The organism is Pseudomonas sp. TH31 (assembly GCF_016650815.1).
Taxonomy (GTDB): domain Bacteria; phylum Pseudomonadota; class Gammaproteobacteria; order Pseudomonadales; family Pseudomonadaceae; genus Aquipseudomonas.
Window position 1 is genome coordinate 1 of record NZ_JAEKEZ010000016.1, and the last position, 57,671, is coordinate 57,671.

Here is a 57,671-nt window from a genome sequence, read left to right on the forward strand (position 1 = left end):
TTTTATGAGAACTTCATTGACGTGATGGTGACTATCAACGTTGGCGATGGCTGCGCAAAGCGCACCAACCGCCTAAGCTTGCTCAACTTGCCAGCCAAAGGATATGCAATGCTTATTGTCTTCAGTGGCCTTCCGGGTACCGGAAAGACGACGATTGCGAGAGATCTTGTGACCAGGGTCGGCGCCCTGTATCTGCGGATCGATACGATTGAACAGGCGATCCGAGAGGCCGGAGTTCTGGCAGGAGACGTGGGGCGCAGCGGTTACAGGGTCGCTAACGAGCTTGCGCTGAGCAATCTTCGCTTGGGTAACGCGGTCGTTGTTGACGGTGTCAACCCGGTAGACGAAAGCCGAAAGGCGTGGAGTGAAATAGCCACGCGTGCGGGTGTTCCATTGGTGAATATCCAAGTGGTTTGCTCTGATCAGCATGAACATCGACGACGGGTAGAGACCAGAAAGATCGATATTGCAGGGCTGACTCCGCCCACTTGGCAGTCGGTATTGGATCATGATTATGAAGCGTGGGATGAGCCTCCGTTTGAGATAGACACCGCCGTTACATCGCCAGCGGAGGCCGTGGCAACGATCACCCGGCAATTTTTATCCAAGGTGTAGCGTCGGCCAAAGGCAAACAAAGCAAGGTGTAATCGGCAGCGCCTGAACGCGAAGTCACTTGCAGGAGTTGTTCCTCCCAGGAGGTCACTACCTGTGATACCGCTCGGCTGTGCAGGCATTTCAAGCAGAGGACAGCATTGATGACGTTTTGCACCTTGATACTGGATGCGCCCGGCCCACCGTTACTCTTTGAGGAAATCGACCGATTCCTTGAGTACGACCTGGCAATTACCCTGAACCTTCACTACTTCGCCGACCCGGACAGCATCATTGGCCACTACGGTGATCGTCTGCGCTATGCCCACATCAACTGCCACGATAAACCGGCATTGATTGCCGCCATCCAGCAGAACGGCGGCTACAGCGTATTGAAGACCCGCTTGAACATTCCACTCGATGGCGAGCTGATACAGGCCGCCGCGTCCCTGGCCAATCCTTTACGCGCAATCGCGCAGGCGGGGGTAGGGGTCAACCACATAGATCTGCAAGCGGCCAGGCGATCGGGCGTCGCCGTGCTCAATACCCCCGGTTCCAACGCTGTGGCTGTCGCCGAATATGTCCTGGCCCAAACACTGTATTTGTCCCGAGACCTCAATCAATACAACACCGAAACCCACAAAGGCCATTGGTCAAAAGGCAGCCTGGCGCCCACTGCGCAAATCGCCGAGCTGACCCTGGGCTTGGTGGGCACCGGTTGTATTGCCCAAACCGTGGCGCGCAAGGCCCAGGCACTGGGCATGAACGTGATGGCCACCGGCTCCGAGCGTTTCACCGAGCAACGTGCTCGCGACCTTGGCCTGGAACGGCGGGCAACCCTGGAGCAACTATTGGACGAGGCTGACGTGGTGTCCATTCACACCCCGTTAACGCCACAGACCCAGGGCTTGTTCGGCAGCGCCGCTTTTGCGCGAATGCGGCCCGGCTCGATCCTGATCAACACCGCCCGCGGCGGCATCATCGACGAGGATCAACTGGCGAGTTTCATGACCCGGTTTCCGGGACACCTCAAAGCCGTTGCCATCGATACGTTCGCCCGGGAAAAAGATCAGTTCAACTCGCCCTTGGCGGGTATTGCCAACGCGATACTGACGCCGCATATCGCCGGCAACACCCGTGCGGCGATTAGTCAGGCATCAAGGCAAATCGTCGACAAGATCCAGGCCTTCAGCCGCGGCGATATCGTGCAGGACTCAACCCCCGATATTCAGGTGTAACTCACCACTTAACGGCGGCCGTTTTTTGTTCAAGTCGAACAACTAACCTCTGCCGTGCAGCCCTCAACCCTCTTGAGGCCATTGATCTTCTATTTCAAACCACGACGCTTTCGACGATACGCACGTATGCCGCTGCTTTACTGCGTGAAACGGGGTATCGAGCGTACCGATGGCGACCGAAATCCAATCCGCGAACGCGCCATTGGCGTCAGACCAGAACAGCGACGTGCCGCAATTCGAGCAGAACTGCCGGGTGACGCCGGCCGTCGATTGATAGCGCCTCAGCGCATCTACGCGGCTCGCGACGGAAACGGCTGAGCGGGGCGCGCTGGCATATGTCGCGAACGCCGCGCCATGGGCCTTTCGGCATTTGACGCAGTGGCAGTGCGACACGGCTTTCAGTTGCGCCGACACCTCATACGTTACGGCGCCGCAGAGGCAACTTCCTTGATGAAATTCATCCATGTTCATCGGTTACTCAAATAAAAAAGGGAAGGGCAGGTACAGCCCAGCGAGCGTTTCGACGGTGCCTTAATCCTGAGTACGCCTGATCGCATTGGCGAGCGTGGCGGCTTGGCCTCTTAGCAAATCGAATGCCTCATTCAACTCAACATACCCCGGCTTCCAGGCAAATACGCCATCGACCGACTCTTGGCCCAGAACGAGATCATTCAACGAACCCATTCCGCCATAAGCTGACAACAGGTACTCAATCCCACGGTAGTCAGCGTTCACCAGGAGCGTTCTGGCTTTACGCATCCCAGAAGAAAGAAAATCACGGTCGCATCACAGACGCGGTATCGACACCCAGACTCATTACCCCGTGTACTCATTTGGTGTTGTATGTTTTTAACATTTCTTCTGAGCCGTCCCAGTTTGGAGGTGTTTTCCAATCCCTGTTTTTCTTTTTTCCAATTATTACGCCAGTAAGTGTGTTTTTTTCGTCATAAAAAATACGACCGTCCCAGTTGGGGGCGTCAATGAAGCGCATAGATATGATTGCGTCAGGTGCCATGCATGAAAGTGCGCTTATCAGCTCTTCAAGTCCAGGCATTGCTGATGAAGTACTATTTGCAATTTTTTTTTGAATGGTGAGTTCTTCTTTGTACGCATTGCTAGATTTTTTTATAATGTAATCGTTTTTGTAAGTGAAATTTTCTTCAGCTAATTTTTCAATCAGTTGGGCAGATTTCATCCCGTTATCTGTGAGATGAAAATTCTGCTGTAAAAAATCTAATATATTCATGGTTTAAATACCTCGATATCTCCATTGCGAGGACCTTTCATGAGGACTTCTTGCTCTCCCCAACGGTCTTCGGAATACTGCCATGACCACTTATCCCCTTCCTTTGGGGCACCGATTTTGACTCTCAGAATAAGGCCGTCCTCTTTCGCAAACTGCCTAGCGATATCAGGTGATCTTGTCCATGAAGTATAGGGGCTGTCTCCTGAGTGTCCTCCATAATTGTGATCATCAGGGTTTACTACGCCATCAATCTTTCCGGGAGTTACTTTTCCGGAAAATGCGTCAGTTTCCGCAGGATGCCCCTTATGAACGCCGCGGTACAGATATCCTTCCTCTGGAGTGCTTGGGAGGCGAGGAAGATTCTCGTATGTTGTTTCCCGAGACTGGTTTGATTGTTTCTCGTCAGGACCGTCGCAAGGTTCGCAGCTCAGCCCCAACGGATCCACCCACCCCGTAGGGTTAGGCACGTACTGGTAGTTGTTCAACCCGCCTGCAAGCTTTATCGGATCTGGCGTCAGATACCGCCCAGTGCCCGGATTGTAGTAGCGATGCCGGTTGTAATGTAAGCCCGTCTCAGCATCGAAGTATTGACCCTGGAAACGCAACGGGTTGTCGATTTCAGCAACGTCGAGTGCGGCGAGGTTGCCGTAGGCGCGGTATTTCGCCGACCACATGATCTCGCCGCTGTAGTCGTTGAGTTCTTGTGGGGTGCCGAGGTGGTCGAGTTGGTAGTAGAACGGCTCGGCTTTGAGCGGGCCTTCGCCCTCGAGCATCGCCAAGGGCCGGAAGGAGCCCGGCTCGTAGATGTAGCTGCGATAGCGGTTATTGGCGCTTTCGGCGATAAGGCGTTCGCCTTGCCACAGGAACTCTGTGGTGTGGCCGTCGACGGTTTTGGCGATACGGCGGCCGAAGGCGTCGTACTTGTAGCTTGCAACACTGCCGCTGGGGAGGCTGACACCGATGAGGCGGTGTTGGCAGTCTGATTGAAAACTGACCCACCGGGGATCAGCTTTTGATCGGCATCAAAAGAATGAGTGATCTCAGCGTTTTGGATCGACTCGCCACTTTCAAAATCGGCAGTGGTCGAAGTCAGCCAGAACACATGACTACTTCAGACCATCCCTAAACGCCGCTCTCTAATCACTCCATGAACATACAAACTCATCAACGTTTGAGGCAACAAAGAAGGCTTCACCTGAACTCGGATCAAAAATCTCAACCGCAATGGAGGACGTTTTGAAATTCAGGCAAACCAAGTAGCCACCTGCCTCTCTTGCTACAGGGACCATTTCTTGAGGACGCCCAGGAGGTTTTCCTGCCCCTAAGTACCATGAGATGGTATACGGAGTCACATCAGGCGAGAACGAAAAGAATTCGCTTATACAAGTCCCTTTGTCGCCATATGAAAATGAAGATATTTCCGGTATGGCTTCATCAGAGTATTTGACTAGATCCAAAAATGAATTTGGGAAAGCTACTCCAAGTAGTTTTTGTACTTGGGAAATCGTATGGCAATCAACTGAGGATGCTGGATCAATCTCGAACGAATTTCAGTCGAATTTCATATACGGCTCCCGCTCAGTTAATAAATCTGCTCCCCATTTTCTTGGAGACGGTGGGAGCGTGCAAGTTTATGGGAGCCTATCGTTTCGGCGGGGCAATTTCCGAACCTTGTCTAGATGCATTCCCATTCAGCAAGCAAAAAGAGAACGGGGTTATTTTCGTGAGTGTATATAAAATACACCTGTCCTATTTTCTTTATTCTGCTGGCGAAAGGTACCACCTGATAAACTCAAAAAATCCACTCCATTTTGGAGGAATCAGGCCAGATACGAAGTCTTCTTGCTGAGCTAAGTCGAAGTCCCAAACGCCACCACTATTTTTGTCCAGCAAGTAACCTCCCTCACCTTGCAAGGATGTGAAGCCTATGTAATTTTCTGGTAGCTCCCACATGTCGTGAATGAACTCGGTACCCATCAAGATCTGCTCTGTAGGCTCGGATACGTCACAAATGTACTCATCAGATACAGAGCTATTAAAATTAGCAGGTAGGTAATTTATATAAATACTACCGAACTCGCTGTCTGGAGAGACTCCTAGTTTTTCAAGGGCGCTTATAGCCAAGTCCTTGTCGGTTCTATGTATGCTGTCTGGCTGCTTTTCTATCAGGCTAACTAAGTCTTGGGGTATCATTTTTTTACCTCGGTTGCACGATCCCTCCAATATTGAGGAACCTCTTTGTCAAATAGCTCTCTGTCTACAGGTGCGTCAGGGTTTTTATTTCTTCCATAAGGGTGAATTGCTTTGCCTCCCTTGTCTTTCTTCGTCTGAAGGTGAGTCTTTCGGCTCAGTTCGAAGAGGGGGCCTTTACCATTTTGTCTAGAGTGGTGAAGTTGCAATTGCTCCGGCACACCGTCTTTCATCACAAACGGAGACCCGCCTTCCTTAGCTCGTTGATAATTTGACTTTCCTCCTACTTCCATGTCCCAGTCAATGTCTTGCTGGAAGACCTTATATTCATTACCAGTTCCTTTGCCTCGGGCTTTCCATGTTGTCTCTTTTTTAAAGAACTTTGGATTCTTACCGCTTTCAGGCCCCGGGGCATCCGGTGCACCTTCATTAACCTTAGCGTCAGTTTCAGGAGACTCAAGTCTTGATGGAGGCTTACACCCATCCGCTCCCGGACAGTTATCCAACCCCAATGGATCCACCCACCCCGTAGGGTTAGGCACGTACTGGTAGTTGTTCAACCCGCCTGCAAGCTTGATCGGATCCGGCGTCAGATACCGTCCAGTGCCCGGATTGTAGTAGCGATGCCGGTTGTAATGTAAGCCCGTTTCCGCATCGAAGTACTGAGCCTGGAAGCGCAGCGGGTTGTCGATTTCGGCAACGTCCAGGACGGCGAGGTTGCCGTAGGCGCGATATTTCGCCGACCACATGATCTCGCCGCTGTAGTCAGTGAGCTCCTGCGGGGTGCCGAGGTGATCGAGTTGGTAGTAGAACGGCTCAGCTTTGAGTGGGCCTTCGCCGTCGAGCATCGCCAAGGGACGGAAGGAGCCCGGCTCGTAGATGTAGCTGCGATAACGGTTGTCGGCACTTTCGGCGATCAGGCGTTCGTCTTGCCAGAGGAATTCCGTGGTGTGGCCATCGACAGTTTTGGCGATACGGCGGCCGAAGGCGTCGTACTTGTAGCTTGCGATGCTGCCGCCGGGGAGGCTGACGCCGATGAGGCGGTGTTGGCAGTCGTAACGGTATTCGGTGACGAGCTTTTGCCCGGTGCCGCGACGTTCGCTCGCGAGGTTGCCGTAGGCATCGTAATCGTAGTGTCGATCGCCCTGCATCAGCAGGCGGTTGCCTTTGACGTTGGCCAGATTGGCGGTTGGTTGGTCGCCTTGGCCCAAGAGGTTGCCTGCCGGATCGTGGGCGAAGCTTTCCGGAGTGGCGCCTCGAACGTTGATCAAACGGTCGAGCGGGTCGTAGTGATAACTACGATTGCCTTTCCGGCTGTCATTGATGCCGGCGAGGTTGCCGTTTGCATCGTAAGCGTAGCGACGCTGGAACAGGTTGCGATCCTGCTGGCTAACACTGTGGGCTTGGAGGCGACCTTGTTCGTCGTATTGGTATTGGCTGAGCAACAGACCCTGTTGACGCTGCTGTTCGCGACCTGCGCTGAACTGGTGAGTGGTCAGGCGCGAACCGTTGAGGTCGATGCTGCTCAGTTGACCGCCTTGTTGGTGGCGATAATCAAGCTTGCTGCCGTCTGGGAGGCGGCAGTGTTTCAGTTGGCCTACGGTGTCGTACTCGTAACGCAGGGTTCCCCAACCTTGGTGCTCGGTGATCAGGCGGTCTTGCAGGTCGTATTCGTAAGCGAGTGGCCAGTGGCCGTCGTCGACGTTTACAAGGCGGCCAAGGGCGTCGTAGCTGTAGTGAATTTCCTCGCCATCAGCCAGGGTTTTCACCAGCAAGCGGCCAGCGGCATCGCGCTGGTATTCGGTAATCAGTTCGCTACCGTCGTCGCCGAACTCGGTTTTCTTCAACAACTGACCATTAAGGTCGTATTCATACGCGGTACGACGACCATCGAAGCCGGTTTCCTGCTGGATAAGGCCGTTCGGGTAGTAATCGAGGTGGTAGTGCTCGCCACGTTCGTTTTCGATCTCGCTGAGCAGCAGACGTGCGTTGTCGTAGCGATAGCGCAGTTGGCTGCCATCCGGGTTGATGCGGCGGCTGATCAGGTGCAGGTTATCGGCATATTCGTAGCGGGTGACTCGGCCCAGCTCATCGCGCTCGGCGGTGACGCGGCCGTATGGGTTGTAACTGAACGCGCGCGTAGCCCCACCGGGCAGGGTGATTTGCGCGAGCCGGTTAGCCGCATCCCATTGGTATTGGGTGATTGCGCCGCTTTCGTCCTGACGGGTGATCTGCCGACCCAACGCGTCGTAGCGGTACTTGCGCTGACCACCGTCCGGCAGTTGCTCTTCGAGCAGTTGCCCGAGATTGTTCCATCCCAGTTGATGACGGCTGCCATCCGGATGACGGATTTCTAGAAGACGGCCCTGGCGGTCATAGTTGTAGTGGGTCGAATTACCATCAGGGTCGATTTGTTCAGTGATATCGCCTTGGTCATTGCGCCAATATATCCACTTCGCCGGGCCACGATTCACTACACGGACGTAGCCGTGGTAATACTCGTAAGAGGTCGGGGTGTCTTCGGGTGGGATGACCGCGATCAGTCGGCCTGCTTCGTTGTATTGGTATTCGGTGACGGCGCCGAGTGGATCTTTCTCGGCGATCAGGCGGCCTTTGTCGTCGTAGGCCTTGAGGTGCTCCGCACCGTCCGGATCAACCTTGGCGACCAGTCGAGCCTTATCGTCGTGGGTGTAGACCTCTTCGCTGCCGTCAGCATTGGTAACCGTGACGCTGCCTTTGTCATCCCAGGCGTAATGCGCGTCCATCTGCGAGAAGCTAGCCCAGTGATGGATGCATCGCGCCGATTTACCTTCTTTTTCCCATTCCCAATAGAAACTGGCGCCGCCGGCGAGTTGCCGCTCAAGAATGACGTTCTGGTCGTTGTAGGCATAACGCTCGGTTTCGCCGGCGGCGTTTTTGGCTTCGATCAGGCGGTGCTGGGCGTCGTAACTGTAGGTGACCAGAGTCTGGATGGTGCTCCAGGCGTCTTCCAGATTGTCCGCGGGGATGAACTGCTGGTAGTCGATGGCGACGATGTGCTTGCGGTCGTAACGTACGAGGAGGGCCCGCCCGACACCGTTATCGACACGTTTGATTCGCCCGTGGATGTCACGGGTAATGTGCAGACGATTGCCGTAATCGTCACTGATGGCAATCAGCGTCGCGCCTTTGGTGTTGTAGCGGAAGTGGTTAATCTAACCAAAAGGGGATAGATTTATTTTCGTGATTGCGTGGAAAATAAATCTGTCCCCTTTGTTTCTTTCTGAAAGCAATTCTGCGTTCGGCTTTATAACTCCCTCCGCCAGCTCTGCGTTGAGCTTGTGGTGCTTCGTAATGGGGGTTCCTTTCTGCGTAGAGGGGCCAGGAAGGGGGCAGGTTATTTCAAGAGTGGATAAAGATAAACCTGCTTCAATGATTTGTTATTTTCATGCTCGAAATTTAATTATCGGTATATTAAGTTTGTTGAGCGATTGGATGAAGTCATTTAGTGTGGGGTTTTTTGACAGCTTTAGAAAGTCGAGTATCCAGAGTGCGTTTAGTTCGATAAATAAAGGTGTCCAGTCGGGGTCGGACGCTTCAGCCTCTGGTAACTCGAATCCCGATAGCCCATGGCCTTTCCCTGCTGAAAACAACAAGCATTTATGCTCGTAGGAGTACGCGATAAATTTCGGCCAGTCCGAATCGTGAGGGCTGTCTGACGGAATGTCTTTCTTTGCTAAAATAAAATAGTCTTTCATTACTTTTCCGGTAGGACCTCTACTTTGTCAAAGTGAATAACTCTGCTGTTTGTGTGAATCTGTTGTGCACCACCATCGCCATATTCTGGATATGCGTCAGCAAATGGTTCCAGCTTGGTTTTATCTTCGTCACCTTTCCAGAATGGCGTTCGAGCGTCAGGCTTCCCGTCGACGTAGAGTTGCAATGTGTCAAACTCTCCTCTTAGGCGTGCGTCGCTCCAGGAACCTTTACCGTTACTGTCAGGCCCTACCTCAGGCCCTTTAACCTGGAATGCTTTCCTCGCTTCCGAGCCAGTATCAAACTTCTCAAAGCCAGCGTAAGTCACTGGTGCAGATTTCGTTTTCAACGTACCGAGTGCTCTGGTATCGACAGTGCCGTCATCATGTTGATATCGCATGTATCTATACCCTGTAGACGGCATTGTCGAATCGGGGCCAGAAGGGCCGACATAAAAATCTGGCTTGGCTTGCGCAACCTCGGGAACCTTTTGACCTTCGTCCACACTGGCTTTGGCGGCCGGATCTTCCACCACATTCGATGGCGTGCAGTTAGGTCCTCCAGGGCAATTGTCCAACCCCAACGGATCCACCCACCCCGTAGGGTTAGGCACGTATTGATAGTTGTTCAACCCCCAGCCAGCTTGATCGGATCCGGTGTCAAAAACCGTCCAGTGCCCGGATTGTAGTAGCGATGCCGGTTGTAATGTAAGCCCGTTTCCGCATCGAAGTACTGGCCCTGGAAGCGCAGCGGGTTATCAATTTCCGCAACGTCCAGCGTGGCGAGGTTGCCATAGGCGCGGTATTTCGCCGACCACATGATCTCGCCGCTGTAGTCGGTGAGTTCCTGAGGGGTGCCAAGGTGGTCAAGTTGGTAGTAGAACGGCTCAGCTTTGAGCGGGCCTTCGCCATCGAGCATCGCCAAGGGCCGGAAGGAGCCCGGCTCGTAGATGTAGCTGCGATAGCGGTTGTTGGCGCTTTCGGCGATGAGGCGTTCGCCTTGCCACAGGAACTCTGTGGTTTGGCCGTCGACGGTTTTAGCGATACGGCGGCCGAAGGCGTCGTACTTGTAGTTTGCAACACTGCCGCTGGGGAGGCTGACACCGATGAGGCGGTGTTGGCAGTCGTAGCGGTATTCGGTGACGAGCTTTTGCCCGGTGCCGCGGCGCTCACGGCTCAAATTGCCATAGGCGTCGTAGTCGTAGTGGCGGTCACCCTGCATTAGCAGCCGGTTGCCTTTGACGTTGGCCAGGTTTGCACTTGGTTGATCGCCTTGGCCCAGTAAGTTGCCTGCGGGGTCGTGAGCGAAGCTTTCCGGGGTGCTGCCGCGGACGTTGATCAGTCGGTCGAGTGGGTCGTAGTGATAGCTACGATTGCCTTTGCGGCTGTCAGTGATGCCGGCGAGGTTACCGCTGGCATCTAAGCGTAGCGATGCTGGAAGAGGTTGCGATCCTGCTGGCTAACGCTGTGAGCTTGCAGGCGGCCTTGTTCGTCGTATTGGTATTGGCTGAGCAACAGACCTTGTTGGCGCGGCTGTTCGCGACCGGCGCTGTACTGGTGGGTGGCGTAGCCTGGAGACGATTGCGATAACCCTGATGGAAAACGTCTTTCAGGTTGGTGGTGCTGCTGGTCACCGACTCTTCCAGCACTTGCGGCTGTTTGCCTTCGTGGAGGATTTCGGTGAGCAGCCACAGGTCGTTCTACTTAGGCTTAGGGTGCTCGGTCGAAGCCAGGAAATGGCCGTTGACCAATATCGGCTGATCGCTTCTACCTTCAACGAGCTGGAAGTCGCTGCGATGACGTTCGAGGGCGCGTTTGGCCAAGTGTTTGCCGCGTTCGCGGTCGATGAAGCAACCGGGGTAGTCGTAGTCTTTTCCGAAGGCATAGTGTTGAGCTTTGTTGTGCATGCGTAGGGTGGTAATGTTCTGCCCTTGTCGCATTTTATAAGGATATTGCCAGTGCTACGTCAGCTCTTACTTGCCCTGCCAGCTATGATGTTTTTGGTCGGTTGCGAGGCGGAATCCGGTCCTTTGCCAAGCAGCAAGAGCCTTGCGCCAGAGAAAGTTGTCGCCATCGCAGCCACCATTGCGAAGAAATACCCTGATCTTTCCAGCGAACTGCGTGTCAAGGTGCTCAACACTGTTGTGCAGTCCATCGACAATATGGTGTTTGTCGAGGGTGGCCAGTTTGACATGGGCGACTTCGGCTGGATTTGCGAGTACGACGAAAAGGATGTGTGTACTTGGCCTTGTGGGCAAGATCCTGATCAACTGTGTAACATAAGTCCGGACGGTAATGATGATTTCGTACATCCGGTTAAATTGAGTAACTACTATCTATCTAAGTTTCAAACTAGGTTGGGTGACTTTGATTTGTTTTTCATCGCGCAGGACAAGCCGGTGTTTGATATTAAATTTCGAGATAGAAGTGATCTAAAAAGCATGTATGCTTCAAATTTACCCGCTCCCACAAAAAGCTGGCAGGAGGCCAAAGATTACTGCCAATGGGTGGGGCAGTTAAGTGGGCTTCCCGTTGATTTGCCCACTGAAGCTCAATGGGAGTATGCCGCCCGGAATCGAGGCGAGCATGTATTATTCCCTACCGATACCGGCAGTCTAAATTACGGAAAAAACTTTCCTGTAGAGGGAGAAGGGAAGACATTTGCAGTAGACCGTTTTACCCCTAACCCATTAGGTATTTACAACTTGTCAGGTAATGCTACCGACTGGGTTAATGATTGGTACGATAAAGATTATTATCGCAACTCTCCCATAGAGAATCCGCAAGGTCCGGCAACGGGGACAGAGAAAGTAAAGCGTGGCTCTAACTATCCCGAAGCTCCTTTATTTGCTGCTCCCATTGTACGGCGCTGGCCAGATAAACCTATCCAAAAAGCTTATTATCCAGGTACCGGTTTTCGTTGTGCTATTCAGTCAGATAAACCGCTGTAGTCTAAATTAGAAAATAAGGGCGCTGCTGGCGCCCTTATTTCCATTTTTAACTCAAGCCAGTCCGTCAAATAAATTGCTGCGTCGTGCAGCAACTAATACATCTTCTTTGCGCCATGATGGCCCAGGCGTCCATGCCAGCATGCCACTTGAACGTAACGAGGCACTGTTGTTGACGGCTAAGCTTTCGATAAACTTATTGAATTCTCGTTGTTCTTTCCCATCTAGTAAGGCATTGATGCGATTCAGGCTGTCCATTGCTAAAACTTTTTCGCCGCCCTTCGAGCAGTGTTCTAATACCTCGAAGAAGTGCCGCCAACTGTGTAAGTGAGAAAGCAATAGGACTACTGCTTTTTGCTGATCTTCAGCCCAGGTTTCAACAAAGCTCTCAGTGAGTAGGTATACCATCGGCCCAATGGTTTCTGGCGGCAGCATATTGAGTGGGATTTTTTTGTCATTGACATTAATAGCTTGGTTGCTCAGCAAATATTTCGCCAGATTTTGCGCCTCCTGTTTCGTAGCCTCACGTTGTTTCCACCAAAGTCCCATGCTACGAAATCCATCTTCAAATGCTTTGCCCGCCGCTTCTCCAGGATGAGTCGCAATTTTAAATAGACCTTGTGCCATATACTTAAAGGCATCCTGAGTCACTGCAAGCTGGTAGTGAAAATCTGCTTTCGACAACGCATTGCAAAACACATACGCCAGATCCCCAATCTTCTCCAAATCCACCGCCGTACCAAAACCGCCACCAGCGCCTGGACCAAATACCAAGCTGGCTTTGCAGTTAATTTCCAGGCGATCACTTCGAATAACAATACTGAAATCAAAACCTGCGCCAATGCCAAGCGCCACATTTCCTTCAGTCTTGATCTCAATCAAGCTCGCCCAGTCTGTACTGCCACTGTCATTTGCTTGACCCGCCACAATCTTGCCGACGCCTTGTTTCGTCGGATCAAGCCACTTGAGTGTCCCGGTCACAGTACCGCCACCTTGCACGCCGGCAAAAGCGTTGCCCTTCAAACCAACGCTTCCTCCACGTTTTTTGTCCACGGCCATACTTGGTGGGCTGAGCAGCGCCGTCGCGCCTGAGGCTTCCACTTCCTTGGGTTTGTATTGTGCTTTTACGCCTGCCTGGCCCTGTGCCGTCGCACCGACGAAACACGAGAGTTCCACCTTGCCGTCAAGACGGAAGATGCCGATGTCGCTTACCACTTCCTTGCCTTCGGCGTTGCGGTAGGGCATCCGAACTACATATCCACCCTGGTCCGGAAAGAAACTCTTGAGTGCGGCGGAGCCTTCTGCCAACGAAATCGCAGCGCTGCCCTTGACCCCCACCTCGATGTTGCCCTTGCCGGGCTCCCAGCTGTTGATGCCGGCGCTGGCGGTGGCGGCGAAACGGAAGGCGTGGGCTTCGGCGGAGACAGCGTATTTAGCGGAGTCTGCCTGGTTCGACGTCCAGGAACATTCTTTATGCAGCGCATTGAGCAGGTTGTCGTCCTTGCTCGTCCAGCTTGTGAATTTGGCTTCCAGAGCGCCCAGAGGGCTGGTTTTACGGCTTTCGTTGACGGCGGACTTAATGTCCTTGAACAGCTCTTTTGCCAGGTTTTTGTCGAGTGGTTTGCCTTGCATTACCTTCGTGCTGACTTTGACCTTCCAGTCGAGCTGTTCGCGGTAGGCCATTGGAATGTAGTGACGACGGCTTGGGTCACTGAACGAAATGACCTCGATCACGGTAATTCCCGTTTTTATTTGGCGACCTTTCTGGCTTTCGGTGGTTTTTCCTTTGCCATGCTTGATGTCTGGCGCAGCGCTATTCGCGCTGGTGGAACTGTCGCCGGCCTCGGCCTTTCCTTGCGCTGCGATCTTAGTCCGCAGTGATTCGATCTGGGCATTCAGTTCTATTAGCTTTTTGGTTTGCAGTTGCTTCCAGTTGCTCTCCAGATAGTTGCCCCCAAGAGAAAATGGCGGAGTATAGCGTTGGTACCAGTCACGAGCTTCTTGCACCGTTGCCAACTGTCCCTGGAAATCCTCTTTGCGAGTGAGCGTGGTAGCCGCTTTTTCCGGCGGTGGCTCTGATCGTTGCAACAGTCCTGCACCTTCGGCTTTGGCGTTCCAGGCGTCTTTGACACAACGCGAGCACAAGCAGTTGGCCTGAGGATTTGTCGCTTTGGTGCACTTGCTGGCTTCGGTGGCTTTGGCCAGGTTCTGGTGCAGTTCGTCCATGAGTTTCTTGACGAGGTCAGTCTGTGTTTTGAGTGCTTTGGACTCTTTTTCCGTGAGGACATAAAAGGTGTCTTCGCCGGTGATATGCACCACGTCCACCAATTCGTCCTTGCATTGGACTTCGCCTTTGACGCTAGTCGTGCTTTGGTTGTCCGCGTGCTTGGGCGGCGGCAACACTTTAGCGTCTGGCAACTGCAGCACCCAACCGGCTTTGATGTGGTTGGGGTCAGTGATACTAGGGTTAAGTGCGCGCAGATCCGCCACGGAGCATTTGTTGGCGCTGGCAATATTGCCGAGGGTGTCGCCGCTTTTGACGGTATAGGTATTGCTCATTGCTCATCGTCCTTGTGATTCAGAGGCTTTCCAGCTGAGTCAATTTTTCACCTTGGGCCACGTCGTTACGAGCCAGGAGTTCTGCATCCCGGGCGTTTGCCCAGAAGGAGTCCCCACGGCTTACGGCGAGGCGCAGCCAGCGCTCCTGATCTGCCATCTGTTGGTAACCCGCCTCTTGTCCAGCCAGTAACTGACGGTACACAAACTCAACGGTGTCCTCGGCAGGCAACACTTCGCGATAGTCCTCGGCAAAACGTGCTGCGATAACCTTCAATCGACCTTGCTCAATCAACGCTTGGCGCTCTGGGCTGAGGTACAACCAAGCAGGCGGTTGCAGTTCGGACGGGGCACTTTTGGGGGACTTGGCGTAATACCGCCAGCCCATTTCGTTACGCCAGGCCATGCCGGTGAATGGTCCGATAAACTGCCCACGTTCAGTCTCATTCAGGCTACGTAGCAGAGGCTCCAGCCAGCGCGGATCGAAAAACCGCATCATCTGTTGCGGCGCATCATCGGTGCGCACAGTTAGCAGACTACGCCAGTTATCAATGCCGATATCCAAGGCTTGCTCGTTGTTCAGCCAGGCCACACACCCAGCGTCGGACTGTTCAAGCAAGGTACTCGCGTATTCCGTCGAATCGCCTTTCTTAGGGACCACAACTACATAAGGTCCTGTAGGTTGGAGTTCTGCATACGGGGTACTGAGAAACAGTGGGATGCACTGAGGACGGGACAGTTCGTCACCTTGAAAAAGATGCGTCAGCAAGTCCGAATCAAAACTGCTATCCAGAATCAGACACATTGTGCCCGCTGCCGCAGGTTGCTCGAACGGCGAGAGAATGGAGTCGATCATGCTGTTTTACCCGGCTGGTGAATGGGGCAATGGCCGGAGGCGTCGAGGTGGCACGAAGGTGTTGGCAGTAACACCCCTGTTTTTGCTTGCGCTTTGTATGATGCGAGTGAAGGTGCAACGACCTGCCCAGCCTTGTCCGCATCCGCCTGTTTCAAAACCCCCGGCATCAACGGCGCAGCCTCCGTCCCATTCCCCGGGCTCCCTCCGGAGTTCATGTTGATCAGCGGCCCGCTCAAGGTCACACCGCCGCCGTCGATCTTGATAAAGCTACCGCCACCAATCAGGGTCAATTCACTGCCGGCTTCCAGCACCACTTTAAGGCCACTGCTCAGGTGAATTTCCTGGCCCGCTTCAATGAACTGCCCGGTACCCACCTTGATGTGCTGGTTCACACCGACGGTGAGGTGGTCGTTGGCGCGGGTTTCGACTTTGCGGTCGGCGTAGACGGTGTGGTGTTCTTCAGCCTTGAATTCGCTGTAGCTGTTTTGCTCGACGGTGTCGTGGCGCTCGTTGCCGACGCGGATTTTCTGGTCGTGCTCGACGTTCTCATCCCAGTCCCGCTGGGCATGCAGGAAGATCTGTTCCTGACCCTTTTTATCCTCGATGCGCAGTTCGTTGTAGCCGCCACCACCGGGGGAGCTCAGGGTCTTGAAGGTGCTGCGGGTTTTGTTCGCCGGCAGTTCGTACGGGACGGCGTTTTCCTTGTGGTACAGGCAGCCGCTGATCAGGGGTTGATCCGGGTCGCCTTCAAGGAAGGTCACCAGCACTTCCATGCCGATCCGCGGGATGGCGATGCCGCCGTAGTGGGCGCCGGCCCAGGCGGAGGAGACGCGTAGCCAGCAGCTGGTCTTGTCGTCGGCCTGGCCTTCGCGGTCCCAGTGGAACTGCACTTTGACGCGGCCGTATTGGTCGCAGTGGATCTCTTCGCCTTTGGGCCCGGTGACCACGGCGCTCTGGCTGCCGAGGATCCGTGGTTTCTTTTGCGTCAGCGCGGGGCGATTGGGCACGTCCCACGGGGTGGCCTGGAAACGGTTGCGATAGCCCTGATGGAAATCGTCTTTGAGGTTGGTGGTACTGCTGGTGACCGACTCTTCCAGCACTTGCGGCTGTTTGCCTTCATGGAGGATTTCGGTCAGCAGCCACAGGTCGTTCCATTTGGCTTTCGGGTGCTCGGTCAGGGCCAGGAAGTGGCCGCTGACGAGGATCGGCTGATCGCTTCGGCCTTCGGCGAGCTGGAAGTCGCTGCGGTGACGTTCGAGGGCGCGTTTGGTCAGGTGCTTGCCGCGCTCGCGGTCGATGAAGCGACCGGGGTAGTCGTAGTCTTCGAGGTCGGGCAGGGCGTCGCCACGGTTTTCCGCTTCGAGGGTCAGGCGCGGTTTTTCGAAGTCGTAGTCGCGGCGGGTGGTGCGGCTGGTGCGGGTTTCCAGGCGCAGGTCGAAGCGCTTGATCACCGGGTTGGTGGCGACCATGCCGGAGTCTTGCTGGTAGGCCACTGGCGCGAGTTTCGGGAACACCGTCTGGTCATCGCCGAACACCAGTTTGTGGGCCGTGGCGCTGTGCTGGAAGTGGTAGTGGATACCTTCTTCCTCGCACAGGCGCTGGATGAACTGCAGGTCCGATTCATCGTATTGAACGCAGTAGATGCGCTCGGGATAAATCGCCCCGACGTTGAATGCGTAGGCGTTGCTTTGGATGCCGTGCTCTTCGAGGACCATACCGACGATTTTCGGCACGCTGAGGTTCTGGAAGATGCGTTGGTTGATGCGGTGCGCCAGGTAGGACAGTTGCGGGCGCAGGGTCACCGCGTAGCGGGTCAGGCGTTTGCCGGAATCACCCTGGGCGGCGCGATAGATCTGTCCATGAATGCCGCTGCCGTCAGGCGAGAGCTGCAAGAAGGCCGGTTTGTGCAGCAGCGTTTCGAGGTCCAGGGACGGCTGCTCACTGACCAGCTCCACCTCAAACACAAAAGGCTGGCTGATGGCTTCCCGACCTTGCAGGGCAAGCACCTGGAAATCGTTATCCAGACCTTCGATAGTCAGGGCAAAGTGAGTCTGATTGGCCGGCGCGAACATCCCTTGTTCCTCGTGCAGTGCAGCGGCGTTCGCCAAGACCTGAATCAGGAATCAGCAGACGCAAAATTCTGAAAGGGCGTAAACAACATCGACCAGCAGAGCTGGCCGATGCGTGAAGCGGTCAGCCGCAATTAAGCGACTGGCTGACGCCAGTCATCGGAACCCGAAGTACCGGATACTTCGTGGGTCCAGGTGATTTTGCGGTAGGTGAACTGCACTTCTTCCAGGTGCGTGAAGTGCGAGTTCGACGGGTCCTGGCAGTTGTGCATTTTGTTGTTGATGGCGACGATGATCGCGTCTTCCAGTTTGGTGGTGTAGTAGTGCTCTTGGGTACCCTGAGCAGAAGTACGGAACCACTGGATAACGATTTCGCTCATGCGCTCGCCGGAAGTCAGGGCCGCTTGCAGCAATGGCGAAGACTTGTCGTAGACCTTGGTGATCACCACTGGTTTGTGTACGCGCTGACCGGTCGGTTGGCCGGACTGCGGGTCACGCGGGATGATGACGTCGTGGTTGAAAGCCTGAACCATGACCTGGTCTTCGTGACCTTCCTGGTAGGTGTTGCCAACCGAGTCGGCGGTGAAGGCGCCGGCAGTGATCAGACCTTGTTTTTCGCCAGTGACGGACATGTACGCTGGTGTAGCCATGAATGTGCTCCTTGCTAAAAGTTAGGGTGCCCGGAGGCGAAATCGCCCGGTGGGTGCCTAACACTTATCAAGGTCCGTGCCAGAAAAGTTGAGGGCCAGGTAAACCGGGGGGATGGCCGAGGTTTTTCAATCGCTTGGGTGAGTTTCAAGGGAAATCACCGCATAAAGTGCGCAAGAAGTTGCGCAGTACTGCGCAACTTCTTGCGCACTCGGCTACAGGCCACGGCGGGCTTGACGCTTAGCGATATTGGAGGGGTTTTGAAAAATAAGTGCGCAACTTCTTGCGCATCAAGGCCATGCGCCATCATTCAGAGGCTGGCGCCGAGCTGCTCGACGAATTGCGCGATGGTGGTTTGGTTGCGCCGGTAATAGGTCCACGGCCCGATCCGTTGCGAGGTCACCAGGTTGGCTCGTTGCAGCGCGGTGAGGTACAGCGACACCGTGGACTGCGACAGGCCGACCTTTTCCTGAATGATGCTGACACACACGCCGATCTCTTCCGGGTCGCGCTCCTGGGTCGGAAAGTGCACGCGCGGGTCCTTCAGCCACAGCATGATTTGCAGGCGTGTGGGGTTGGAAAGGGCTTTGATGATGTCGTTCAGATCAAGGGTCATGGTCGAGCCTGGGAGCCTGTTTACTGCGTCGAAATAAGCCGAAACCCTGAGGCCGGCAGATCGGCGCCTTGAGTCAAAGGCCCGATCTGCCGCGCAGTTTACAGGCTCGGCCGGTAGCGCGGGTAATCGCTGTAACCGGCGGCGGTTCCACCGTAGAGGCTGGAGGCATCCAGTTCATTGAGTGGCCATTGATTCAACAGGCGCGCCGGCAGGTCCGGGTTGGCGATAAACCAGCGACCGAAACCGATCAGGTCGCCCCAATTGGCGTTCAGCACCTTGTTTGCGCGCTCGCTCGAGTACTTGCCGGCATACATCAACAACCCGCTGAACGCTTCACGCACGGCTTGGCGAAAGGTGATTGGCAGTTCCGGAGCGTTGTCCCAGTCGGCTTCGGCCAGGGACACGTAGGCAATACCGATCTGTTCCATCAGTCTGACGGCTTCCAGGTAAGTTTCGTGCGGGTTCTCTTCTACCAGTCCGAGGTAGACCCGCGCTTCATCGGTGCTGGCAAACAGCGGCGCAAACCGTACGCCGACCCGATCCTTGCCAACCACCTCTGCCACGGCTTCGGTGATTTCCCGCAGAAAACGCAGGCGATTGCTCAGCGAGCCGCCGTATTCGTCGGTGCGCTGGTTGCTGTGGGCGGAGATGAACTGATTGACCAGATAACCATTGGCGCAGTGCAACTCGACGCCGTCGAAACCGGCTTCCACGGCATTGCGCGCCGCTTGGGCGTAAAGCTGAACGAGCTCTTTGACCTGTTCAGTGCTCAAGGCCTGCGGCATGGACGGTTCGGCCAGCGCGCCAGTGCCGGGCCGGTTTCGATAAACACGCTGACCGCCGTCGCCGGCAGGGCCGAGGGCGCGACCGGCGCCGCGCCACCTGGTTGCAGCGAGGTGTGAGAGACCCGCCCGACATGCCACAACTGGGCAAAAATCGGCTTATCTTCAAGGTGCACCGCGTCGGTCACCTGTTTCCAGCCGTCGATCTGTTCCTGGCTGTGAATGCCCGGCGTCCAGGCGTAACCCTGGCCGCGCGGTTCGATCTGAATGCCTTCGGTGATGAGCAAGCCGGCGCTGCTGCGCTGACGGTAGTACTCCGCCATCAGGGCGTTGGGAATGTTGCCGGGCTGAGTGCTGCGCGAGCGGGTCAGCGGCGGCAGTACCAGACGGTTTTGCAGGGTGAACGGGCCGAGGTGGATGGGCGTGAAGAGGGGGGAACCGGTCATCGGTAAGTCCTGTAAAGCGGAATGAGTGCGTTCGTGCGCCGTCAGCCGTGGCTGAGCAGGCTGCGCTGTGAACACCTATATATAAATATCACGATATTGCGATATATCAATATGCGAGTTCAAAACGGTCCCGTATGATCCGGTCACTCAGTGAAACGAACCACGCAACCGGGTGGTCAATGACTCAGTACCCACGCGCCGATGAGCGTCCGACTATTCCTGAAATCAAGTGAGAACGACATGAAAGTCCTGATGGTTCTAACGTCCCACGATCAATTGGGAGACACCGGTAAGAAAACCGGCTTCTGGCTGGAAGAATTCGCCGCGCCGTATTACACGTTCAAGGACGCCGGTGCCCAGTTGACCCTGGCCTCGCCCAAGGGTGGCCAGCCACCGCTGGACCCGAAAAGCGACGAGCCAGACGCGCAAACTGCTGCCACCGAACGCTTTCGCAAGGACTCGGCGGCGCAATCCGCACTGGCGTCTACCGTGCTGCTGAGCAGCGTCAAGGCTGAAGATTTCGATGCTGTGTTCTATCCGGGTGGCCATGGCCCGCTGTGGGATCTGGCGCAAGACAAACACTCTATCGCGCTGATCGAGGCGTTTTACCAGGCCGGCAAGCCGGTTGCTACGGTCTGCCACGCGCCGGGTGTGTTGCGTCAGGTCAAGGACGCGCAAGGTCAGCCGTTGGTCAAAGGCAAGCGTGTGACCGGGTTCAGCAACAGTGAAGAAGAAGCGGTGCAGTTGACCGATGTGGTGCCGTTTCTGGTCGAGGATATGTTGAAGGCCAACGGTGGGATTTATACCAAAGCCGAAGATTGGGCCAGCTATGTGACCACCGATGGGTTGTTGCTGAGCGGGCAGAATCCGGCGTCTTCCGAGGCGACGGCTAAGGCGCTGTTGGCGAAGTTGGCGTAAACACCAACCCCCGGCCCGAACACAACCCTTGTAGCAGCTGGCGCAGCCTGCGTTCGGCTGCGCAGCAGCCGTAAAACCAGCAAACGCGGTTAACCTGACAAACCGCACCGTCTGACTTTACGACTGCTGCGCAGCCGAACGCAGGCTGCGCCAGCTGCTACAAGTGACTTTCAGGCAGCAATACCCAGCGCGCAATAACACCCATCAATCGAGCGCTGCTGCGTCTCGGCATACAACCCCAACTCATCAATGGTCGAGCGCCCTAGCGCTTGCTCGAACGCCTGTTGATTCGAATGCACGCCATAGTGGGTTTGCGCCGCATCCCCCAGGTTCGACTGGAAAATCCCCGCCGCACTCACCGGCAAAAAGTCCTCGTACACCAGCGGCTCAACCCTTACATATCCGTCGCTGAGCAAGTCGTCCAGCGATCTCCCGCCAAGTCCATCTGCCGCCAGGCCTTTTTCCGTCACGAAGTAGCGAAAGTACGCCAGTTCCTGTTGGCGCATGCCTTCGATCGTGTCAGGGAATTCGCCAAAATGCTGCGCCATCAACGCGTTGTAGCGTGCGGCATTGGCCTCGTTCGGGAAGTCCTTCAATTCATCCCGGGCAGCGTTGAGCAAACGATCATAAAGCGCCCGACCTTTAGGTGTGAGCGCCGCGCCCCGTTGCTCGATTTCACCGAAGCGAGCGCTGTGGCTGCCGCGTGTCTCGTCTTGATCGGTAAAGGCAATCGGCTCATCCAGCGCCTTGAAACTGGTCTGGCGCAGCAGGATCGGGCACTGTCGGCGCGGTGGGCCTTCGATCACTGCTTTGGGGGTGATGCCATGGGCCGGCATTTGCGCCTGGACGATGTCGATGTCCAGGGTGCGCGGCGTCAGGTGATTGATGTGCGGGCCTTTGAACGCCACCACGTCCGCGATCAGTCGATGCTGGGCGCTGAGTTGCCGGTATTGCGCGGCGGTGACGGTGGCGCTGTGGTGCCAGCGGAAGGTTTCCAGCGCCTGTTCGACAAACTCCCAGGCTTGTTGTTCTTCAAGCCCGCCCTGGGCTTCGGCCTGTTCGATCAACGCCAGCGCGGCTGCAGTGAAGATCTTGCGTTTATCCAGCACCGACTGGGCGAAGGCGCGCAACTCCAGGTCTTCAATCAGCTCCAGGCGCAGCAGCGAGGTAAACACCCGAAACGGGCTGACCTGCAACGCCGCTTCATGCACCGCGCGAAACGCTGTGGAATGCACCGGCACACCTGCCGGGGTCAGGTCGTAGTAACCCACCGGTTGCATGCCCATCACCGCGAACAGTCGGGCGAGGGTCGCCAGTTCAGCGGCGCTGCCGACGCGAATCGCGCCGTGGCGTTCGAGGTCCAGACGCCGGATTTCACCGGTGCTTTCCAATTGCCGGGCGATCTGCGGGTCGCTGTCCAGCACGTGGCGGTTGGTCTGCTCCACCAGTTCCATCAGCGCCCCGTACAGCGGCACTTCTTCGCGGTACATGTCGGACATCGCTTTGGAGAAGCGTTGGCGGATCAGGTCGGGGCTGACGAAGCTCGGGTGGCTCATGAAAAAATTCCTGGCGCGGTGACAGAGAGGATGGGGGAAAAGATCGCAGCCTTCTGCGGCGCCGACAAACGAAGATTCCTACGGACTTCATTCTCCCAGCGACTGGTCCACCAGTTCGATCCAGTGCCTGACCGGTGTTCGCCCGGCGCTGGCGAGGTGGCTTTGGCAGCCGATGTTGGAAGTGACGATCAGGTCGGGGCGGCCGCTTTCCAGGGCGGTGAGCCTGTTATCGCGCAGTTGCCGGGCCAGTTCCGGCTGGGTCAGGGAATAGGTGCCGGCAGAACCACAACATAAATGACTGTCCGGCACGGCGGTGAGGTTGAAGCCCAGCCGGGACAGCACCGCTTCTACCGCGCCGCCGAGTTTCTGTGCGTGCTGCAAGGTGCACGGGCAATGAAAGGCTATGCGCCTATCCGTCGCGGCGCACACCCGTTCCAGTGGTTCATTGGCCAGCACTTGCACCAGATCCAGCGCCAGTTCACTGACCCGCAGGGCCTTGGCTGCGTAAACCGGATCGCCCTCCAGCAAATGCCCGTAGTCCTTGATGAACGCGCCGCAACCGCTGGCGGTTTGCACGATGGCTTCGGCGCCATTTTCCAGATGCGGCCACCACGCGTCGATGTTGTGCCGTGCGCGCTCCAGCCCTTTGGCTTGACCGCCGAGGTGATAATCCAGCGCACCGCAGCAGCCGGCCTCAGGCGCCGGAATGACGCTGATCCCAAGGCGATCCAGCACTCGCGCCGCCGCGGCATTGGTGTTGGGTGACAGGCCGGGTTGCACGCAGCCTTCGAGCATCAACACGCGCCGCGCATGCCGGGGGCAGGGCGCACGCCGGTGGCGGGCAGGTCGTGGGGCAGCTTCGCTTCAACATCCCGTGACAACACCGCTCGGAATGTCGCGCCGATCTGCAGCAACGATTTGAACAGGTTCGGGTTCGGCGCCAATGCCCGCAACCCCTCGCGCAACAACCGTTGACCGGTCGGACGCGGCACCGCCTGGTCGACCACGGCCCGACCGATGTCCAGCAGGTTGTGATAATCGACCCCGGACGGGCAGGTGGTTTCGCAGTTGCGGCATGACAGGCAACGGTCCAGGTGCAATTGGGTCCGGGCGGTGGCGGGGGCGCCTTCGAGCACTTGTTTGATCAGGTAAATCCGCCCGCGCGGGCCGTCGAGTTCATCGCCCAGCAGTTGATAGGTCGGGCAGGTGGCGTTGCAGAAGCCGCAATGTACGCAGGTGCGCAGGATCTTTTCTGCTTCGGCGGCTCGCGGTAATTTCCGGGACTGTTCGCTCAGGGTGGTTTGCATGCTAGAGCTCCGCGTACATCCGGCCCGGTTGAACAACCCTTGCGGGTCCAGTTGCGCCTTGAGTTGCCGGTGGTAGCGCAGCAGCGCCGGGGCCAGCGGCTGGAACGGCGTTTCACTGGCGCCGTGACTGAAACAGGTGGCATGGCCGCTCAGTTCCTGGGCCAGCGACTGGATGTCGCGGGCCTCGGATTTCAACCAGCGTTGTGCGCCGGCCCAGTCGATCAGTTGCTCGCCGGGCAGCGACAAAGGCCCAAGGTTGTTGGGCAGGGACAGTCGCCACAGCGGCAGGCCTTCATCAAAAAAGGCTAACCGTTGCTCGTTCAATTCAGCCCAATAACAAGCGTCCAGCGGCTCGCCGCCGAGTCGTTGATGGGCCGCCGTCACCGAACCTTCGCCCCCTCAAGCCGCAGATACAAACGCTGACCGTCGTGACTCGCGGCGCTGATCGGCAACGGTTGCTGGCCCCATTCGGCGAGTTTGACCAGGGCGCGGGCGCTGTCGATTTCCAGGCTGATGCTCAAGCATTGCCGGGGCTTTGGCAGCACTTTGAGCGAGATTTCCGTCAGCACGCCAAGGCAGCCGTAACTGCCCACCAGCAAGCGCGACACGTCATACCCGGCGACGTTTTTCATTACTTCACCGCCGAAGCGCAGGTGTTTACCGAGGCTGGTGATCACTCGCGTGCCGAGGACAAAATCGCGCACCGAACCCGACCACGGTCGCCGTGGCCCGGACAATCCCGCCGCGATCATCCCGCCAACCGTCGCGCCTTCGCCGAATGACGGCGGCTCGCAGGGCAACATTTGCCCGGCGGCGTCGAGCGCAGCCAACAGTTCACTCAGCGGCGTGCCGGCGCGAACACTGACCACCAGTTCCGTCGGGTCGTAGCTGACAATGCCGCGATGGGCGCGGGTGTCGAGCACTTCCCCGGCCACCTCGCGGCCGAGAAATGCCTTGCTGTTGCTGCCCTGGATCCGCAGCGGCGTGGCGTTCTCCGGGCCTGATTGACCTGCGCCAGCAACGCCTCGCTGGCATCGAATTCGAGCATCAAAAGCGCTCCAGTTCGGGGAACGGCAGTTGCCCGGCGTGAATGTGCATCGCGCCGAATTCGGCACAGCGGTGCAGGGTCGGGATGTTCTTGCCGGGGTTGAGCAGGCCTTGCGGGTCGAACGCGGCTTTCACCGCGTGAAACAGGGTCAGTTCGTCGCTGTTGAACTGCGCGCACATTTGATTGATTTTCTCCCGGCCGACGCCGTGTTCGCCGGTGATGCTGCCGCCGACCTTCACGCACAACTCGAGGATCTGCCCGCCCAATGCTTCAGCCCGGGCCAGTTCGCCGGGCTGGTTGGCGTCGAACAGGATCAGCGGATGCATGTTGCCGTCGCCGGCGTGGAATACGTTGGCGACCCGCAAGCCGTATTCGGCGGCGAGGCGCGCGATGCCTTCCAGTACGCCGGGCAGTTCGCGGCGGGGGATGGTGCCGTCCATGCAGTAGTAATCCGGCGACAGGCGACCGATGGCCGGGAAGGCATTTTTGCGTCCGGCCCAGAAGCGCACGCGTTCGGCTTCGTCCGGGCCTGGCGCACTTCGCTGGCGCCGGCCTGTTGCATGACGTCGCGCACCCGCCGGCAGTCGTCGTGGACGTCGGCTTCGACGCCGTCCAGTTCGCACAGCAAAATCGCCTCGGCGTCCACCGGGTAGCCGGCGTGGATGAAATCCTCGGCAGCGCGAATCGCCAGGTTGTCCATCATCTCCAGGCCTGCGGGGATGATCCCGGCGGCGATGATCTCGGCCACGGCGCGGCCGGCCTTTTCCACTGAATCGAAACTGGCCAGCAAAACCTTGGCGACCTGGGCTTTGGGCAGCAGTTTGACCGTGACTTCGGTGACAATCCCCAGTAAACCTTCAGAACCGGTGAACAGCGCCAGCAGGTCGAAACCCGGTGAATCGAGGGCTTCAGAGCCCAATGTCAGGCGTTCGCCTTCGACGGTGAGCACTTCCAGTTTCAGCAAGTTGTGCACGGTCAGGCCGTACTTGAGGCAATGCACGCCGCCAGCGTTTTCCGCGACGTTGCCACCGATGGAACAGGCGATTTGTGAGGACGGGTCGGGCGCGTAATACAAACCGAACGGCGCGGCAGCCTGGGAGATCGCGAGGTTCCGCACACCGGGCTGGACCCTTGCGGTGCGGGCGGCGGGGTCGATGTGCAGGATGTTGTTGAAGCGCGCCATCACCAGCAACACGCCTTTTTCCAGCGGCAAGGCACCGCCGGACAGCCCGGTGCCGGCGCCTCTGGCTACTACCGGCACTTGCTCGGCGTGACAGATTTCGAGCAGCTTTTGCACTTGTTCCAGGCGCCGGGGCAGGGCCACCAGCATTGGCATGGTGCGGTAGGCCGAGAGGCCGTCGCATTCGTAGGGCTTGAGTTCTTCTTCGCGCCAGAGCAGGTCGAGGTCGGGGACTTGCTGGTGCAGCCGGTTGAGCAGGGCGGCCTTGTCCACGTTTGGCAGAACGCCGTCGATGCGCTCGTCGTACAGGATGTTCACTGTCGCGGTCCCAGAAAATCCCGATACAACCGCGCTGCCCTGGTCGGTTGCTCGACCATCGGCATATGGCCAATCCCTTCCCAGATGTCCACCCGCAAATTGGCAATGCCCTTGCTCCACACCGCCACGCTGCTGACATCGATCAACCGATCCTTGCGCCCCCACAGCAGCAGTGCCGGGCATTTGATGTCGGCGAGTTTCGGCTCCATCGGCGGGCTGGCGCGAAAGTCCTGGAAGATTTCGGCCAACTCGTCGCGACGTTGTTCATAGCGCTGGGCGACGGCGTCCAGCACCACGCCGGGCACCCAGGGCGGGTTGGCCATGGTCATGGCGTAGAACTGCTGGAATTCTTCCTTGGTGTGAATCAGAAACGGGTTGTGGCCCTTGGACAGTTGACGCTCCAGGTCGCTGACTTCCGGGGCGCTGACGCCCGCGGGGTCGATCAGCGCCACCGAGATAATCCGTTCGGGGTAGGTGGCGGCCAGCCATGCCGCGATGTAGCCGCCCATCGAGTTGCCGATCACGTGCACCTTCTCGACGCCGCACACGTCCAGCAACTGGATCATCCGCTTGGCCTGCAGGGCGATGTCGTAGCCGCCACCGGCCTTGAAGCCGGTTTCACCATGGCCGGCGAGGTCGGGGATGATCACCCGGTAGTCACCGACAAAATGCCGGGCAAAGCGCAGCCAGAGGTTTTTGTCGGCGCTGTAGCCGTGCAGCATCAGTATCCCGCTGGTGGCTTCATACGGCCCGCCTTGCCAGGTCGAGACGGTCATCTCGCTGATCGGCACGACGATTTTGTGCAGCCGATACAGCTTGGCCTCCAGCGCCATGCTCAAGTCATACAGCCAGTGGCCGATGGCCGGGTAGCTCAACCAGCTCCAGGCCACGAAAACCGCGATTGCGACAACCAGCACAAGCATCAGGCATTTCCTTCTACGTGATCAGGACAGTATGTGGTCGGCGGGTTTCAACGCCCGGGTCAAGCGGTGATAGCTGAAACTGAACCCCGGAAACATGGCGATCACATGACCGCTCCTGCTTTGATACCAACTGTGGCAGCCCCCGGACTTCCACACCGTGCGTTCCATTTCCCGGTGGATCATTTCAGTGTAGGTACGTTCTGCTTCGGGGCGCACTTCAATGCTGCGCAGACCCCGTTCTTTTAGTGTTTGGATGCAACCGAGGATGTAATTCATCTGGGATTCGATGATGAACAGCGCCGAAGTGTGGCCAATGCCGGTGTTGGGGCCGATGACGATAAACAGGTTGGGAAAGTCCGGCAGGCTGGTGCCCAGATAGGCCCGTGGGTACTGGGCCCAAACGTCCTTCAGTTGCCTGCCGTTCCTGCCGGTGACCGGGTAGGAAATGACCCCGTCGGTGGCGTCGTAGCCGGTGGACCAGACGATGAGATCGACGTCGATGTGCTGGCCGTCCAACGTGTTGATGCCGGTTTCGTCGAGGGACGCGATGCCTTGTTCGCGGCTGTGCAGCGTCACGTTCGGCCGACCCAGCGCCGGGTACAGGGTGCTGGAAACCACCACCCGCTTGCAGCCGATGGTGAAATCCGGGGTCAACTTGCGGCGTAATTCGGGGTCAGGCACCTGGCGTTCAAGGAAGCGCAGGGCATGTTGTTGAACCAGACGAATCGCCGGGTTGGAATATTTGAAGGCGATCACCCGGGTTTCGAATTGCCAGTAGATCATCCAGCGCAGCAGCTTGTAGGCCGGTTTCAGCCCCAGCAACCAACGCTGAAATGTGCCGAACGTTCGGTCGGCGCGGGGCAGCACCCAATGGGCCGAGCGCTGGAACACGTGCAGGTGTCCGACGTCCTTGGCAATCGCCGGGATCACCTGGGCCGCACTGGCGCCGCTGCCGACGATGGCGACCCGTTTACCGCTGTAGTCGTAGGAATGATCCCAGTTGTTGGTGTGAAAGGTTTTGCCCTCAAAGCGTTCTCGGCCTTCGACGCGTGGGACTACCGGCTGGCTCAGCGGACCGGTGGCATTGATCAGGAACTGCGCGTAGAACGTGCCTTTGCTGGCGGTGTGCACCGCCCAGCGTTTGCCAGCTTCGTCCCATTCGATGCCCTCGACATTGGCTTCCAGCTCCACTTTGTCGCGCAAGCCGAAGTGCTCCACCACGTACTGGGTATAGCGCTGCAGTTCGGCCTGTTCGGCAAACATCTGCGTCCACTGGTACGGCGCAAAGGACAGCGAATACAGCGGCGAGGGCACGTCGACGGCCGCACCGGGGTAGGTGTTCTGGCACCAGGTGCCGCCGAAAAAGTCTCGCCGTTCCAGCAGGCGAAAATCGCTGATCCCGGCCTTGAGCAAATTGATCGCCGCGCATTGGCCGCCAAAACCGCTGCCGATGATCAACACTTCAAAGGTCTGCATGGGCCTCCTCTTTGCCGTTGTTTATCAAATCCTCCCATCATGTATAGCCAATCTTTCGCTGTTGCAGGAGCAAGGCTTGCCCGCGAAGAACGATGACGCGGTATACCTTGATAGACCGAGTTATCGTTCTTCGCGAGCAAGCTTTGCTCCTACACAGATAGCAGGCTATTCACCGCCAGTCGGTGATGGCTATTTGAGGTTGCCCTGATAGACTCCTTTCACACCCGCAACCCCCGGTGTAATCAGATTTCGTCAGGTGGCAGAGGCCTCTATGGCAAAAACGGGAGGAAAGGGACTTTCACTGGCCAGGAGGCTCTATACATCGCGAACCCTGGGTTTGGCCCTCGGGTTGTTGTGCGTCAGTGCGGCGATGTACCCGCTCGACCCGGCGCCCTGGGTTTGGGGGATGATGCTGCTCAATGCCATCCTCTGGCCGCATCTGGCTTACCAATGGGCCCGCCGCGCCACCACTCCTTACCACGCCGAACACCGTAATCTGCTGGTGGACGCCTTTCTCGGCGGCTTCTGGGTCGCGGCCATGCAGTTCAATCCATTGCCCAGCGCGACCACCATTTCCATGATGGCGATGAACAACGTGGCCATCGGCGGCTTGCGTTTTCTGTTGGCCGGCAGCGTGGCGCAAATCCTCGGGATCGGCGCCGGATTTTTGATTTTCACCCCCGCGTTCATCCCGCAAACCAGTCCATTGCAGCTGTATGCCTGCTTGCCATTGATGTGCCTGTACCCTCTGGCTCTCGGCTGGATCTGCTTTCGCCAGGCCCATGTCCTGGGCCTGCAAAAACGTGAACTGCTGGCCCTGAGCCGCACTGACAGCCTCACCGGTTTGTTGAACCACGGCGCCTGGAAGGATCAACTGGAAGTCGAACTCCGGCGTTGTCAGCGACAGAACCAGGGCGGGGCGATTGCGCTGATCGACATCGACCACTTCAAAACCATCAACGACACCTACGGCCACGTCGCCGGGGACATTGTCCTGCGGCAGTTGAGCAAAATGCTCAAGCAAAACCTGCGGGCAGCGGATGTTGCCGGGCGTTACGGTGGCGATGAATTCTGCGTGATCCTCCCGGACTTGCCGCTCAACAGCGCCGCCGCCGCGATGGATGCGTTGCGCGATCGCTTTGCGACGTTGGGCTATGAGCAAAACCCGGCGCTGACCGTCAGCCTGAGCATTGGCCTGGCCGCCTTCAACCCGACGCACACCGACGCGACACTGTGGCTCAACGACGCCGACGAGGCGCTTTATGAAGCCAAGACCACCGGGCGCAACCGCGTTATCTGCTGCAGTGACGGCAAGCCCCGTCGTGAGATGCTGGATTCGGTTTGACTGATTCACAGCAAATCCCTGTGGGAGCGGGCTTGCTCGCGAAAGCGGTGTGTCAGTCGACATCAATGCTGGATATCAGGGCCCCTTCGCGAGCAAGCCCGCTCCCACATTTGACCGGGGCTGAACACAAAATCTGTGTAGCACTCAGTTCCTTGTGGGAGCGAGCCTGCTCGCGATAGCCGAACCTCGGTCCAAAGCCGAACGCTCAGTGTCGCATCCGGTATAGAGCCTTGCGCTGCAGTCAGGTAGGGTGTTTTTCACCCCCGACACGAAACAAGGATTGATTCATGACGTTCAAACGCTCTCGCTCCCCACTGGCCACCAGCCTCGCCCTGACCCTCGCTCTGGGTGCTTTCGCCCCCGCAGCCTTCGCCGAACCCCACAAGCAAGTCCTTGCCGACTCCGAGCAATACAAGGCTGATGCCCTGAAGCTGCTGGAGAAACTGGTCAACATCGACTCAGGCTCCGGCTATGAACCTGGCTTGACCCAGGTCCGCGAGATTGCGGTCGAGGAGCTGAAAAAACTCGGCTTCAGCATCGAACTGGTGCCGAACACCCCGGATAAAAGCAGCCATGTGATCGCCACGCTCAAAGGCACCGGCAAGGCAAAAATCCTGTTGATGGCGCACATGGACACTGTGTTCAAGGAAGGCTCGGCCGCCGAACGTCCGTTCCACATCAAGGACGGTCGCGCCTACGGGCCGGGCGTGATGGATGACAAGGGCGGCATCGTTGCCGGAATCTATGCGCTCAAAGTCCTGAAAAACCTCGATTTCAAGGACTACGCCCAGATCACCTTTTTGCTCGATGCCAGCGAAGAAACCGGCTCTGAGGTCGCCACCGACCTGATCAAGAAAACCGCCAGGGCCCACGACGTGACCCTCAACCTCGAACCGGGTCGCGCGGCCGATGGCCTGGTGGTGTGGCGCAAAGGCAGCGCCACGGCGGTGGTCGAAGTGAAGGGCAAGGCCGCCCATGCCGGCGTCGCGCCGGAGCAGGGCCGTAATGCCGCGATGGAAGCGGCGCACCAGATTTTGCAACTGGGCAAACTGGGTGACGAAGATAAAAAACCACCATCAACTTCACCGTGATCAAGGCCGGCGACCGCACCAACGTGATCCCGGACCAAGCCACCGCCAAGGCCGACGTGCGCGCGGCGGTACCGGAGGAATTTGACCGGATCGAGAAGGACCTGGCACGGGTCTCCCAGAACAAATTGATCGCGGATACCGAAGTTACCACCACACTGCAGCGCGGCTTGCCGCCGATGCCGCAGACGAAAGAGTCGGATCGCCTGATGGCCATGGCCCAGGGGATTTACGGGGAGATTGGCCGCAAGTTGACCGAAGAAGGCAGTGGCGGGGCGGCGGATGCCAGCCTCTCGGCCGGTGTCGGGACGCCGACGCTGGATGGGTTCGGGATTGTCGGCGGCGGTATTCATACACCAGAGGAATACGCAGAGGTCGAGAGCGTAACGCCGCGGATTTATCTGTTGTCGCGGATGATTATGGAGTTGGCCAAGCAGTAAGCCACTGCATTCCCCAAGTGGACGCAGGTCCCTGTGGCGAGGGGCAGCCCCTCGTCACAGAGGTTTACAGCTGTGGTTTAGCGGTGTTTCGGCCGGTATCTGCGAGCAGGCTCGCTCCCACATTTGTCCTGTGTTGATCACGAGATGTGTGTTCAACAACGATCCACTGTGGGAGCGAGCCTGCTCGCGAAGGTGTCCTGTCAGCTCACAACGTCATACCCGCGGAACCATCACTCCTTGACGCGCATAAACTCTTCCGCCCAGCGGATGTAATCCTCAGGCTGCGTATAGGTATGCGTCAGCTCGGTCGCGCTCAAATCCGAGGCCTGGGTAAAGATCTGCCGCTGTTCACGCAAGCTGTCGTATGTTGCCTTGATCGCCGCAAAGTACGCGCCATGGCCGTCGATGGTGACCCGCACGCCCAGTTCCGCCAGGCGTTTGTCGTCGCGCAGCGCCGGGTTACCGTAGGTGACCAGCATCAGCGGCACGCTCAGGTGCTCGGCGATTTTTTCCAGTTGGTCGAAGTCCTGGACGCCGACCATGCAAATCCCGTCGGCCCCGGCGTTCTGGTATTGCCGGGTGCGGCTAATGATTTCCTGGATCGGCAGGATCCCCGCATTGGTGCGGGCGATGATCGCCATTTCCTTGTCGACCCGGGCTTCCAGCGCTGCGCGAATCTTGCCGACACCTTCAGCAACGCCGATCAAATCGGTGGATTTGCGGCCGAATTGGGCCGGCAACAGGGTGTCTTCGATGGTCAAGGCGGCGATGCCGGCGCGTTCGAGTTCGACGATGGTGCGCATCACGTTCAGGGCGTTGCCGTAGCCGTGGTCGGCGTCGGCGATGACCGGCAGTTGGGCCACGCGGCCAATGCGGGTGGCCTGTTCAGCGAATTCGCTGAGGGTGATCAGGGCGAAATCCGGGGCGCCCAGTACCTGCAACGAGGCGACCGAACCACCGAGAATCCCGACTTCAAAACCCAGGTCTGCGGCGATACGCGCCGACATCGGGTCGAACACCGAGGCGGTGTGGTAACAGGTGTCAGAGGCCAGCAATTGGCGAAAGTTACGGCGCAAATCTTGATGAGAAAGCCTGGACATATAAGTTCCACCACTGCATTGGAATGGAAGGGCTTGAGCAAAAGTGTCAACGCCGAAGGAACAAAAGGCTATCACGCGGGCGGGGTCAGGAGGATGACGAATTTGTCGGGGAAGGACGCCGGGTCAAAAGATTGCAGTCTTCGCTATTCGGACGCCGTTCACCTTGTAGCAGCTGCCGAAGGCTGCGTTCGAGTGTGCAGCGCTCGCAATCCGGTGTGCACCAATGATCGGGAAAACACGATGTAGGGTTGTCATGAAGTCTTGGATGGCGGTTTTGGCAGCTACTTCGTCCGAACGCAGGCTTCGCCAACTGCTACAGAGGAGGTCGGTTTCAACCCTCAAGCGGCCACCGCCTGCTGCGCCTGATTCAACAACGGCACCGCCCGCACCGAATTCCCCGGTTGCAACTGCAAACGCTTGGCGGTCAGGCGGTCGACGATCAGGCTGTTGCCCACCAGCCGCGCCTTGGCGGTGGTGATGCGGCAGTTTTCCATGCGTTGGTTGTGGATCAGCCACGCCGGGGCCTGTTCGTCCGGGGTGCCAATGCCCAGCACCAGCGGCTGGCTGTCGCGCACGGTGCGGATTTTCGACACTTGGGCTTCAATCACCGGCCCGCCGTCAAAGATGTCGATGTAGTCCTTGTGGGCAAAACCCTCGGCATTGAGGATCTTCAGCGCCGTTTGCGTGTTCGGGTGCGCCTTGCCGATGACTGCCTGAGCCTGTTCGGTGAGCAGGCAGGTGTACAGCGGTTGGCGTGGCATCAGTTCGGCGATGAACGACTTGTTGCCCAGCCCCGACAGATGATCGGCGTGGCTGAAATCCATCTTGAAAAAGTGCCGGCCCAGACTGTCCCAGAACGGTGAACAGCCCTGTTCATCGGCACTGCCGCGCAGTTCGGCGATGAGCTTGTCGCCAAACAGTTGCGGGAACTCGGCGACGAACAGCAGCCGTCCCAGCGACAGCAACCGCCCGTTGTTGCCGTAGCGCTGATCGGGGCGCAGGAACAGCGAGCAGAGTTGCGATTGGCCGGTCATTTCGTTGTTCAGGAACAAGGTCGGAATCTGTCGCTGGATGCCCAGGTCCGGCGCCGAACTGACTGTCAGCCCGACCCGGTAGTTGTACCAGGGCTCGCGCATGCCGACAGCCCCCGTCACGGCACTGACCCCGACCACGCGCTGATCGTCGTCCTCCAGCACAAACAGGTAATCGGCGTCGGCACGTTCGACCTGTTCGGCGAAGGTCCGTTGGGACCAGCGCACACGGTGGGCCAGGCGATCTTCGTTCGCCGGCAGGGTGGTGAACCCGGGCCGGCCTGTTGCACCAGCGTCAGCAAGGCGGGCAGGTCGGTGATGTGAACCGGACGGACAATCATGATGCAGCTCCTTTGGCGCGCGTGCTCGGGCGCTGTCGTTGGGCACGGGGCCAGGTGATCCTCACAGGGCGATCAGCCGGATCGGGCTGCCGTCGGTGACGTTCAGGGCGGCGCACAGGTCGGCGCTCAAGCCCACCGGCTGTCCGGCGGTGTAGTCCAGTTCGGTGATGAGGGCCCGGTAATCCTTGAGCGACTCGTTGCTCACCAGGTAACTGCCCCGGGCGTCGATGGTCTCGACGGGCTGCGCGGTGCCGGTGTGGCTGTGGGCAATAGAGCGAATGTTCGCGGTACGCGCATAAAGCGTCGGGCCACCGTCGAACAGGTCGATGTAGCTGTTGGTTTCAAAGCCTTCGCGCTCCAGGATGTCGAACGCTTCCTGGCCGTCGGGGTGAATCCGGCCAATGCACGCTTGCGCTGCTTCAGGCAGCATCGGCACGTAGATCGGGTATTGCGGCATCAGTTCGGCGAGGAAGGTCCGGCTCTCCAGGCCACAGAGCCGCTCGGCCTCGACGTAAGGCAGGTCAAAAAAGTGTTTGCCCAGGGCATCCCAGAACGGCGACTGGCCCTGATCGTCGCTGTACCCGACGATTTCGGTGATCACCGCTTCGGAAAAACGCGCTGGGTGAGCCGCGATAAACTGCAGCCGGGCCCGTGACAGCAGCTCGGAAAAGGGCGTGCGCACCAGTGCGGCGTCAATGTGAAAGCCGCGCAGCAAGGTGTGGCCGCTGAGGTCGTGGCACAACGACAGCGCCGGCACGCCGTGCTCGATGTTCAGCTCCCGGAGGTGCTGGTGAAGTGGCGGTTGCGCAGGCTGTAGAACGGCTCGCTGAAACCGGCGGTGGCGAGGATTTCCGAGCAGCCGGTCAGACGCTGGCTGGCCAGGTCTTCGAGGACGAAAAAGTAGTTCTCCGGGCCGTTGCCTTGCACGTCTTTGTCGAACGAGGCGCAGGAGTCGAGAATTTTCTCGCGCAGGCGTTCGCTGTCGTCCGGCAGGGACGTGACGCCCACCAGGCTGTCGCGGGCCAGTTGTTGCAACTGGGGCAGGTCGGTTAACTCGACCGGGCGTAAGACCAGCATGGATGTACTCCTGTATCAAAGGGTTCGGCGGTTTGCCGTCGAACCTGACTATCACTGTCGGTGTCCACGCGTTAAAGCAGCGGTCGCCTGATTTGTTGTCAGACGCCGCCCTTTTTATTGTCAGACGTTGCTCGGGTCCGGCAGCGACGTGCTGGTCCCCAGCTTGTTCAGGAAGAACAAATAGACCACACCCAGGGCGATCCAGATCAAACCGAGTTTTTGTGCATCGACGCCCATGTTGTACATGATGGCTGCGACGATGATGAAGCCGACCACCGGGCAGAGCAGGTGACGGATCACCTGGCCGGACTTCTGCCGGCGCCAGTAGTAATTGATCACGGTCAGGTGCAGCAGCATGAAGCCGCTCAACGCACCGAAGTTCACCAGGGAGGTGAGGGTGTCCACCGCGTTGATGAACAGGTAGCAGATCACCAGCGACAACACGGCCACCAGGTAAATGCTGATGTAGGGCGTGTTGTATTTTGGATGGACCTTGGCCAGCACTTTCGGCAGTTTGCCGTCCCGCGCCATGCCAAATAGCAGCCGCGACACCGCTGCTTGCGAGGTAATGGCCACCGCCACGCCCCAGGCCAATGCCGTGGCCACGCCGGTGAGGGTCGCCAGCCAGCTGCCCGCGGCAATTTCAGCGATTTCATAAAACGCGGTGTCGGCGGACTTGAAGCCCATGCCGGCAGCCAGGTCGGTGGCGATCCAGGTCTGCACCACGAAGATCACGCCCATCACCACCAGGGTAATCAGTGCAGCCTTGCCAACACTGCGGCCCGGGTCCTCTTTGATCTCTTCGGCGAGGGTGGAAATCGCATCGAAGCCAAGGAACGACAGCACTGCAATCGACACCGCTTGCATCAGCAGGGCGAAGTTGAATGTTTCGGGGTTGTACAGCGGCGCCAGCGTCAGCTCACCGTGACCGCCGCCGTTGTGCAGGGCATTCCAGGCGTAGAACAGGAAGATCCCCAGCACCACCAGTTGCGCGAGCAGAAAGACGATGTTCATCCGTGCGGTGAAGGTGATGCCCCGCAGGTTCACAAACGTCGCGCTGACCAGGAACGCCAGGATGAAACCGACTTTCGGAATGTCCGGGTACAAGTGATTCAGCGCCATCGCCGCGTAGACGTACAGCAGTGGCGGGATCAGCAGGTAATCAAGCAGCATCAACCAGCCGGCAATAAAGCCGACATGTTGATTCAAGCCCCGTTGTGCGTAGGAATACACCGAGCCGGCAATCGGAAAAGCCCGGGCCATGCTGCCGTAGCTCAGGGCGGTGAACAGCATCGCCACCATGCCGATAATGTAGGCCAACGGTACCATCCCCGGCGCCTCGGCATTGACGTAGCCATACACACCGAACGGGGCGATGGGGATCATGAAGATCATCCCGTACACCACCAGATCCGTCAGCGTCAGGCTACGTTTCAACTCCTGCTTGTAGCCGAATTCTTCTATTTCCATGAAGCGTCTCTCCTGGTCATTCCATTGGGCAGCTTTTAGTTTTTATTGCGCTACAGCGCACAACGTTTACTTTTTTCCTACAGCAAGGGGGCGAGGTATCCGCTCCAGCGTTCAATGGCCTCGGGCGTGCGCAGCAGATCGTTGCGCACCTCGATCAATACCGATTCCAGCCCACGGGCATCACCGTGCACCGGCACGGTCATGTCCCCCTGCGGGTCAATCTTGTACGGCTGATTGCCGGCCACTTTCTTCGAATGCCGGCTCAACCCGTCGATCACCCGTTGGGCGTAATCCCGGGCCTCGCCAAACAACACGCCGGCTTCCAGCAACCGGGGCTGACCGTAATAAATCGGGGTGAAACTGTGAATCCCCACCACACGCACCGTGCGTCCCTGTGCCACGCGCTCGTCGATCAGGCTTTGCAAACGCGTGTGAAACGGCTTGAACAACGTTTCCCGGCGGTATTCCCGGGTGGCTTCACTCAGTTGCTGGTTGCCCGGCACCGGATAAATCTCGCTCTGAGCCGGAATGCTGTCCGGGGCATGGCGTGGTCGATTCAGGTCAATCAACAGCCGTGAGTAGTTGGCGGCCAGCAGCGTCACGCCGAGGGTTTCGGACAAGTGCGTGGCAAGCGCCAGAGCGCCGATGTCCCAGGCGATGTGCTCACGGGCGGCTTCAAAGCTCAACCCCAGGTCATTCAACGCCGGCGGGATAAAACGGCTGGCGTGTTCGCACACCAGAATCAGCGGGTGCTCGGAGGCTTCCCGGATCAGGGTGTACGGGGGCTCGGTGTAGAGCCCGGGTTCAGCGGAGTCAGTACAGACGGGCATAGTGCTCACAAAGGTCGGCGGGCGAGAGCTGTTCCGTCAGCGTCAGTTCCTCGGTTTTCAGGGCGAAATAAGAGTCGAGCAGTGCCTTGGGCAACGCTTCGGTCAGCGCCTCGCTGTTGCGCAGGCAGTCCAGGGCCTGGGGCAGTGAAGCGGGTAGGGCAACAATGCCCCGGGCCTGGCGTTGTTCTTCATTCAGGGCATCGGGGATTTCATCGGTGATTGCGTTCAGCGCCAGGCGTTGTTCGATGCCCAGGCGTCCGGCGATCAGCAGTGTGGCCATGGCCAGGTGCGGCGATGCGGTGGCGTCCATGGCACGAAATTCGAGGTTGTACTGCGCCGCCACGGATTTGCTGCCCAGGCTCACCGTCGGGCAGATCCGCAGCGCCGCTTCGCGATTGCGCTGGCCGAGGCAGGCATAGGAAGCGCTCCAGTGATGGGGCAGCAAGCGCTTGTAGGACACGGGCGTCGGCGCGGTGATGGCGCAGAGTGCCGGCAAGTAATGCAGGATCCCGGCGGCCCAGTGCTGGCCGAGGGTCGACAGGCCGTTGCTGGTGCCGGCGTCGTACAGCAGCGGTTGCCCGGCCAAGTCTTGCAGGCTGATGTGCAAATGCACGCCGTTGCACATCGCCTGTTCGGTGGTCTTGGGCGCGAAGCTCAGGTCCATGCCCATTTGCCGGGCGATTTCCGGGTGATTTCGCGCACGTTCACCGCACGGTCGGCTGCGGCGACACCGAGTGCCGGGCGGCAGGTAATTTCGTATTGATGCTTGCCGTACTCCGGCAGGAACATCTCCGGCTCGACGCCACCCGCGCGCAAAGCGCTGAGCAACCAGCCGCCGAATTCGGCGCCCTGGCGCTGGGCTTCAAGGGAGAACGCCCGACAATCGGCATCGCCGCTGCCCAGGTTGAACTCGTGTTCGAACGCGGCGTTGACCTGCACACCCAACTCGGCCCGATAACGTTCCACCTCGTTGCGCAGCAGGGTGCGCGGGCACGTGGCCCAAGGCCGGCCATCGGTTTCGCAGAGGTCGCCGTGGATGAAGTCCAGGGCCGGGGCATTAGCGTCCGGGCCATTGTTGACCGTCACCCGGCTGCTCATGTCCGGAATCAACCGCAAGTCACCGTAAGCCCCCACGGACTGCTCGAGGCGATGACGTCTTGCGGGGTCAGCGCGCTGTTGGCGGGTACCCAACCGATACCGGCGGCTTTGTAGTGGTCCAGCTCATCGGTGGGAAAGGAGCGACCGCGGGTGACGCCGATCAGGTCGGTGGTGACAATCGTGGTCATCGGGACGGGCAGCAGGCGCGCGTTCATGGCTGCATCTCCTGCAGGCGGCCGAGCACGGTTTGCGTGTCGGTGATCCAGCAATAACCCTTGATTGCATTGATGCAGGCCTGATGCCGGTCCGGGGTGTAGGTGGCGCAGGCATCTTCCACCAGCGTCACCAGGTAGCCACGGTCGGCGGCGTCCCGCACCGCCATGTCGACGCACTGGTCGGTGACGATGCCGGCGATCACCAGATGCCGCGTCTCGAGGTTGCGCAGCACGTAGTCGATGTTGGTGGAATTGAAGACCCCCGAGGAGGTCTTCGGCAGCACGACTTCGTTTTCTACCGGGGTCAGGTCGTCGATGATGCGCGCCTGCGGGCATCCTTTGGGCAGGTGCATGTCCGAGAGTTTGTGGTCCAGGGAACGGTCGCGGCCATCGGCGGTGAGGCTTTCGATCAGGGTGTGCAGGACGTTCTGCCGGGCGCTGCGAAAAGCACTGAGCAAGCGCCGTTGATTGGGCACTACCTGCATGTGGGTGCGGGTCAGGAAATATTCGGCGTCGGGGTCGTTGAGGTGCGGGTCGAACTGCGGTTCGAGCCAGGCCCGTTGCATGTCGACCAGCAACAGCGCGGTGTGGTCGGTGACAAAAGGCAGGTCGCGCGGCGAGCGGTGGGGGAGCGTAAACATCCTTATTTTTCCTCCAGTAGATGGGTGTCGAAGTCAGAACGCAGGGCATCGATGCCTTCCAGGCGATCGGCCAGATCGGGGCTGCGCAAGGTCAGGCAAGCAATCAGTGCTTCAACCTGCGCCAGCGCCGGGACCAGGCTGTCAAACGCCGAGACCGACTCCACCGGCGAGCTGATGATCAAATCGGCCATTTCCCGCAGCGGCGAGGTGTAGATGTCGGTGAACAGCACCACCCGTGCATGGCGATTTTTCGCCGCACTGGCCACCCGCAGGGCCTGGGACTGGTAGCGGCGATAGTCGAACACCAGCACCACGTCCTGGCGCTGCACGTCGAACAGTCGGTCGGGCAACTGGGCGTTGTCTTCCAGGGCAAAGCAGCCGGGGCGCAGCAGGCGCAAATGATTGAGCAGATAGTGGGCAAGGAAACTGCTGAAACGCCCGCCGAAGCAATGCACCTGATGGCGAGCGTCGAGTAGCCATTCCACCAGGATTCGCACGTCTTCGGGTTGCGTCAGGTCCTGGGTTTCCACCAGGGAACGATGACTTTCCGCCAGATAATGGCTCCACGGATCGTCTTTTTGCAGGTGGGCGCGGGGTTGCAACAGGGTACTTGGGGAGCGCAAGCGGTGGTCCATGTCGCTGAGCAACGCCTCCTGGAACTCGGCGTAACCGCTAAAGCCAAGTTTTTTGACCAGTCGCACAATGGTCGGATCGCTGACACCGGCATGCTCGGCCAAACGCGACATCGGGCCCAGTCCGTTACGCGGGTACTGGTCCAGCAAGGCGCGGATGACTTTGCGTTCCGACGGCGTGAGGTCCAGGCCGGGATCGGTGATCAGGTCTCTAAGAGGGGGCATCCGGGCTCCTGCTGGATGGGTGTGTCGGTTTCATTTCACAATTCGCTAAAACAGTATTTATGTAACTCATACTACATGTCTAGTGAATTTTTACACACCGGTGCCAGGCCTCAAAACGGGACGAAACCCCCGTGCCATGGGGCCTACGTGGATGTCGCCAGGGCTTGTAGGATATTGCCCATTGTGGTGTCGGATATTACCGTTTTTCATGATTGAAATAGCGTGCCTGCCCGATGCCATTGAGCCAAATGAAACGCCCTCAACGGCCCGTCTTACGGCACAATTGGCCGATTGTTTGCGGCGCTTTGACGCTTCACATTTTCAACAACAGGGTGATTTTCCGTGCAGGTGACCCGTTTGACCTTGATTTGCCACGCGCGAACTGTCGCACAGAAACTGGCGCGTTTTCCTACGGATGAGCCCGTGGAAATGGTTTGGCAATCGGCGAAGTGTTCCCGTCGTGGATCTTCCAAGGTCGCGCCGCGCCTGCTGTGTGGTCCCGAAGCCCGGACCCGCCAGACCGCCGAACTGTTTGGCAGTGATGCGCAAGTGGTCGAGGCCTTGAGGGACTGCGATTTCGGCCGCTGGCAAGGTTTGCGAATCACGGATCTGCAAAAAACCGAACCCGATGCGCTCGTGGCATGGCTGGAAGACCCGCATTCCGCGCCCCACGGCGGCGAATCGGTGGTGCAACTCGGTGAGCGAGTGGCGGCGTGGCTGGCAACGTTGGAGGCGACACCGGGCCACATCGTCGCGATCACCCACCCATATGTGGTTCGCGCTGCGCTGACGCATGTGCTGCAGAGCGACGCGTTTAACCTGATCGACGTTGAGCCGTTGTCGGCCATCGAGTTGCGGTTTACCGGACGCTGGCGGCTACGCTTGATGAGCACTGAGGCTGAAGGAGCGTTTTGATGAAAACTTTGCTGGTGATCGGCATTGGCGCCGGCAACCCGGACTACATCACGATGCAGGCGGTGAAGGCGCTGAACCGGGCGGACGTGTTTTTCCTCATGGACAAGGGCCAGAGCAAAGACAAACTGATCGACCTGCGGCGTGACATCTGCGAACGCTACATCACCGATCGCGACTACCGCTTCGTCGAAGCCCACAGCCCGGAACGCGAGCGTGGCGACGTGGACTACAAGGCCAGTGTCGAGGATCTGAACCTGGCCAAGCAGAACACCTTCCTACGGCTGATCAACGAGGAAATGACTGACGGCCAGTGCGCCGGTTTCCTGGTGTGGGGCGACCCGGCGTTGTACGACAGCACCGTGCGCATCTTGCAGGCGATTCTGGCCTCGGGGACCTGCGAATTCGAGTTCGAGGTGATTCCCGGCATCACCAGCGTCCAGGCGTTGGCGGCGCAGCATAAGGTGCCGTTGAATCGCATCGGCCGCTCGATTGAAATCACCACCGGCCGGCGGCTGGCGGCAGGGCAGGTGAGTGATGCGGATAGCCTGGTAGTGATGCTTGATGCCGAAGATTCCTACCATCAGGTGGCGGATCAGGAGACGGAGATTTACTGGGGGGCCTACTTGGGCACGCCGGATGAAATTCTTATCAGCGGCAAGCTCAAGGATGTGGCGCAGGAGATTGAGCGGGTGCGCAAGGCGGCGCGGTTGGCGAATGGGTGGATTATGGATACCTATTTGTTGCGCAAGCCTTGAAATTGGCGGTGTCTGGGCTGACGCCTTCGCGGGCAAGCCTCGCTCCGACGGGATCACCGCTAATCTGTAGGCGCGAGGCTTGCCCGCGAAGGGGCCTGGGAGAACACCTCAAAAAATAGCGTGTTCGCCTCGCCCAAACCGCTCCCGATACACCGACGGTGGCACCCCGACCACGCTGCGAAACGCCACCCGGAAACTCTCCACCGAACGATACCCGCACTGCTCGGCAATCTGCTCGGTGTTCTGGCGGGTGCTCTCCAGCAGCTCCCGGGCCCGGGCCAGGCGTTGATGCTGCAACCAGGTCTTCGGCGACTGGCCGCTGGCTTCGGTGAACCGGCGCAGGAAGGTGCGTTCACTCATCGCCGCCTCACTGGCGAGGTCGCGCACTTCCAGCGGTTCGTGCAACCGTTCCCGTGCCCACTGCATGACACGTGACAAATCGCTGCGCGGCGTCGGGCTGACCGGTGCAGGAATAAACTGCGCCTGACCGCCGGTGCGCTGTGGCGACATCACCAGTCGCCGTGCCACCGAGTTGGCCACCTGAGTGCCAAAGTCCCGGGCCACCAGGTGCAGGCAGGCGTCGATACCGGCCGCGCTGCCGGCCGAGGTGATCAACTGGCCCGAATCGACATACAGCACGTCCGGGTCGACTTGAATGTTCGGGAAGCGCTCGGCCAGTTCCGTGGTGTAGCGCCAATGGGTGGTGGCGCGGTGACCGTCCAGCAGGCCAGTGGCCGCCAGCACGAACACCCCGGAGCAGATTGACAACAATCGCGCGCCTCGGGCATGGGCCTGGCGGAGCGCGCCGAGCAGTGCTTCGGGCACCGGCGCCTGACGATCGCGCCAACCGGGCACGATGATGGTCCGGGCGCGTTCCAGCAGTTGCATGCCACCGTCCGCCAGCACCTGAATGCCACCCATGGCACGCATCGGGCCTTCATCCACGGCGACGATCTGATGCTCATACCAAGGGAAGTCGAACTCCGGCCGGGCCAGGCCGAAGATCTCCACGGCAATGCCGAACTCGAAGGTACAGAGGCCGTCGTAGGCCAGAATCGCGACTAATCCAGGGTTGGGCTGCATTTGGCGGAAAGTTCCCGGTGAGTGTCTTGTGCGCCACTTTAGCGGCAAGTGGCCGGCAGATAAAGTCGGCCTGCACCCACACAGACTTTGGAGTACAGCCATGACCAGCCTTGTTCGCGAGATTCCTGCAGCCCCGTCTGCCATTGCCCTGATGCATTTCAGCAATCGCCTGACCTTTGAAACCGACTGTTCCGACGTCTATGGCAGCCAACAGGCCTGCGAGGTGGATTTTGTGCTGGTGGACACTCGCGCCCGTTAGCCTTTGAACGCGGGCATGTGCCGGGGGCGATCAATATTCCGGGGCGCTTGATGAAGGCTGATGGTTTGGCGGTTTATCCGAAAAACACGCTGTTTGTGGTGTATTGCGCCGGGCCCCACTGCAACGGCGCCAACAAGGCCGCGGTGAAACTGGCGGCGCTGGGTTACCCGGTCAAAGAGATGATCGGCGGGGTGACGGGGTGGCTGGATGAGGGGTTTGAGTTGAGTGTTGAGGTGGCGCGGCCGGCCAGCGCGGTGGTCGGTTGCGAATGTTGAGGTAGCTGGAAAGATCGCAGCCTCGTTTCACTCGACAGCTCCTACAGGGGATCGTGTTCATCCGCCACATTGCGGCGAACGCCGAACCTGTAGGAGCTGGCGTAGCCTGCAATCTTTTGATCTTGCTTCTTCAAACTCCAGCCCACCACTGATCCAGCGCCCCCCGCAACCACTCAAACACCGCCGCATGCGCCGCACTGTCGTCCTGGCCCCGTGACAACGGCGACTCATCGCCAAAGTGCGCATTGAGCAAGACCACCGACTCGGCATCCCACTCCGGGTGAAACTGCAAGCCCACCGGGTCGACCCGACCCGATACATCTGCTGCGCACACGCCTCACTGCTGGCCAGTAACTGCGCGCCGGGGGGCAAATCGATTGCGTCTTCGTGCCATTCCAGCACCTTCAACGTTTCACCATTGGCGAAGGTCACGTTCGTCCAGCCTGTTTCCATGTCGGCCATGCGCCGCACCTTCCCGCCCAGGCTCAAGGCCAACAACTGCGCCCCGAGGCAAATCGCAAACACCGCCGCGCCTTGATCCAGAGTTGCCGCCAGCCATTGCCGTTCGTTCTCCAGCCACTCAGGCCCGGAATTGGATTCGTAGGGTCCGCCCAACAGCACCACCGGCCCGGCACTCACGGGCGGCAACTGCCCGAGGTCGGCGCGCAAGATGTTCAGCGTGATCCCGCGCAGCGCCGCCCACTCGGCAATCGCACCGGGACCTTCGGCAGGGTGGTGCTGGATCAGGTTCAACTCGGGCATCACAGTTCTCTTGGGTGGGGGCAGGTGACGTTCAATGTGCCGTAAAACATCCATCATCGCCAGTGACACTCGGCGGCGGTTTTCTTTGCGACTATTCAGTCGGATCAGTACCCAAATCTTGTAGGTTTTATCTGAAATCGGGACTTGTCCTACAGTCTTTGCACCGCCGTGGCGCACGCTTTTCAATAACGCAATCCACTGACCATTTTTCTATAAGTATTTGTCGCTTATAGACAATTTGCCCGCACAAAGCCGCAATAAACTGCCGGCCACTTCGGTTTTCACACACCGAAATTGCCAATCGAAAGCTGCCAATAAAAGCCTCCGCACACAGGAGTTATAAATGAAGAAGCTAGTGATGTTCGGTGCCTTGGCACTGTCGATGTTGTCCCTGACCGCCGTGGCCGAAGACGCCAAGCCGATCCGCATCGGTATCGAAGCCGGTTACCCGCCATTCTCGATGAAAACCCCTGACGGCAAACTCACCGGTTTCGACGTGGACATCGGCGACGCGCTGTGCGAGCAGATGAAAGTGAAGTGCGTGTGGGTCGAGCAAGAGTTCGCCGGCCTGATCCCGGCCCTGAAAGTGAAGAAAGTCGACGCGATCCTGTCGTCCATGACCATCACTGACGACCGCAAGAAAAACGTCGACTTCACCATCAAGTACTACCACACCCCGGCGCGCTTCGTGATGAAGGCCGGCACCGACGTGAAAGACCCGCTGACTGAACTCAAGGGCAAGAAAGTCGGTGTGCTGCGCGCCAGTACCCACGACCGCTTCGCCACTGAAGTGCTGCAACCGGCCGGGATTGTCCTGGTGCGTTACGGCTCCCAGCAGGAAGCCAACCTGGACATGGTCTCCGGCCGCCTCGACGCGATGCTGGCTGACTCGGTCAACCTGGACGACGGTTTCCTGAAAACCGACGCCGGTAAAGGTTTCGCGTTCGTCGGCCCGACCTATGAAGACGCCAAGTACTTCGGTGGCGGTGCCGGTATCGCCGTGCGCAAGGGTGACAAGGAGCTGGCAGACAAATTCAGCAGCGCCATCACCGCAATCCGCGCCAATGGCAAGTACAAGCAAGTGCAGGACAAGTACTTCAACTTTGATGTGTACGGCGGCGAGTAATCCAGCCGTATCAAAAAGTGGCCACCGTTGACGCGGTGGCCACTTTTTTTATGGGCTCATGATCTATCCTGCCCAACACAAAACATCACATGTAGGAGCTGCCGAAGGCTGCGATCTTTTAAGATCAAGATCAAAAGATCGCAGCCTTCGGCAGCTCCTACGGGGATTTCGCGATCCCTGCCTTCAGGAGTTCCCATGCAACGCATCGACCATCCACTGCCGTGGAGTCATCTGGGCACCGAGCGCAGCCTCAGCGTGTTTCGTTATGGCTCGGGCACCCGCAAGGTTTACATCCAGGCCAGCCTGCACGCCGACGAACTGCCGGGCATGCGCACGGCCTGGGAACTGAAGAAGCGTCTGGCCGAACTTGAAACCCAGGGCCGGTTGCAGGGCGTTATCGAATTGGTGCCGGTGGCCAACCCGATTGGCCTCGATCAGCATTTGCAAGGCGCCCACATGGGCCGTTTCGAGCTGGGCAGCGGCAAGAACTTCAACCGCGCGTTCGTCGAATTGAGCGCACCGGTGGCCGCGTTGATCGGTGCTCAGTTGGGTGAGGATGCCGAAGCCAACATCGCGCTGATTCGCCAGACCATGGGCCAGGTGCTCGACGACCTGCCGGCACCGGCGTCGCAACTGGAAGCCATGCACCGCTTGCTGCTGCGCCATGCCTGTGATGCCGACATCACCCTGGATTTGCATTGCGACTTCGACGCGGCGATTCACCTCTACGCCTTGCCGCAACACTGGCCGCAGTGGCAATCCCTGGCGGCGCGCTTGAAGGCGGGCGTGGCGTTGCTGTGCGAAGACTCGGGCGGCAGCTCGTTCGATGAGTCCTGTTCAACACCGTGGTTGCGTTTGGCGCGGGCGTTCCCTGAGGCGGCGATTCCACCGGCGAACCTGGCGACAACGCTGGAGCTGGGCAGCATGGGCGACACCCGGGTCGATCAGGCCCAGGCCAATGGCGAGGCGATTCTGGGGTTCCTCGCCGAGCAAGGCTTCATCAAAGGCACCTGGCCCGCAGCGCCGAGCGAGTGCTGCGAAGGCATGCCGTTCGCCGGCACCGAGTACCTGTTCGCCCCGCACCATGGCGTGGTCAGCTTCCTGCGCGAGGCCGGTGAATGGGTGGAGCGGGGCGATGCGTTGTTTGAAGTGGTCGATCCGTTGAACGATCGGGTCACGACCGTGAAGGCCGGGACCAGTGGCGTGTTGTTCGCGATCGATCGTGGGCGCTACACCGAGCCGGGGACGTGGCAGGCAAAGGTTGCCGGGCGTGAGCCGTTTCGGGTTGGGAAGTTGACCAACGACTGATCCAGCATCATCACTGCCTGTCAGGGCCTCATCGCGAGCAGGCTTTGCTCCTACGGGCGGACAACTTGTAGGAGCAAAGCTTGCTCGCGATGGCTGCTTCAGCCACACCAAAGAAGCTCGCGATGTTAGGGTATCCCCCGAATCCTGCGCCCTGTGAAGGAAGATTTATGCTGAAGTTTCTCGCTCTGTTCATGCTCCTGGCGTCCGCCACGGTCAACGCTCAAACCCCGCTGCACACTGATCTGCCGCTCAAGTACCTGGAACAGGCCAACCCTGATTCGCACAACCAGCCGCTGGTGATTTTCCTCCACGGTTATGGCAGTAACGAGCGGGACCTGTTCGGGATCAAGGATGACCTGCCGGCGCAGTACAACTACCTGTCGGTGCAGGCACCGGTGGCGTTGGATGAGGACAGTTATCAGTGGTTTCGCAAAAAGGGCGAAGGCGCCTACAACGGTGAGACCGATGATCTGAAGACCAGCGGCCAGGTATTGCTCGATTTCATCGCCCAGGCGGCGACGAAATATCACACCGAGGCCAACAAGGTGTTTCTGGTGGGGTTCAGCCAGGGCGCGATCATGTCTTACGAGGTGGGTTTGCGTCATCCCGAAGCCGTGGGCGGGATTGCCGCGTTGAGCGGGCGGATTCTGCCGGTGCTCAAAACAGAGCTGAAGCCGGATGAAAAACGCCAGAAACTGGCGATTTTCATCGGTCACGGCACCGTGGACAAACGCTTGCCCTACGTCGACGGCACTGACGCCGACAGCCTGTTGCAGCACCTGTCACTCAAGCCGGAGTTCCATGGCTACGAAGGCTTGGGCCACAACATCAGCGCTGTCGAAATACAGGACTTGAACGCCTGGTTGCTGCGGCTCAACCCCTGATTCGAGCGGGTTTACTTACCGGTGATCTGGTTGACCAGCGTATCGTGGCCAGCCTTGTCGTTCGGGCGAGAGATGATCTGAATCACCGCCATTCTGTTGCCGGAGCCGGCCATCAGTGTGGAGGTAAGGGTCTTGCCTCCGCCCTGGGTGGAGGTACTGTCAACCTGGCGTAAACCCAGGCCCGTGCTTTTCTGGGTCAGGCTTTTTTCGCTCAACTTGTTGAAGTCCGGCAGCGCCTTGCGTTGTGCGGCATCGAATTCGGACGCGGTGTTGTCGAGGAACTCGCCGTCGTTGTCCTTGACGGTGACGCCAGGTGGCAGGTTGTTTTCAGCCGCGATCACCACGGTTTTGGTGGCCTCGTTGGCGTACATGGTGCCCGTTGCGCCGGTCGCACCGGAGGGCAGCGGGTTGGCAACGAAGCCCTTGGGCAGGGTGAAGGTGAACTTGCCGCCGAGCATCGATACCTTGGCGGGCGCTGCGTCGTTGGTGGCTTTGGCGGCATAAGCAGTCACGGCCCCCAGGCTGGCAACCGCCGTCAGCAACAGGACAACGGCTTTTTTACTGAACAATGACATCGGAACTCTCCAGGGATGGTCGCGCTTTGGCGCAATCATCCCACGGAATGCATCCCCGTAGCAGCTGCCGAGCCCCTGCGAGGCTGCGTTCGGCGGCGAAGCCGTCGCAAACCCTATGCACACGGTCAACCTGACACACCGCATCGTTTGATTTCGCGACGGCTTCGCCGCCGAACGCAGCCTCGCCGGGGCTCGGCAGCTGCTACGGGAAACAGATTGCAGTGGGTTCCTTCATCGAACTCAACTTTGAGCACGCGTTGTTCCTTCAGCCCTTGAGCGCGCTATTCCGCCGGTCCGGCGCCGGTTTTGCCAGCAAGCGGCGGGTCACCCCAAGCATGCCCACAGACACCGCCACGCCCAGTGCAAACGCGCTTAAACCGAGGCTGGGCAAGGTCAGCGCCAGCACCAGACAGAACGCCGCGAACGAGTACATGCCGGTGGCGGTGGCGCGCAACAACGCAGCAGTGAAGGCGGGGCCACGGGTTTGCTGGGAGAACACCGCCATCACACTGCCCAGTACCGGGAACACCGCAAGCAAACCGCTCCAGTGTTCGCCCACGGTACTGGCCAGTAACGTGACGGCCAACGTCAGCAAGGCCCCGGCGACCATGCGCAGCAGCAGCTTGTCGGACTTGGGCTTTGTCCCTGAAACAATCGGCTGTACCGCCGGAAACAGGTACGGCGCCGCCAGCAGGGCAGTGGCGGCGGCGATGACCGAGAATGTCAGGGACGGCGGGATCAGCGACAGTACGATGGCCGCCGTGGCCCACACCAGCATGGACATCGCCAGCGCCCACGGCCAACCGGCTCGTTGGGCGACTTGGGCGTACGTCACGCAGAAGGCAATCATCGCGAACATCGCCGAGAGCGCGGCGGTCGAAGCCTGGGCGGCAAACACTTGACCTTGCTCAATGGCGAGGAAAAACAGAATCGGCCCGACCACCACCGGCAATCCCGACAGCCAACCGGCCACGCTCGGCCCCCAACGTTTGCCCGCCAGGGAAATCAGCAGCAGAAACCCGGGGATCACCAGCAGTTTGAGCATCAGCACGCACGCACCTCCGACCTGTGTGAGGCGGCCACGTTAGCATTGTGTGCGATGGATTGCGCTAGAGGTGGCTGGGTTTTGTATACAAAACCTTACCCTCGAAAATTGTACGGAGCCGCTTTTTGCGTATAGCTTTTAAAGAGATCTCCAGCGTACGTCGAGCCGCCATGAACAGATCACGATCACGCCTTCGTCACAGTCTCTGGCTGCTCGTGTTGCTCGGCACGCACGCGCTGGCCAGTTGGCAAGACGCACTGCCCGGTGCGCAGATCGTGGGTGCCGGCGAGTGTCGGGTGTTCGGTTTTGACGTCTACAACGCCCGGCTCTGGAGTGCGGCGCGGCCCGCTGGCGACGGACCAGCCATTTGCCCTGGAACTGATCTACCAGCGCAACATTTCCCGGGACGACCTGGTAAAGGCCAGCGTCGATGAAATCAAACGGTTGTCCGGCTCCTCGGTCAGCGCCGAGCAACTGGCCGGCTGGCAGATCCAGATGCAACAGTCGTTCGTCGATGTCCAGGCCGGCACCCGGATCACCGGGGTATATTTGCCGGGGCAGGGCGCACGGTTTTTTGTCGGCCAGCAACTGCAGCACGAAGTGAATGACCCGCAATTCGCCCGAGCCTTCTTCGATATCTGGCTCGACCCGCGCACCCGTAATCCCGAGTTGCGCCAGCAATTGCTGGGCACCGCCAAACCTTGAGGACATTCGATCCTCGTAGGAGCTGCCGAAGGCTCGGGCCGCGTTCGGACGATCTTTTGATCTTCAACTATTTCAATGTCGGCAAAGATCAAGATCAAAAGATCGTCCGAACGCGGCCCGAGCCTTCGGCAGCTCCTACGCCAGTTGGTGTATAGCCTGGACGTGGTCGAAACGTCTAAGCTGCGCCTTTGCACCTGCCGACGGATGTTTGCGTGAACTTCAGTTTTTTGCCCAAAATCGCCACCGCGCCGTTTTGCCCGCCGGAAGTGGCTGGCAGTGTTGCCGTTGACCCCGGCGCTACGTTCTTCAAGCGCCTGCTGCGCTTTGCCGGCCCGGGCTTGCTGGTGTCGATCGGCTACATGGACCCGGGCAACTGGGCGACGGCCATCGAGGCCGGTTCGCGGTTTGGCTACAGCTTGTTGTTCGTGGTGTTGCTGGCGAGCCTGGCGGGGATGGTCGTGCAGTGTTTGTGTTCGCGACTGGGCATCGCCACCGGACGTGACTTGGCGCAATTGTCCCGGAGCGCTACAGCACCCGTACCGCCCGCACGCAATGGTTGCTGGCGGAAATCTCGATCATCGCCACGGATCTGGCCGAAGTGCTCGGTTGCGCCCTGGCGTTCCATTTGTTGCTCGGCTGCTCGCTGACCTTCGGCATCGCGCTGACCGCCTTCGACACGCTGCTGGTGCTGGCCTTGCAGAACCGTGGCTTCCGCCGGCTCGAAGCGATCATGCTGGTGCTGGTCGCCACCATCGGCGTGTGTTTCTTCGTCGAGCTCATGCTGATCAAACCCTACTGGCCGGACGTCGCCCGCGGCTTCACGCCGTCACTGGCGGCCATCGGCGATGCGGCGCCGCTGTACATCGCCATCGGCATTCTCGGGGCCACGGTGATGCCGCATAACTTGTACTTGCACACCTCGATCGTCCAAACCCGGATGATCGGCCAGGACCTGGCCAGCAAGCAGGACGCGGTCAAACTGGCGCGCATCGACACCATCGGCTCCCTGGCCCTGGCCTTGCTGGTCAACGCGGCGATCCTGATTCTGGCGGCGGCCGCGTTTCACGCCACCGGGCATGGCGATGTGGTGGACATCCAGGACGCCTATCACTTGCTCGATCCGCTGGTGGGCGGGGCCTTGGCCAGCGTGCTGTTCGGCGTCGCGCTGCTGGCCTCGGGGCAGAGTTCGACCTTCACCGGGACCATCGCCGGGCAGGTGATCATGGAGGGTTACCTGAACCTGCGGATTCCTTGCTGGCAGCGGCGTCTGATCACCCGTGGGCTGGCGCTGATCCCGGCGTTTATCGGCGTGTGGCTGATGGGCGACAACGCGATTGGCAAGCTGTTGGTGCTGAGTCAGGTGGTGCTGAGCCTGCAATTGCCGTTTGCGTTGTACCCGTTGATCAGCATGACCAACGACCACAAGTTGATGGGGCCATTTGTGAATCGGCTGCCGACACGGGTGTTGGCGTGGGGGTTATTCGGGGTGATCAGTGCGGCGAATGCGTGGTTGATTTTGCAGTGGGTGGTTTGACGATCAAAAATCAAAAGATCGCAGCCTTCGGCAGCTCCTACATGGGAATGCGTTCTCCTGTAGGAGCTGCCGAAGGCTGCGATCTTTTGACTTTGATTTTCGACGGTTTCCCGATCACAGATGATCAAGATCAAGATCAAGATCAAGATCAAGATCAAGATCAAAAGATCGCAGCCTTCGGCAGCTCCTACAGGGGAGCGGGTTCACCGTTTCAGTCAGGTGTATGACCCGGTGCGACGGGAGTCGCACCGGGGGTGTCGCCAGACAGCGAGCGGATATTCGTGGGTCCCCGCACTGTCTGTTGAACGCTTTAAGCCCGTTCGATCGCCAACGCTACGCCTTGACCACCACCGATGCACAGGGTGGCGAGGCCTTTTTTGGCGTCACGCTTGATCATTTCATGCAGCAACGTCACCAGCACTCGGCAACCCGACGCGCCGATAGGGTGGCCCAGCGCAATGGCGCCGCCGTTGACGTTGACCTTGTTCAAGTCCCACTCCAGGTCCTTGGCCACTGCCAAAGATTGCGCGGCGAAGGCTTCGTTGGCTTCGATCAGGTCCAGTTGGTCGATGGACCAGCCGGCCTTGCTCAGGCAGCGACGAGTCGCCGAAACCGGGCCGATGCCCATGATCGCCGGGTCGACACCGGCGTTGGCGTACGCGGCGATTTTCGCCAGTACCGGCAGGCCGAGGGCCTTGGCTTTTTCGGCGCTCATCAGGATCACCGCAGCGGCGCCGTCGTTCAGCGACGAGGCGTTACCGGCGGTCACCGAACCGTCCTTCTTGAAGGCCGGTTTCAATTTGCCCAGGGACTCGGCAGTGGTGCCGGCCCGTGGCTGTTCGTCGGTGGCGAAGGACAGCGGATCGCCCTTGCGCTGCGGGATCAGGATCGGCGTGATCTCATCGACAAAACGCCCGGCTTCGATGGCTGCCGTGGCTTTTTGCTGGGAGGCCGCGGCGAAAGCATCCTGTTGCTCACGGGTCAGGCTGTACTTGTCCGCCAGGTTCTCGGCAGTGATACCCATGTGGTAATCGTTGAACGCATCCCACAGACCGTCGCTGATCATGGTGTCGACGATTTGCGCGTGACCCATGCGCAGACCGGTGCGGGCGCCGGGCATGACGTAGTTGGACAGGCTCATGTTTTCCTGGCCGCCGGCAATGATCACGTCGGCATCGCCGCAGCGAATCGCCTGGGTCGCCAGGTGCAGGGCTTTGAGGCCCGAACCGCAGACTTTGTTCAGGGTCATGGCTGGCACGGTAAACGGCAGGCCGGCCTTGATCGCCGACTGGCGTGCAGGGTTTTGCCCGGCACCGGCGGTGAGCACCTGGCCCATGATCACTTCATCGACTTGCGCCGGGTCCAGCCCGGTTTGCGCCAGCAACTGACGGATCACCGCCGCACCCAGATCAACGGCGGACACACCCGCCAGGGCACCCTGGAAACTGCCGATGGCGGTACGGGTGGCGGCAACAATAACGACGTCTTGCATGGAAAAATTCCTCACTGGGCAGCGAATTGCATTTCAGGAACATGATCCGGCACGATCAGTTTGCCGGCGGTCTTGGCGACAATCTCTTCGACGCTGACACCAGGTGCACGTTCTTTGAGAATGAACGCGCCGTCCTTGATTTCCAGGAAGGCGAGGTCGGTCAATACGCGCTTGATGCATCCGGCGCCGGTCAGCGGCAGGCTGCATTTGGACAACAGCTTGGACTCTCCATCCTTGGACGCATGGGTCATGATGACGATGATGTTGTCTGCGCCAGCGACCAGGTCCATCGCGCCGCCCATGCCCTTGACCATTTTGCCGGGGATCATCCACGAGGCGATGTTGCCTTGCACGTCTACTTCAAAGGCGCCCAGCACGGTCAGGTCGACATGGCCACCGCGGATCATCGCGAAGGACTCGGCCGAGGAAAAATCGAAGCGCCGATACGGGCGGTCACGGTTTGTTTGCCGGCGTTGATCATGTCGGCATCGATGGTTTCTTCAGTAGGAAAAGGCCCCATGCCGAGCAAGCCGTTTTCCGACTGCAGCATGACTTCCATGCCTTCAGGGATGTAGTTGGCGACCAGGGTCGGGATACCGATGCCCAGGTTCACGTAAAAGCCGTCCTGCATTTCGCGGGCGACGCGTTGAGCCATTTGTTCGCGGGAAAGTGCCATTGTTGTTATTCCTTCATTCGGGCCGGGGGCAGGGGATCACTTACGCACGGTGCGCTGTTCGATGCGCTTCTCGAACGTGCCGCAAATGATCCGGTCGACGTAGATGCCAGGGGTGTGGATCTGCGACGGTTCCAGCTCGCCGGGTTCGACGATTTCTTCGACTTCGACCACGGTGATCTTGCCGGCGGTGGCGGCCAGCGGGTTGAAGTTCTGGGCGGTGTGGCGATAGATCACGTTACCGAAGTGGTCGGCTTTCCAGCCTTTGACGATGGCGAAATCACCGGTGATGGATTCTTCCATCAGGTACTGGCGACCTTGGAATTCGCGCACTTCCTTGCCTTCGGCGACCGGGGTGCCGACGCCAGTGGCGGTAAAGAAGGCCGGGATGCCGGCGCCGCCCGCGCGCATTTTTTCGGCGAGAGTGCCTTGGGGGTCAGGTCGACTTCGATTTCGCCGCTGAGCAGTTGCTCTTCGAACAGCTTGTTCTCGCCGACGTAGGAGGCAACGACCTTGCGAATCTGCCGGTCTACCAGCAGCACGCCGAGGCCGAAACCGTCGACGCCGCAGTTGTTGGAAACCACCGTGAGGTCGCGGGTGCCTTTGCGCTTGATCTCGGCGATGAGGTTTTCCGGGATGCCGCACAGGCCGAAGCCGCCGGAGATCACGGTCATGCCGTCTTCAAGACCTGCAAGGGCTTCCTCGTAGGAGCTCACGCGCTTGTCGAAACCTGCCATATGCACCTCTTTTATTCTTTATGGGCGGCTGGCTAGCCGTAGTGGGAATGAGTGTCTCGCCAGAGTATTCATTTGTTAAGTTGATTTTTAAGGTTGATTGATAGATAAAACTCACTAATACCCCTGTAGGAGCTGCCGAAGGCTGCGATCTTTTGACGTTGATCTTTTGTGATCTTCAAGCCGCCGAAAATCAAGATCAAAAGATCGCAGCCTGCGGCAGCTCCTACGCAACTGGAGCAAAGCGACGATGACCGTCAAGCAGATCCGCGCCTTCCTGGCCGTGGCCCAGAGCCTGAGTTTTGCCGTGGCCTGCGAGCGCCTGCACCTGTCGCAATCGGCGTTGAGCCTGACCATCAAGGCCCTTGAAGAAGGCTTGGGCGGGCGCCTGTTCAGCCGCAATACGCGCAACGTGGCGCTGACGCCCGAGGGCGAGTCCCTGGTGCCGCTGGCCCGTCGGCTGATCGCCGATTGGGACAATGCCGAAGATGAACTGCGTCAACGCTTCACCCTGCAGCGCGGGCGCGTGACCCTGGCTGCGATGCCATCGTTTGCCGGCAACCTGCTGCCGCCGATCCTCAAGACCTTCCGCGCGCGTTACCCGAAAGTCAACGTCACGGTGAACGACGTGATCAACGAGCAGGTGCTGGAAATGGTCCGCGACCGGCAAGTGGAGCTAGGCGTGTCGTTTGAGCCGGCGCACAGCTCGTCGCTGGAGTTCACGCCGTTGTACCTCGACCGGTTTGTGGCGGTGGTGCCCCATGATTCGGCGCTGGCGAAACTCGATGAGATCGACTGGCAGACTTTATTGAAGGAGCCGTTCATCACCTTGCAACGACCGTCCACGGTGCGGGTGATGCTCGAAGAGCACTTGCAGGCTCGCGCTATGAAGCTGCCGGTGGAGTTTGAAAGTCATCAGCTGGCGACGGTGGGACGGATGGTCGCCAGCGGCCTGGGCGTGAGCGCGGTGCCGGCGTTGTGCGTGCGGCAGATGCAGGAGTTGGGCGCGCACTGCATCACCTTGCGCGACCCGGTGGTGGAGCGGGCGATTGGCGTGCTGACCAAGCCGGGGCATGAACTGTCGGCGGCGGCGCAGGCGTTGTTTGATGTGCTCAAGGAGGCGAACCTTGGCCAACGGCTCAGGCCCTGAAACCGGGAACTGACGGATGTACACAGCCTTCGGCAGCTCCTACAGGGGCAGGCGGTGTGTCAGTAGGGGAAGCAGTTGTTCGCAAGAACCCTCAATTTTCATCTCCAAAATGTCATCCGCCCGGGTCTTGCCCAGATTGATCGCAATCAACGGCTTACCCTGATCCACCACCGCCCGGCACAACCTGAATGCCGAATACGCCATCAACGACGACCCCACCACCAGCAAACCCGCCGCTCGTTCCACCGCCGCCATGGCCTTGGCCGCCGTGACTTGCGCAACGTTCTCGCCAAAAAACACCACGTCCGGCTTCATCCGCGCCTCGCCGCAATGCGGACAGTGCGGTACCTGAAACCGCGCTTCAAACGCCGGGTCGAGCAGGGTGTCGCCATCCGGCGCCTGTACCGCATCGACCCCGGCCAGGTAGGGGTTTTGCGCTTCCATCAGCTGTTGAATCGCATCCCGCTCGCTGCGCTGGCCGCAGTCCAGGCACAGCACCCGGTGCAGGCTGCCATGCAGTTCGATGACGTCATGGCTGCCGGCCTGGTCGTGCAAGGTGTCGACGTTCTGGGTGATCAGCCCGCCGATCTGCCGCGAACTCTGCAAACTGGCCAGCGCCTCGTGGGCCGCGTTCGGGTTGGCCAGACGCACCCGCGGCCAACCGAGCATCGCCCGTGCCCAATAGCGGCGCCGGGACTCGGGGGCGGCGAGGAACTCCTGATACATCATCGGTTGCCGGCCGCGGCGCACGCCCTGGTTGTCGCGGTAGTCCGGAATGCCCGACGGGGTGCTGATGCCGGCACCGGTCAGGACAGCGAACGGCTGGTCGGCCATTAACTGCTGAAGACGGTCGAGTTGTTCGCGGATGGGGCTATCGAGCATGTTCAACACTCCGCAGAGGCCTTGAGTGTTTGCAAGATAGCATTTGCCGTCACGCCGTATCGCGACCTGTAGCAGCTGCCGAAGGCTGCGTTCGGCTGCGAAGCAGTCGTGAAACCGGAGTTCGCGATCCTTCTGATACACCGCGCAACTTGGATTCACGACTGCTGCGCAGCCGAACGCAGGCTTCGCCAGCTGCTACAAGGGCTGTGGTTTTCTTATTTACGCGCCTCCAAAATCAGGTTGAACGGTGTTTCCGTGGCCCGCCGGAAATGCTTGAACCCGGCCTCGGTGAACACCTTGCGCAACCGCGCTTCGCCTGCCTGGGCGCCGAGCCCGAGGCCGACTTCCTGGGACAGCGAGTTCGGGGTGCAAATGAACGTCGAGGCCGCATAGAACAACCGCCCGACCGGGTTGACGTTGTCGTCGAGAGCATCGTTGGCGTAGGGCTCGACCAGCAGTACCGTGCCGTCCGGTTTCAGCGAGTCAAAGGCGTGCCGCGCCGCGCCCACCGGGTCGCCCATGTCATGCAGGCAATCGAAGTAGCAGACCAGGTCATAGTCGGTGCCAGGGTAACTTTTGGCAGTGCCCTGGAAGAACCGCGCGCGCCCGGCCACCCCACCTTCTTCGGCGCGCTGGATGGCCACGGTGACGGAGGGCGCGTGGTAATCAAACCCGACGAACCGTGAGTGGGGGAACGCCTGGGCCATGATCACAGTGGACGCGCCATGGCCGCAGCCGATGTCCGCGACTTTGGCGCCATCCTCTAGTTTGGCGACCACGCCTTCCAGCGCCGGCAGCCACTCGGCCACCAGGTGCGCCTTGTAGCCGGGGCGGAAGAACCGCTCGGTGCCGCTGAACATGCACGGATGGTGTTCGCCCCACGACAGGGCGCCATTGCCGCGCATGGCTTTGACCAGTTTGTCCTTGTCATGGAAAAACGACGCGACCACCCCGATACCACCGGCGATGTACACCGGGGAATCTTCGATCGCCAGCGCCAGGGCTTGCTCCTCGGGCAGGCGGAACTGGCCGTCACGGTGTTCCATATAGCCGGAAGCGGCATGGGCGCTCAGCCATTCGCGCAACAGGCGCGGATGGCAACCGGTCTTGTCGGCGAGGGTTTCGGGGCTGATCAGCTGGCTGTCGGCCATGGCCCGATAGAGGCCGAGTTCTTCGCCGAGAATGACATTGGCCAGCATCGCCGCGCCGCCCATGTCGTTGACCAGTTTGCCCATGAAATCGTTAAGTCTGGCCTCGTCCATCACGTGTGCTCCTATAAAGGATCACGGTCCAGAGGCAGTGTTGTCGAGGCTTGCGCCTCTGGGCGGTGGTCGT

General features: G+C 59.1%; 38 protein-coding genes and 18 pseudogenes. 16 read left to right on the plus strand and 40 right to left on the minus strand.

The window, feature by feature from the left end:
• The first annotated feature begins 108 nt into the window (after positions 1-108).
• On the plus strand, positions 109-615 hold the full coding sequence (locus tag JFV26_RS13805; protein ID WP_201193302.1) for an AAA family ATPase: 507 nt from the start codon (positions 109-111) through the stop codon (positions 613-615).
• Positions 616-755: 140 nt separating this feature from the next.
• A complete protein-coding gene (locus tag JFV26_RS13810) occupies positions 756-1,829 on the plus strand; it encodes an NAD(P)-dependent oxidoreductase (protein ID WP_201193173.1) in 1,074 nt (357 codons plus the stop codon).
• Between the two features lie 63 nt (positions 1,830-1,892).
• Here JFV26_RS13810 and JFV26_RS13815 read toward each other — a convergent pair whose 3' ends face one another.
• From JFV26_RS13815 to JFV26_RS13860, 11 genes and pseudogenes are all read right to left on the minus strand, one after another.
• The gene (locus JFV26_RS13815; protein WP_201193304.1) at positions 1,893-2,294 is read right to left on the minus strand and encodes a GFA family protein; all 402 of its coding nucleotides are present in this window, start codon (positions 2,292-2,294) and stop codon (positions 1,893-1,895) included.
• Between the two features lie 66 nt (positions 2,295-2,360).
• The gene (locus JFV26_RS13820; protein WP_446739925.1) at positions 2,361-2,588 is read right to left on the minus strand and encodes a DUF6966 domain-containing protein; all 228 of its coding nucleotides are present in this window, start codon (positions 2,586-2,588) and stop codon (positions 2,361-2,363) included.
• A gap of 70 nt (positions 2,589-2,658) precedes the next feature.
• Positions 2,659-3,075 carry a hypothetical protein gene (locus JFV26_RS13825; RefSeq protein WP_201193177.1) on the minus strand — a complete coding sequence of 139 codons (417 nt, stop codon included), beginning with the start codon at positions 3,073-3,075 and terminating at the stop codon, positions 2,659-2,661.
• 415 nt (positions 3,076-3,490) lie between these two features.
• Positions 3,491-4,064: pseudogene (locus JFV26_RS13830) on the minus strand (RHS repeat domain-containing protein); the annotation flags it as partial.
• Between the two features lie 147 nt (positions 4,065-4,211).
• On the minus strand, positions 4,212-4,613 hold the full coding sequence (locus JFV26_RS34860) for an SMI1/KNR4 family protein (RefSeq protein ID WP_201193306.1): 402 nt from the start codon (positions 4,611-4,613) through the stop codon (positions 4,212-4,214).
• 220 nt (positions 4,614-4,833) lie between these two features.
• Positions 4,834-5,268 carry an SMI1/KNR4 family protein gene (locus tag JFV26_RS13840; protein WP_201193179.1) on the minus strand — a complete coding sequence of 145 codons (435 nt, stop codon included), beginning with the start codon at positions 5,266-5,268 and terminating at the stop codon, positions 4,834-4,836.
• Positions 5,265-5,558 (minus strand): HNH/ENDO VII family nuclease, encoded by a 294-nt coding sequence (locus tag JFV26_RS34865; protein ID WP_446739927.1) that lies wholly within the window; start codon positions 5,556-5,558, stop codon positions 5,265-5,267. Before JFV26_RS34865 ends, JFV26_RS13840 begins: the two co-directional genes overlap by 4 nt.
• 174 nt (positions 5,559-5,732) lie before the next feature.
• Positions 5,733-8,453 (minus strand): annotated as a pseudogene (locus JFV26_RS13845) (RHS repeat-associated core domain-containing protein); the annotation flags it as partial.
• Positions 8,454-8,690: 237 nt separating this feature from the next.
• On the minus strand, positions 8,691-9,002 hold the full coding sequence (locus JFV26_RS13850; protein WP_201193181.1) for a hypothetical protein: 312 nt from the start codon (positions 9,000-9,002) through the stop codon (positions 8,691-8,693).
• A gap of 557 nt (positions 9,003-9,559) precedes the next feature.
• Positions 9,560-10,562 (minus strand): annotated as a pseudogene (locus tag JFV26_RS13855) (RHS repeat domain-containing protein); the annotation flags it as partial.
• Positions 10,562-10,939 (minus strand): annotated as a pseudogene (locus JFV26_RS13860) (contractile injection system protein, VgrG/Pvc8 family); the annotation flags it as partial. The pseudogenes JFV26_RS13855 and JFV26_RS13860, both read right to left, overlap by 1 nt.
• Before the next feature lie 18 nt (positions 10,940-10,957).
• Here JFV26_RS13860 and JFV26_RS13865 point away from each other — a divergent pair.
• Positions 10,958-11,950, plus strand: coding sequence for a formylglycine-generating enzyme family protein (locus tag JFV26_RS13865; RefSeq protein WP_342215453.1), 993 nt, complete (start codon positions 10,958-10,960; stop codon positions 11,948-11,950).
• Between the two features lie 51 nt (positions 11,951-12,001).
• On the opposite strand, the gene JFV26_RS13870 is transcribed toward JFV26_RS13865, so the two are convergent.
• From JFV26_RS13870 to JFV26_RS13895, 6 genes and pseudogenes are all read right to left on the minus strand, one after another.
• Positions 12,002-14,506: a LysM peptidoglycan-binding domain-containing protein gene (locus tag JFV26_RS13870; RefSeq protein WP_201193183.1), complete on the minus strand. Its 2,505-nt coding sequence runs from the start codon at positions 14,504-14,506 to the stop codon at positions 12,002-12,004.
• Positions 14,507-14,525: 19 nt separating this feature from the next.
• Positions 14,526-15,359 carry a DUF4123 domain-containing protein gene (locus tag JFV26_RS13875; RefSeq protein WP_201193185.1) on the minus strand — a complete coding sequence of 278 codons (834 nt, stop codon included), beginning with the start codon at positions 15,357-15,359 and terminating at the stop codon, positions 14,526-14,528.
• On the minus strand, positions 15,356-17,431 hold the full coding sequence (tssI, locus tag JFV26_RS13880) for a type VI secretion system Vgr family protein (protein WP_201193187.1): 2,076 nt from the start codon (positions 17,429-17,431) through the stop codon (positions 15,356-15,358). Before tssI ends, JFV26_RS13875 begins: the two co-directional genes overlap by 4 nt.
• Before the next feature lie 131 nt (positions 17,432-17,562).
• The gene (locus JFV26_RS13885) at positions 17,563-18,078 is read right to left on the minus strand and encodes an Hcp family type VI secretion system effector (protein ID WP_017338154.1); all 516 of its coding nucleotides are present in this window, start codon (positions 18,076-18,078) and stop codon (positions 17,563-17,565) included.
• A 308-nt stretch (positions 18,079-18,386) separates the two neighbouring features.
• Complete coding sequence (locus tag JFV26_RS13890) at positions 18,387-18,692, minus strand: ArsR/SmtB family transcription factor (RefSeq protein WP_201193188.1); 306 nt, start codon at positions 18,690-18,692, stop codon at positions 18,387-18,389.
• A gap of 98 nt (positions 18,693-18,790) precedes the next feature.
• Positions 18,791-19,920, minus strand: a pseudogene (locus JFV26_RS13895) (alkene reductase).
• A 240-nt stretch (positions 19,921-20,160) separates the two neighbouring features.
• Between JFV26_RS13895 and JFV26_RS13900 the strand changes: the two are divergent.
• Positions 20,161-20,838, plus strand: a complete 678-nt coding sequence (locus tag JFV26_RS13900) for a type 1 glutamine amidotransferase domain-containing protein (protein WP_201193190.1) — start codon at positions 20,161-20,163, stop codon at positions 20,836-20,838.
• 170 nt (positions 20,839-21,008) lie between these two features.
• On the opposite strand, the gene hglS is transcribed toward JFV26_RS13900, so the two are convergent.
• The 6 genes and pseudogenes from hglS to JFV26_RS13930 form a co-directional block, all read right to left on the minus strand.
• Positions 21,009-22,394, minus strand: coding sequence for a 2-oxoadipate dioxygenase/decarboxylase HglS (gene hglS, locus JFV26_RS13905; protein WP_201193192.1), 1,386 nt, complete (start codon positions 22,392-22,394; stop codon positions 21,009-21,011).
• An 87-nt stretch (positions 22,395-22,481) separates the two neighbouring features.
• Positions 22,482-23,701: pseudogene (gene glcF / locus JFV26_RS13910) on the minus strand (glycolate oxidase subunit GlcF).
• Between the two features lies 1 nt (position 23,702).
• Positions 23,703-24,749: pseudogene (gene glcE / locus JFV26_RS13915) on the minus strand (glycolate oxidase subunit GlcE).
• A pseudogene (gene glcD / locus JFV26_RS13920) lies at positions 24,749-26,247 on the minus strand (glycolate oxidase subunit GlcD). Before glcD ends, glcE begins: the two co-directional pseudogenes overlap by 1 nt.
• Positions 26,244-27,170: an alpha/beta fold hydrolase gene (locus tag JFV26_RS13925; protein ID WP_201193194.1), complete on the minus strand. Its 927-nt coding sequence runs from the start codon at positions 27,168-27,170 to the stop codon at positions 26,244-26,246. The pseudogene glcD and the gene JFV26_RS13925 overlap by 4 nt, the downstream one beginning before the upstream one ends.
• 21 nt (positions 27,171-27,191) lie before the next feature.
• A complete protein-coding gene (locus JFV26_RS13930) occupies positions 27,192-28,646 on the minus strand; it encodes a flavin-containing monooxygenase (RefSeq protein ID WP_201193196.1) in 1,455 nt (484 codons plus the stop codon).
• A 271-nt stretch (positions 28,647-28,917) separates the two neighbouring features.
• Between JFV26_RS13930 and JFV26_RS13935 the strand changes: the two genes are divergently transcribed.
• Together JFV26_RS13935 and JFV26_RS13940 are read left to right on the plus strand one after the other, a co-directional pair.
• The gene (locus JFV26_RS13935; RefSeq protein WP_201193198.1) at positions 28,918-29,991 is read left to right on the plus strand and encodes a diguanylate cyclase; all 1,074 of its coding nucleotides are present in this window, start codon (positions 28,918-28,920) and stop codon (positions 29,989-29,991) included.
• A gap of 287 nt (positions 29,992-30,278) precedes the next feature.
• A pseudogene (locus tag JFV26_RS13940) lies at positions 30,279-31,519 on the plus strand (M20/M25/M40 family metallo-hydrolase).
• 230 nt (positions 31,520-31,749) lie between these two features.
• Here JFV26_RS13940 and JFV26_RS13945 read toward each other — a convergent pair.
• The 8 genes and pseudogenes from JFV26_RS13945 to JFV26_RS13980 all read right to left on the minus strand — a co-directional run bounded on the left by JFV26_RS13945 (position 31,750) and on the right by JFV26_RS13980 (position 40,179).
• Positions 31,750-32,619, minus strand: coding sequence for an isocitrate lyase/PEP mutase family protein (locus JFV26_RS13945; protein ID WP_201193200.1), 870 nt, complete (start codon positions 32,617-32,619; stop codon positions 31,750-31,752).
• A gap of 338 nt (positions 32,620-32,957) precedes the next feature.
• Positions 32,958-33,991, minus strand: a pseudogene (gene astA / locus JFV26_RS13950) (arginine N-succinyltransferase).
• A 61-nt stretch (positions 33,992-34,052) separates the two neighbouring features.
• Positions 34,053-35,068 (minus strand): annotated as a pseudogene (locus JFV26_RS13955) (arginine N-succinyltransferase).
• Positions 35,069-35,188: 120 nt separating this feature from the next.
• Positions 35,189-36,538, minus strand: a complete 1,350-nt coding sequence (locus JFV26_RS13960) for an APC family permease (RefSeq protein WP_201193202.1) — start codon at positions 36,536-36,538, stop codon at positions 35,189-35,191.
• Positions 36,539-36,615: 77 nt separating this feature from the next.
• Positions 36,616-37,368 (minus strand): N-formylglutamate amidohydrolase, encoded by a 753-nt coding sequence (locus JFV26_RS13965; protein WP_201193204.1) that lies wholly within the window; start codon positions 37,366-37,368, stop codon positions 36,616-36,618.
• Positions 37,352-38,681, minus strand: a pseudogene (locus JFV26_RS13970) (glutamine synthetase). Before JFV26_RS13970 ends, JFV26_RS13965 begins: the two are co-directional and overlap by 17 nt.
• On the minus strand, positions 38,678-39,322 hold the full coding sequence (locus tag JFV26_RS13975; protein ID WP_201193207.1) for an isochorismatase family cysteine hydrolase: 645 nt from the start codon (positions 39,320-39,322) through the stop codon (positions 38,678-38,680). Before JFV26_RS13975 ends, JFV26_RS13970 begins: the two are co-directional and overlap by 4 nt.
• A 2-nt stretch (positions 39,323-39,324) precedes the next feature.
• On the minus strand, positions 39,325-40,179 hold the full coding sequence (locus JFV26_RS13980) for a MurR/RpiR family transcriptional regulator (protein WP_201193209.1): 855 nt from the start codon (positions 40,177-40,179) through the stop codon (positions 39,325-39,327).
• A gap of 342 nt (positions 40,180-40,521) precedes the next feature.
• On the opposite strand from JFV26_RS13980, the gene JFV26_RS13985 reads away from it, so the two are divergent.
• Together JFV26_RS13985 and cobF are read left to right on the plus strand one after the other, a co-directional pair.
• Complete coding sequence (locus JFV26_RS13985; protein WP_201193211.1) at positions 40,522-41,094, plus strand: histidine phosphatase family protein; 573 nt, start codon at positions 40,522-40,524, stop codon at positions 41,092-41,094.
• Entirely contained in the window at positions 41,094-41,849 is a 756-nt protein-coding gene (gene cobF / locus JFV26_RS13990; RefSeq protein WP_201193213.1) for a precorrin-6A synthase (deacetylating), read from the plus strand. Before JFV26_RS13985 ends, cobF begins: the two co-directional genes overlap by 1 nt.
• Positions 41,850-41,957: 108 nt before the next feature.
• Here the strand turns inward: cobF and ftrA are convergent, their stop codons facing one another.
• Positions 41,958-42,932, minus strand: coding sequence for a transcriptional regulator FtrA (ftrA, locus tag JFV26_RS13995; protein WP_201193215.1), 975 nt, complete (start codon positions 42,930-42,932; stop codon positions 41,958-41,960).
• Positions 42,933-43,032: 100 nt separating this feature from the next.
• Between ftrA and JFV26_RS14000 the strand changes: the two are divergent.
• A pseudogene (locus JFV26_RS14000) lies at positions 43,033-43,466 on the plus strand (rhodanese-like domain-containing protein).
• Between the two features lie 130 nt (positions 43,467-43,596).
• Here JFV26_RS14000 and JFV26_RS14005 read toward each other — a convergent pair.
• Positions 43,597-44,228, minus strand: a pseudogene (locus JFV26_RS14005) (type 1 glutamine amidotransferase).
• Between the two features lie 343 nt (positions 44,229-44,571).
• Between JFV26_RS14005 and JFV26_RS14010 the strand changes: the two are divergent.
• The 3 genes from JFV26_RS14010 (at position 44,572) to JFV26_RS14020 (ending at position 47,546) form a co-directional block, all read left to right on the plus strand.
• Positions 44,572-45,354 (plus strand): ABC transporter substrate-binding protein, encoded by a 783-nt coding sequence (locus tag JFV26_RS14010; protein ID WP_201193216.1) that lies wholly within the window; start codon positions 44,572-44,574, stop codon positions 45,352-45,354.
• Positions 45,355-45,549: 195 nt separating this feature from the next.
• The gene (locus JFV26_RS14015; RefSeq protein ID WP_201193218.1) at positions 45,550-46,662 is read left to right on the plus strand and encodes a succinylglutamate desuccinylase/aspartoacylase family protein; all 1,113 of its coding nucleotides are present in this window, start codon (positions 45,550-45,552) and stop codon (positions 46,660-46,662) included.
• A 167-nt stretch (positions 46,663-46,829) separates the two neighbouring features.
• Positions 46,830-47,546, plus strand: coding sequence for an alpha/beta hydrolase (locus tag JFV26_RS14020; protein WP_201193220.1), 717 nt, complete (start codon positions 46,830-46,832; stop codon positions 47,544-47,546).
• 11 nt (positions 47,547-47,557) lie between these two features.
• Here the strand turns inward: JFV26_RS14020 and JFV26_RS14025 are convergent, their stop codons facing one another.
• Entirely contained in the window at positions 47,558-48,121 is a 564-nt protein-coding gene (locus JFV26_RS14025; RefSeq protein WP_201193222.1) for a hypothetical protein, read from the minus strand.
• A 265-nt stretch (positions 48,122-48,386) separates the two neighbouring features.
• Positions 48,387-49,172 (minus strand): hypothetical protein, encoded by a 786-nt coding sequence (locus JFV26_RS14030; protein ID WP_201193224.1) that lies wholly within the window; start codon positions 49,170-49,172, stop codon positions 48,387-48,389.
• A gap of 164 nt (positions 49,173-49,336) precedes the next feature.
• On the opposite strand from JFV26_RS14030, the pseudogene JFV26_RS14035 reads away from it, so the two are divergent.
• From JFV26_RS14035 to JFV26_RS14045, 3 genes and pseudogenes are all read left to right on the plus strand, one after another.
• Positions 49,337-49,871, plus strand: a pseudogene (locus JFV26_RS14035) (chalcone isomerase family protein).
• A 212-nt stretch (positions 49,872-50,083) separates the two neighbouring features.
• Positions 50,084-51,405 (plus strand): annotated as a pseudogene (locus JFV26_RS14040) (Nramp family divalent metal transporter).
• On the plus strand, positions 51,378-51,632 hold the full coding sequence (locus JFV26_RS14045) for a hypothetical protein (RefSeq protein WP_201193226.1): 255 nt from the start codon (positions 51,378-51,380) through the stop codon (positions 51,630-51,632). The pseudogene JFV26_RS14040 and the gene JFV26_RS14045 overlap by 28 nt, the downstream one beginning before the upstream one ends.
• Before the next feature lie 83 nt (positions 51,633-51,715).
• Here JFV26_RS14045 and JFV26_RS14050 read toward each other — a convergent pair whose 3' ends face one another.
• The 3 genes and pseudogenes from JFV26_RS14050 to JFV26_RS34445 all read right to left on the minus strand — a co-directional run bounded on the left by JFV26_RS14050 (position 51,716) and on the right by JFV26_RS34445 (position 54,307).
• Positions 51,716-52,897: an acetyl-CoA C-acetyltransferase gene (locus JFV26_RS14050; RefSeq protein WP_201193228.1), complete on the minus strand. Its 1,182-nt coding sequence runs from the start codon at positions 52,895-52,897 to the stop codon at positions 51,716-51,718.
• A gap of 11 nt (positions 52,898-52,908) precedes the next feature.
• A pseudogene (locus JFV26_RS14055) lies at positions 52,909-53,573 on the minus strand (CoA transferase subunit B).
• 36 nt (positions 53,574-53,609) lie between these two features.
• Positions 53,610-54,307: pseudogene (locus tag JFV26_RS34445) on the minus strand (CoA transferase subunit A).
• A 247-nt stretch (positions 54,308-54,554) separates the two neighbouring features.
• Between JFV26_RS34445 and JFV26_RS14065 the strand changes: the two are divergent.
• On the plus strand, positions 54,555-55,454 hold the full coding sequence (locus JFV26_RS14065; RefSeq protein WP_201193230.1) for a LysR family transcriptional regulator: 900 nt from the start codon (positions 54,555-54,557) through the stop codon (positions 55,452-55,454).
• A gap of 39 nt (positions 55,455-55,493) precedes the next feature.
• On the opposite strand, the gene JFV26_RS14070 is transcribed toward JFV26_RS14065, so the two are convergent.
• Both JFV26_RS14070 and JFV26_RS14075 read right to left on the minus strand, forming a co-directional pair.
• Entirely contained in the window at positions 55,494-56,336 is an 843-nt protein-coding gene (locus JFV26_RS14070) for an NAD-dependent protein deacetylase (protein ID WP_201193232.1), read from the minus strand.
• 215 nt (positions 56,337-56,551) lie between these two features.
• Positions 56,552-57,598, minus strand: coding sequence for a class I SAM-dependent methyltransferase (locus JFV26_RS14075; RefSeq protein ID WP_201193234.1), 1,047 nt, complete (start codon positions 57,596-57,598; stop codon positions 56,552-56,554).
• Positions 57,599-57,671: the final 73 nt, after the last annotated feature.

What these genes read in the sequence shown, in the direction of transcription:
- JFV26_RS13805 (WP_201193302.1), top strand. Translation starts at nt 109, where the DNA reads ATGCTTATTGTCTTCAGTGGCCTTCCGGGTACCGGAAAGACGACGATT.
- JFV26_RS13810 (WP_201193173.1), top strand. Translation starts at nt 756, where the DNA reads ATGACGTTTTGCACCTTGATACTGGATGCGCCCGGCCCACCGTTACTC.
- JFV26_RS13815 (WP_201193304.1), bottom strand. Translation starts at nt 2,294, where the DNA reads ATGGATGAATTTCATCAAGGAAGTTGCCTCTGCGGCGCCGTAACGTAT.
- JFV26_RS13820 (WP_446739925.1), bottom strand. Translation starts at nt 2,588, where the DNA reads ATGCGTAAAGCCAGAACGCTCCTGGTGAACGCTGACTACCGTGGGATT.
- JFV26_RS13825 (WP_201193177.1), bottom strand. Translation starts at nt 3,075, where the DNA reads ATGAATATATTAGATTTTTTACAGCAGAATTTTCATCTCACAGATAAC.
- JFV26_RS13840 (WP_201193179.1), bottom strand. Translation starts at nt 5,268, where the DNA reads ATGATACCCCAAGACTTAGTTAGCCTGATAGAAAAGCAGCCAGACAGC.
- JFV26_RS34865 (WP_446739927.1), bottom strand. Translation starts at nt 5,558, where the DNA reads ATGGAAGTAGGAGGAAAGTCAAATTATCAACGAGCTAAGGAAGGCGGG.
- JFV26_RS13850 (WP_201193181.1), bottom strand. Translation starts at nt 9,002, where the DNA reads ATGAAAGACTATTTTATTTTAGCAAAGAAAGACATTCCGTCAGACAGC.
- JFV26_RS13870 (WP_201193183.1), bottom strand. Translation starts at nt 14,506, where the DNA reads ATGAGCAATACCTATACCGTCAAAAGCGGCGACACCCTCGGCAATATT.
- JFV26_RS13875 (WP_201193185.1), bottom strand. Translation starts at nt 15,359, where the DNA reads ATGATCGACTCCATTCTCTCGCCGTTCGAGCAACCTGCGGCAGCGGGC.
- tssI (WP_201193187.1), bottom strand. Translation starts at nt 17,431, where the DNA reads ATGTTCGCGCCGGCCAATCAGACTCACTTTGCCCTGACTATCGAAGGT.
- JFV26_RS13885 (WP_017338154.1), bottom strand. Translation starts at nt 18,078, where the DNA reads ATGGCTACACCAGCGTACATGTCCGTCACTGGCGAAAAACAAGGTCTG.
- JFV26_RS13890 (WP_201193188.1), bottom strand. Translation starts at nt 18,692, where the DNA reads ATGACCCTTGATCTGAACGACATCATCAAAGCCCTTTCCAACCCCACA.
- JFV26_RS13900 (WP_201193190.1), top strand. Translation starts at nt 20,161, where the DNA reads ATGAAAGTCCTGATGGTTCTAACGTCCCACGATCAATTGGGAGACACC.
- hglS (WP_201193192.1), bottom strand. Translation starts at nt 22,394, where the DNA reads ATGAGCCACCCGAGCTTCGTCAGCCCCGACCTGATCCGCCAACGCTTC.
- JFV26_RS13925 (WP_201193194.1), bottom strand. Translation starts at nt 27,170, where the DNA reads ATGCTTGTGCTGGTTGTCGCAATCGCGGTTTTCGTGGCCTGGAGCTGG.
- JFV26_RS13930 (WP_201193196.1), bottom strand. Translation starts at nt 28,646, where the DNA reads ATGCAGACCTTTGAAGTGTTGATCATCGGCAGCGGTTTTGGCGGCCAA.
- JFV26_RS13935 (WP_201193198.1), top strand. Translation starts at nt 28,918, where the DNA reads ATGGCAAAAACGGGAGGAAAGGGACTTTCACTGGCCAGGAGGCTCTAT.
- JFV26_RS13945 (WP_201193200.1), bottom strand. Translation starts at nt 32,619, where the DNA reads ATGTCCAGGCTTTCTCATCAAGATTTGCGCCGTAACTTTCGCCAATTG.
- JFV26_RS13960 (WP_201193202.1), bottom strand. Translation starts at nt 36,538, where the DNA reads ATGGAAATAGAAGAATTCGGCTACAAGCAGGAGTTGAAACGTAGCCTG.
- JFV26_RS13965 (WP_201193204.1), bottom strand. Translation starts at nt 37,368, where the DNA reads ATGCCCGTCTGTACTGACTCCGCTGAACCCGGGCTCTACACCGAGCCC.
- JFV26_RS13975 (WP_201193207.1), bottom strand. Translation starts at nt 39,322, where the DNA reads ATGTTTACGCTCCCCCACCGCTCGCCGCGCGACCTGCCTTTTGTCACC.
- JFV26_RS13980 (WP_201193209.1), bottom strand. Translation starts at nt 40,179, where the DNA reads ATGCCCCCTCTTAGAGACCTGATCACCGATCCCGGCCTGGACCTCACG.
- cobF (WP_201193213.1), top strand. Translation starts at nt 41,094, where the DNA reads ATGAAAACTTTGCTGGTGATCGGCATTGGCGCCGGCAACCCGGACTAC.
- ftrA (WP_201193215.1), bottom strand. Translation starts at nt 42,932, where the DNA reads ATGCAGCCCAACCCTGGATTAGTCGCGATTCTGGCCTACGACGGCCTC.
- JFV26_RS14010 (WP_201193216.1), top strand. Translation starts at nt 44,572, where the DNA reads ATGAAGAAGCTAGTGATGTTCGGTGCCTTGGCACTGTCGATGTTGTCC.
- JFV26_RS14015 (WP_201193218.1), top strand. Translation starts at nt 45,550, where the DNA reads ATGCAACGCATCGACCATCCACTGCCGTGGAGTCATCTGGGCACCGAG.
- JFV26_RS14020 (WP_201193220.1), top strand. Translation starts at nt 46,830, where the DNA reads ATGCTGAAGTTTCTCGCTCTGTTCATGCTCCTGGCGTCCGCCACGGTC.
- JFV26_RS14025 (WP_201193222.1), bottom strand. Translation starts at nt 48,121, where the DNA reads ATGTCATTGTTCAGTAAAAAAGCCGTTGTCCTGTTGCTGACGGCGGTT.
- JFV26_RS14050 (WP_201193228.1), bottom strand. Translation starts at nt 52,897, where the DNA reads ATGCAAGACGTCGTTATTGTTGCCGCCACCCGTACCGCCATCGGCAGT.
- JFV26_RS14065 (WP_201193230.1), top strand. Translation starts at nt 54,555, where the DNA reads ATGACCGTCAAGCAGATCCGCGCCTTCCTGGCCGTGGCCCAGAGCCTG.
- JFV26_RS14070 (WP_201193232.1), bottom strand. Translation starts at nt 56,336, where the DNA reads ATGCTCGATAGCCCCATCCGCGAACAACTCGACCGTCTTCAGCAGTTA.
- JFV26_RS14075 (WP_201193234.1), bottom strand. Translation starts at nt 57,598, where the DNA reads ATGGACGAGGCCAGACTTAACGATTTCATGGGCAAACTGGTCAACGAC.